The 55,897-nt window shown below is 71.9% G+C and carries 51 protein-coding genes and 4 pseudogenes (2 of these 55 only partly in view); 25 read left to right on the forward strand and 30 right to left on the reverse strand.

The features are described from left to right. The 5 genes in view from M8J73_RS02605 to M8J73_RS02625 are tightly spaced (at most 27 nt apart) and all read left to right on the forward strand, a layout consistent with a single transcriptional unit that may run on beyond the window. On the forward strand, positions 1-4,180 hold the 3' portion of the coding sequence (locus tag M8J73_RS02605; RefSeq protein ID WP_055537120.1) for a type I polyketide synthase. It extends 2,159 nt beyond the left edge of the window; the window shows 4,180 of its 6,339 coding nt (coding positions 2,160-6,339); the start codon falls outside the window, past its left edge; it ends in the stop codon at positions 4,178-4,180. Positions 4,181-4,207: 27 nt separating this feature from the next. Next, positions 4,208-5,080, forward strand: a complete 873-nt coding sequence (locus M8J73_RS02610) for a 3-hydroxyacyl-CoA dehydrogenase family protein (protein ID WP_055537121.1) — start codon at positions 4,208-4,210, stop codon at positions 5,078-5,080. Further along, positions 5,077-5,355, forward strand: a complete 279-nt coding sequence (locus M8J73_RS02615; protein ID WP_206187759.1) for an acyl carrier protein — start codon at positions 5,077-5,079, stop codon at positions 5,353-5,355. The genes M8J73_RS02610 and M8J73_RS02615 overlap by 4 nt, the downstream gene beginning before the upstream one ends. Then, positions 5,348-6,463, forward strand: coding sequence for an acyl-CoA dehydrogenase family protein (locus M8J73_RS02620; protein WP_055537122.1), 1,116 nt, complete (start codon positions 5,348-5,350; stop codon positions 6,461-6,463). Before M8J73_RS02615 ends, M8J73_RS02620 begins: the two co-directional genes overlap by 8 nt. Beyond that, on the forward strand, positions 6,460-7,602 hold the full coding sequence (locus M8J73_RS02625) for an HAD-IIIC family phosphatase (protein ID WP_055537123.1): 1,143 nt from the start codon (positions 6,460-6,462) through the stop codon (positions 7,600-7,602). The genes M8J73_RS02620 and M8J73_RS02625 overlap by 4 nt, the downstream gene beginning before the upstream one ends. Positions 7,603-7,792: 190 nt before the next feature. Here M8J73_RS02625 and M8J73_RS02630 read toward each other — a convergent pair whose 3' ends face one another. The 12 genes from M8J73_RS02630 to M8J73_RS02685 form a co-directional block, all read right to left on the reverse strand. Beyond that, positions 7,793-8,137: an AMP-binding enzyme gene (locus M8J73_RS02630; RefSeq protein WP_055537124.1), complete on the reverse strand. Its 345-nt coding sequence runs from the start codon at positions 8,135-8,137 to the stop codon at positions 7,793-7,795. A gap of 6 nt (positions 8,138-8,143) precedes the next feature. Then, entirely contained in the window at positions 8,144-9,124 is a 981-nt protein-coding gene (rfbB, locus tag M8J73_RS02635) for a dTDP-glucose 4,6-dehydratase (protein ID WP_055537125.1), read from the reverse strand. Beyond that, positions 9,121-10,029 carry a glucose-1-phosphate thymidylyltransferase RfbA gene (gene rfbA, locus M8J73_RS02640; RefSeq protein WP_055537126.1) on the reverse strand — a complete coding sequence of 303 codons (909 nt, stop codon included), beginning with the start codon at positions 10,027-10,029 and terminating at the stop codon, positions 9,121-9,123. The genes rfbB and rfbA overlap by 4 nt, the downstream gene beginning before the upstream one ends. A gap of 353 nt (positions 10,030-10,382) precedes the next feature. Continuing rightward, positions 10,383-10,676: a glycosyltransferase gene (locus M8J73_RS02645; RefSeq protein WP_107423902.1), complete on the reverse strand. Its 294-nt coding sequence runs from the start codon at positions 10,674-10,676 to the stop codon at positions 10,383-10,385. A 36-nt stretch (positions 10,677-10,712) separates the two neighbouring features. Beyond that, complete coding sequence (locus M8J73_RS02650; protein WP_055537134.1) at positions 10,713-12,725, reverse strand: carbamoyltransferase family protein; 2,013 nt, start codon at positions 12,723-12,725, stop codon at positions 10,713-10,715. A gap of 483 nt (positions 12,726-13,208) precedes the next feature. Continuing rightward, positions 13,209-13,952: an NAD-dependent epimerase/dehydratase family protein gene (locus M8J73_RS02655; RefSeq protein ID WP_055537127.1), complete on the reverse strand. Its 744-nt coding sequence runs from the start codon at positions 13,950-13,952 to the stop codon at positions 13,209-13,211. After that, positions 13,952-15,001, reverse strand: coding sequence for a Gfo/Idh/MocA family protein (locus M8J73_RS02660; protein ID WP_055537128.1), 1,050 nt, complete (start codon positions 14,999-15,001; stop codon positions 13,952-13,954). Before M8J73_RS02660 ends, M8J73_RS02655 begins: the two co-directional genes overlap by 1 nt. Continuing rightward, positions 15,001-16,503, reverse strand: coding sequence for an NDP-hexose 2,3-dehydratase family protein (locus tag M8J73_RS02665; protein WP_055537129.1), 1,503 nt, complete (start codon positions 16,501-16,503; stop codon positions 15,001-15,003). The genes M8J73_RS02660 and M8J73_RS02665 overlap by 1 nt, the downstream gene beginning before the upstream one ends. 248 nt (positions 16,504-16,751) lie before the next feature. Then, positions 16,752-18,005: a glycosyltransferase gene (locus M8J73_RS02670; protein ID WP_055537130.1), complete on the reverse strand. Its 1,254-nt coding sequence runs from the start codon at positions 18,003-18,005 to the stop codon at positions 16,752-16,754. A gap of 191 nt (positions 18,006-18,196) precedes the next feature. Then, a complete protein-coding gene (locus M8J73_RS02675; RefSeq protein ID WP_055537131.1) occupies positions 18,197-18,865 on the reverse strand; it encodes an O-methyltransferase in 669 nt (222 codons plus the stop codon). Positions 18,866-18,981: 116 nt separating this feature from the next. Then, positions 18,982-19,305: an Rv0250c family protein gene (locus M8J73_RS02680; RefSeq protein WP_055537132.1), complete on the reverse strand. Its 324-nt coding sequence runs from the start codon at positions 19,303-19,305 to the stop codon at positions 18,982-18,984. A 20-nt stretch (positions 19,306-19,325) separates the two neighbouring features. Next, a complete protein-coding gene (locus M8J73_RS02685) occupies positions 19,326-20,111 on the reverse strand; it encodes a thioesterase II family protein (RefSeq protein ID WP_249828179.1) in 786 nt (261 codons plus the stop codon). Between the two features lie 203 nt (positions 20,112-20,314). Between M8J73_RS02685 and M8J73_RS02690 the strand changes: the two genes are divergently transcribed. From M8J73_RS02690 to M8J73_RS02710, 5 genes are all read left to right on the forward strand, one after another. Next, positions 20,315-21,139, forward strand: coding sequence for a metallophosphoesterase family protein (locus M8J73_RS02690; protein ID WP_372503889.1), 825 nt, complete (start codon positions 20,315-20,317; stop codon positions 21,137-21,139). Continuing rightward, positions 21,136-21,816, forward strand: coding sequence for a 4'-phosphopantetheinyl transferase family protein (locus M8J73_RS02695; RefSeq protein WP_055540944.1), 681 nt, complete (start codon positions 21,136-21,138; stop codon positions 21,814-21,816). The genes M8J73_RS02690 and M8J73_RS02695 overlap by 4 nt, the downstream gene beginning before the upstream one ends. 173 nt (positions 21,817-21,989) lie before the next feature. After that, positions 21,990-24,038: an AfsR/SARP family transcriptional regulator gene (locus M8J73_RS02700; RefSeq protein WP_308408331.1), complete on the forward strand. Its 2,049-nt coding sequence runs from the start codon at positions 21,990-21,992 to the stop codon at positions 24,036-24,038. Positions 24,039-24,249: 211 nt separating this feature from the next. Beyond that, positions 24,250-25,638, forward strand: coding sequence for a crotonyl-CoA carboxylase/reductase (ccrA, locus tag M8J73_RS02705; RefSeq protein WP_055542591.1), 1,389 nt, complete (start codon positions 24,250-24,252; stop codon positions 25,636-25,638). Continuing rightward, complete coding sequence (locus M8J73_RS02710) at positions 25,635-26,498, forward strand: 3-hydroxybutyryl-CoA dehydrogenase (RefSeq protein WP_055542590.1); 864 nt, start codon at positions 25,635-25,637, stop codon at positions 26,496-26,498. Before ccrA ends, M8J73_RS02710 begins: the two co-directional genes overlap by 4 nt. Before the next feature lie 47 nt (positions 26,499-26,545). Here M8J73_RS02710 and M8J73_RS02715 read toward each other — a convergent pair whose 3' ends face one another. Next, on the reverse strand, positions 26,546-28,000 hold the full coding sequence (locus tag M8J73_RS02715; protein ID WP_055542589.1) for an RNB domain-containing ribonuclease: 1,455 nt from the start codon (positions 27,998-28,000) through the stop codon (positions 26,546-26,548). Between the two features lie 197 nt (positions 28,001-28,197). Between M8J73_RS02715 and M8J73_RS02720 the strand changes: the two genes are divergently transcribed. Next, positions 28,198-28,974, forward strand: a complete 777-nt coding sequence (locus M8J73_RS02720) for a LamG domain-containing protein (protein WP_055542588.1) — start codon at positions 28,198-28,200, stop codon at positions 28,972-28,974. A gap of 71 nt (positions 28,975-29,045) precedes the next feature. Here M8J73_RS02720 and M8J73_RS02725 read toward each other — a convergent pair whose 3' ends face one another. After that, the gene (locus tag M8J73_RS02725) at positions 29,046-29,411 is read right to left on the reverse strand and encodes a VOC family protein (protein WP_055542587.1); all 366 of its coding nucleotides are present in this window, start codon (positions 29,409-29,411) and stop codon (positions 29,046-29,048) included. A gap of 93 nt (positions 29,412-29,504) precedes the next feature. Between M8J73_RS02725 and M8J73_RS02730 the strand changes: the two genes are divergently transcribed. After that, on the forward strand, positions 29,505-30,467 hold the full coding sequence (locus M8J73_RS02730; RefSeq protein WP_055542586.1) for a helix-turn-helix transcriptional regulator: 963 nt from the start codon (positions 29,505-29,507) through the stop codon (positions 30,465-30,467). Between the two features lie 34 nt (positions 30,468-30,501). Here M8J73_RS02730 and M8J73_RS02735 read toward each other — a convergent pair whose 3' ends face one another. The 3 genes from M8J73_RS02735 to M8J73_RS02745 form a co-directional block, all read right to left on the reverse strand. After that, positions 30,502-31,098 (reverse strand): DUF1360 domain-containing protein, encoded by a 597-nt coding sequence (locus M8J73_RS02735; RefSeq protein ID WP_055542585.1) that lies wholly within the window; start codon positions 31,096-31,098, stop codon positions 30,502-30,504. Next, positions 31,073-31,393, reverse strand: coding sequence for a hypothetical protein (locus tag M8J73_RS02740; protein WP_157873361.1), 321 nt, complete (start codon positions 31,391-31,393; stop codon positions 31,073-31,075). Before M8J73_RS02740 ends, M8J73_RS02735 begins: the two co-directional genes overlap by 26 nt. 330 nt (positions 31,394-31,723) lie before the next feature. Next, positions 31,724-33,046, reverse strand: a complete 1,323-nt coding sequence (locus tag M8J73_RS02745; protein ID WP_055542583.1) for a hypothetical protein — start codon at positions 33,044-33,046, stop codon at positions 31,724-31,726. Positions 33,047-33,161: 115 nt separating this feature from the next. On the opposite strand from M8J73_RS02745, the gene M8J73_RS02750 reads away from it, so the two are divergent. Then, complete coding sequence (locus tag M8J73_RS02750) at positions 33,162-34,463, forward strand: molybdopterin-dependent oxidoreductase (protein WP_055542582.1); 1,302 nt, start codon at positions 33,162-33,164, stop codon at positions 34,461-34,463. Continuing rightward, positions 34,463-35,005, forward strand: coding sequence for a hypothetical protein (locus tag M8J73_RS45445; protein WP_372503881.1), 543 nt, complete (start codon positions 34,463-34,465; stop codon positions 35,003-35,005). The genes M8J73_RS02750 and M8J73_RS45445 overlap by 1 nt, the downstream gene beginning before the upstream one ends. 134 nt (positions 35,006-35,139) lie before the next feature. Here M8J73_RS45445 and M8J73_RS02755 read toward each other — a convergent pair. From M8J73_RS02755 to M8J73_RS02765, 3 genes and pseudogenes are all read right to left on the reverse strand, one after another. Continuing rightward, positions 35,140-35,703 (reverse strand): annotated as a pseudogene (locus M8J73_RS02755) (class I SAM-dependent methyltransferase); the annotation flags it as partial. Further along, positions 35,700-36,317 (reverse strand): TIGR04282 family arsenosugar biosynthesis glycosyltransferase, encoded by a 618-nt coding sequence (locus M8J73_RS02760; protein ID WP_249828183.1) that lies wholly within the window; start codon positions 36,315-36,317, stop codon positions 35,700-35,702. The pseudogene M8J73_RS02755 and the gene M8J73_RS02760, both read right to left, overlap by 4 nt. Further along, positions 36,314-37,030 carry a glycosyltransferase family 2 protein gene (locus M8J73_RS02765; protein ID WP_055541074.1) on the reverse strand — a complete coding sequence of 239 codons (717 nt, stop codon included), beginning with the start codon at positions 37,028-37,030 and terminating at the stop codon, positions 36,314-36,316. The genes M8J73_RS02760 and M8J73_RS02765 overlap by 4 nt, the downstream gene beginning before the upstream one ends. Positions 37,031-37,144: 114 nt before the next feature. On the opposite strand from M8J73_RS02765, the gene M8J73_RS02770 reads away from it, so the two are divergent. Together M8J73_RS02770 and M8J73_RS02775 are read left to right on the forward strand one after the other, a co-directional pair. After that, positions 37,145-37,900, forward strand: coding sequence for a response regulator transcription factor (locus M8J73_RS02770; RefSeq protein ID WP_055541073.1), 756 nt, complete (start codon positions 37,145-37,147; stop codon positions 37,898-37,900). 2 nt (positions 37,901-37,902) lie between these two features. Continuing rightward, positions 37,903-39,015 (forward strand): sensor histidine kinase, encoded by a 1,113-nt coding sequence (locus tag M8J73_RS02775; protein ID WP_055541072.1) that lies wholly within the window; start codon positions 37,903-37,905, stop codon positions 39,013-39,015. 30 nt (positions 39,016-39,045) lie between these two features. Here the strand turns inward: M8J73_RS02775 and M8J73_RS02780 are convergent, their stop codons facing one another. Beyond that, positions 39,046-40,047 carry an NAD-dependent epimerase/dehydratase family protein gene (locus M8J73_RS02780; protein WP_055541071.1) on the reverse strand — a complete coding sequence of 334 codons (1,002 nt, stop codon included), beginning with the start codon at positions 40,045-40,047 and terminating at the stop codon, positions 39,046-39,048. A gap of 246 nt (positions 40,048-40,293) precedes the next feature. Between M8J73_RS02780 and M8J73_RS02785 the strand changes: the two genes are divergently transcribed. Further along, positions 40,294-40,857 carry a DM13 domain-containing protein gene (locus M8J73_RS02785; RefSeq protein WP_055541070.1) on the forward strand — a complete coding sequence of 188 codons (564 nt, stop codon included), beginning with the start codon at positions 40,294-40,296 and terminating at the stop codon, positions 40,855-40,857. Positions 40,858-40,897: 40 nt separating this feature from the next. Further along, positions 40,898-42,022, forward strand: coding sequence for a sulfite oxidase (locus M8J73_RS02790; RefSeq protein ID WP_249828184.1), 1,125 nt, complete (start codon positions 40,898-40,900; stop codon positions 42,020-42,022). A 24-nt stretch (positions 42,023-42,046) separates the two neighbouring features. Here M8J73_RS02790 and M8J73_RS02795 read toward each other — a convergent pair whose 3' ends face one another. From M8J73_RS02795 to M8J73_RS02805, 3 genes are all read right to left on the reverse strand, one after another. Beyond that, positions 42,047-42,259 carry a DUF4287 domain-containing protein gene (locus M8J73_RS02795; protein ID WP_055540786.1) on the reverse strand — a complete coding sequence of 71 codons (213 nt, stop codon included), beginning with the start codon at positions 42,257-42,259 and terminating at the stop codon, positions 42,047-42,049. Positions 42,260-42,431: 172 nt separating this feature from the next. Then, a complete protein-coding gene (locus tag M8J73_RS02800) occupies positions 42,432-43,049 on the reverse strand; it encodes a DUF1707 SHOCT-like domain-containing protein (RefSeq protein WP_055540785.1) in 618 nt (205 codons plus the stop codon). Between the two features lie 240 nt (positions 43,050-43,289). Then, the gene (locus M8J73_RS02805) at positions 43,290-43,553 is read right to left on the reverse strand and encodes a hypothetical protein (protein WP_157873235.1); all 264 of its coding nucleotides are present in this window, start codon (positions 43,551-43,553) and stop codon (positions 43,290-43,292) included. Here M8J73_RS02805 and M8J73_RS02810 point away from each other — a divergent pair. The 5 genes and pseudogenes from M8J73_RS02810 (at position 43,540) to M8J73_RS02830 (ending at position 48,401) form a co-directional block, all read left to right on the forward strand. Next, positions 43,540-43,940 (forward strand): annotated as a pseudogene (locus tag M8J73_RS02810) (potassium-transporting ATPase subunit C). The gene M8J73_RS02805 and the pseudogene M8J73_RS02810 overlap by 14 nt on opposite strands. A gap of 33 nt (positions 43,941-43,973) precedes the next feature. Then, entirely contained in the window at positions 43,974-44,672 is a 699-nt protein-coding gene (locus M8J73_RS02815) for a response regulator (protein WP_055540784.1), read from the forward strand. 70 nt (positions 44,673-44,742) lie between these two features. Further along, the gene (locus tag M8J73_RS02820; RefSeq protein ID WP_055540783.1) at positions 44,743-47,322 is read left to right on the forward strand and encodes a sensor histidine kinase; all 2,580 of its coding nucleotides are present in this window, start codon (positions 44,743-44,745) and stop codon (positions 47,320-47,322) included. Next, positions 47,322-47,999 (forward strand): response regulator, encoded by a 678-nt coding sequence (locus tag M8J73_RS02825; protein WP_055540782.1) that lies wholly within the window; start codon positions 47,322-47,324, stop codon positions 47,997-47,999. Before M8J73_RS02820 ends, M8J73_RS02825 begins: the two co-directional genes overlap by 1 nt. A gap of 66 nt (positions 48,000-48,065) precedes the next feature. Continuing rightward, complete coding sequence (locus tag M8J73_RS02830) at positions 48,066-48,401, forward strand: YnfA family protein (RefSeq protein WP_055540781.1); 336 nt, start codon at positions 48,066-48,068, stop codon at positions 48,399-48,401. A gap of 16 nt (positions 48,402-48,417) precedes the next feature. On the opposite strand, the gene M8J73_RS02835 is transcribed toward M8J73_RS02830, so the two are convergent. Together M8J73_RS02835 and M8J73_RS02840 are read right to left on the reverse strand one after the other, a co-directional pair. Next, positions 48,418-49,587 (reverse strand): magnesium and cobalt transport protein CorA, encoded by a 1,170-nt coding sequence (locus tag M8J73_RS02835; RefSeq protein WP_055540780.1) that lies wholly within the window; start codon positions 49,585-49,587, stop codon positions 48,418-48,420. A 222-nt stretch (positions 49,588-49,809) separates the two neighbouring features. After that, positions 49,810-51,705, reverse strand: coding sequence for an SMI1/KNR4 family protein (locus tag M8J73_RS02840; RefSeq protein WP_055540779.1), 1,896 nt, complete (start codon positions 51,703-51,705; stop codon positions 49,810-49,812). A gap of 223 nt (positions 51,706-51,928) precedes the next feature. Between M8J73_RS02840 and M8J73_RS02845 the strand changes: the two are divergent. Further along, positions 51,929-52,595, forward strand: a pseudogene (locus M8J73_RS02845) (GAF and ANTAR domain-containing protein). Positions 52,596-52,737: 142 nt separating this feature from the next. Here M8J73_RS02845 and M8J73_RS02850 read toward each other — a convergent pair. After that, complete coding sequence (locus M8J73_RS02850; RefSeq protein ID WP_055540778.1) at positions 52,738-53,253, reverse strand: YceI family protein; 516 nt, start codon at positions 53,251-53,253, stop codon at positions 52,738-52,740. 137 nt (positions 53,254-53,390) lie between these two features. On the opposite strand from M8J73_RS02850, the gene M8J73_RS02855 reads away from it, so the two are divergent. Further along, positions 53,391-53,894: a MarR family winged helix-turn-helix transcriptional regulator gene (locus M8J73_RS02855; RefSeq protein ID WP_055540777.1), complete on the forward strand. Its 504-nt coding sequence runs from the start codon at positions 53,391-53,393 to the stop codon at positions 53,892-53,894. Between the two features lie 153 nt (positions 53,895-54,047). Here M8J73_RS02855 and M8J73_RS02860 read toward each other — a convergent pair whose 3' ends face one another. The 3 genes and pseudogenes from M8J73_RS02860 to M8J73_RS02870 all read right to left on the reverse strand — a co-directional run. Beyond that, entirely contained in the window at positions 54,048-54,956 is a 909-nt protein-coding gene (locus M8J73_RS02860; protein ID WP_249828185.1) for a GlxA family transcriptional regulator, read from the reverse strand. A 10-nt stretch (positions 54,957-54,966) separates the two neighbouring features. Further along, positions 54,967-55,569: a cysteine hydrolase family protein gene (locus M8J73_RS02865; RefSeq protein WP_055538331.1), complete on the reverse strand. Its 603-nt coding sequence runs from the start codon at positions 55,567-55,569 to the stop codon at positions 54,967-54,969. Between the two features lie 148 nt (positions 55,570-55,717). Further along, positions 55,718-55,897, reverse strand: a pseudogene (locus tag M8J73_RS02870) (globin domain-containing protein) (it continues 1,129 nt past the right edge of the window).

The following is a 55,897-nucleotide window of genomic DNA, read 5'->3' on the forward strand; positions in this document are numbered from 1 at the left end:
CGGCCCCCGCGTGCTCGTCGTCGCCGGACCCGGCGACGAGGTCGGCGCCCTCGTCGATGAACTCTCCGCCGAGGGCGTCATGGCCTGGCGCATCCCGGTGGACTACGCCTCCCACTCGGACGACGTGAGCACCGTACGGGACCGGCTGGGCGAGGACCTGTCCTCGCTCGTTCCCAAGGCCCCGGCCGTGCCCCTGGTGTCCACGGTGGACGCCGACTGGATCGGTCCCGGCGACCTCACCCACGAGTACTGGTACCGCAACCTCCGCCAGACCGTCCGCTTCCACGACGCGATACGCCTGCTCCTCGACGCCGGGCACCGCACCTTCGTCGAGGTGAGCCCCCACCCGCTGCTCACCTACGGCATCGGCGACACCGCGGCCGACGCCGACGCGGACGACGCCGTGGTGCTGGGCACCCTGCGGCGCGACGAGGGCGGGCTGAACCGGATGCTGCTGGCGCTCGGCGAGGCGCACGCGAACGGCGTGGCCGTCGACTGGCGGCGCGCGTTCGACGGCACCGGGGCCCGTCTGACCGACCTGCCGACGTACGCCTTCCAGCGCACCCACTACTGGCTCGACGTGCCCGCGCACGCCGGGGACCCCGAGTCGGCGGGCCAGACGGAGACGGGGCACCCGCTGCTGACCGCCGCCGTGGATCTGCCGGACGGCGACGGAGTGCTCTTCACGGGGCGCCTGTCGTCGCGCACCCATCCGTGGCTGGCGGACCACGCGGTCTCCGGCACGGTGCTGCTGCCCGGCGTCGCCTTCGTGGAGATGGCCGCCCACGCAGCCGCCCACGTCGGCTGCACCACGGTCGAGGAACTCACCCTGGCCGCACCCCTCGTGCTGGGGCCTGTGTCGGAAGTGGCGCCTGCCGGGCGACGCCCGGCACATACTCTCGACGCACCGGGCGAAAGCCCAAGTACGCCCAGTACGAGGCCTTCCGCCCGGCACGCCGAGAGCACGCACCAGACGCCGCCCGGCCCGCCCTCCGGGCGGACGACGCCACTTCCGACACAGGCCCCAGCCGCCGACGAGGCCCGACGGCTCCGCCTGACCGTGGACGCGCCCGACCCCGAGGGCCGCCGGGCCGTGGCGCTGTACTCCCGCCCCGACGACCCCGAGTCCACCGAACCGTGGGTACGCCACGCGGGGGGCACCCTGGCCGGGACGCCCGCCTCCGCGCCGGGTGACCCCGGCCGGTGGCCGCCCGCCGACGGCGCCGAGCGGCTCGAACTCGACAGCCTGTACGCCGACTTCGAGGCGGCCGGCGTCCACTACGGCCCGCTCTTCCAGGGCCTGCGCGCCGCCTGGCGGGTCGGCGACGAGATCCACGCCGAGGTGGCTCTGCCCGAGTCGGTGCCGGGGACCCGCGAGAGCGGCTTCGCCGTCCACCCGGCCCTGCTCGACGCCGCGCTCCAGACAGTCGCCCTGCGCCCCGACTCCACCGACCCCGGCCGCACGGGAGGCGTGCCGCTGCCCTTCTCGTGGCACGACGTCACCCTCGCCCCGGCGGCCGACCCGGTCCTGCGGGTCGTGCTGGCCCCGGCCGAGCAGGGTGGCGACGCCGTGTCGGTACGGATCACCGACCGCACCGGGCGCCCGGTCGTCACCGTCGGCGCGCTGACCCTGCGGGCGGCGGCGGGTGCTCCTGCCGCCGCCGAGCGGTCGCTGTTCCGCCTCGACTGGACGCCGCTGCCCGCCACCGATCCGTCCCCCGGCACCTGGGCCACGCTCGGCGCCTGCGACGGCGACCTGCTGCCGGCCGGCTTCCGGGCCGACCGGTGCCCCGACCTCACCGATGTGCCCGCCACGTCCGACGCGGTGCTGGTGTTGTGCCCGCCGGCCGGGACCCCGGGCCCCGAGGGCGCCCGGACCTCCGTCGAAGCGGTCCTCGCCCTGCTCCAACGCTGGCTGGCAGAGCCGAAGTTCACCGAAACCCCCCTGGTGCTGCTCACCCGTGGCGCGGTCGACCTCGACGGCGCCCCCGCGGACCTCGGGGGCGCCGCCGCCTGGGGGCTCCTGCGCACCGCCCAGCTGGAGCACCCCGGCCGCTTCGTCCTGCTGGACACCGATGGCGGCGACGGCCTCGAAGCCGCCCTCGCCACCGCCCTGGCCGAGGGCGAACCCCAACTCGCCCTGCGTGACGGCACCTTGTACGCACCCCGCCTGGTCCGCCCGCCCGTCGCCGACCGTCCCGCCGGGTTCGACCCGGAGGGCACCGTCCTCGTCACCGGAGGCGGAGGCACCCTGGGCGGACTGGTGGCCCGTCACCTGGTCACCACCCATGGCGTACGGCATCTGCTGCTGCTCGGCCGCCGGGGCGCCGCCGCCGAAGGCACGGCCTCTCTCACCGAGGAGCTGACCGCGGCGGGAGCCGAGGTCACCGTCGCGGCGTGCGACGTGGCCGACCGGGAGGCGCTGGCCGACTGCCTCGCGGCGATTCCCTCGGAGCACCCGCTGCGCGCCGTCGTGCACACGGCCGGCGTCCTGGACGACGGGCTGCTGGAGGCCCTCACCCCCGAGCGGCTGTCGGCCGTTCTGCGCCCCAAGGCCGACGGCGCCTGGAACCTGCACGAGCTGACCCGGGAGCAGGATCTGACGGCGTTCGTCCTGTTCTCCTCCTCCGCCGGTGTCTTCGGCAGCCCCGGCCAGGCCGCCTACGCCGCCGCCAACGCCTTCACCGACGCCCTGGCCGCCGCCCGCCACCGGGCGGGGCTGCCCGGCACCTCCCTGGCCTGGGGCCTGTGGGAGCAGCGCACCGGTCTCACCGACGGCCTCGGCGACACGGACCTGCGGCGGATGGCGCGGAGCGGGGTGCGCGCCCTGCCCACCGAGGAGGGCCTGGCACTGTTCGACGCGGCACTGGCGGGCGACGACCCGGTCCTCGTCCCGGTGGGCCTCGATCTGCGGGCCCGGCCCGGTGGCCCGGTGCCCCACCTGCTGCGGTCGCTGATCCGGACCCCGGCCGTACGCCGGCGTGGCCCGCAGGCCGACGCGTCGCTGCGGCCCCGGCTGGCCGCCGTGCCGGAGGCCGAACAGGGCGAGATCCTGCTGCGGCTGGTGCGGACCCAGGCGGCGGAGGTGCTCGGCCACGCCGACCCGGACGCGCTGTCCGAGGGTGACGCCTTCCTGGAGAGCGGGTTCGACTCGCTGACCGCCGTCGAGTTGCGCAACCGCCTCGCCGCCGCGCTCGACCTGCGGCTGCGCCCCACCGCCGTACTCGACTCGGGAACCCCCGCGCGGCTGGCCGAGCACCTGCGGGAGGAACTGACCCGGAACACCGCTCCCGGAGCCGGGCGGGGGGTCGGTGAAGCACCGTACGACCCGGTCAGCGCCCTGTTCCGGCAGGCGTGCGAGGTGGGCCGGATCCACGAGGGCATCCAGATCCTCCAGCAGGCCGCGAAGCTCCGCCCCGACTTCGGGTCCGGCCCCGAGCTGCTGAGCTCGTCCGGACGGCGTCCGGAGCTGCTGCGGCTGCACATCCGCGACGACGCGCCCGAACTGGTCTGCTTCGCCTCGGTGGTGGCGCTCGGCGGAGCCCATCAGTACAGCCGTTTGGCGTCCGCCTTCGAGGGCCGCTACGGGGTCAGCGCGCTGGACGCGCCCGGCTTCGCCCCCGACGAGCCACTGCCCGCCGACATGTCCTCCCTGCTGGACTTCCAGACCGAGGTCCTCCTGCGGCGCCTCGGTGACCGGCCGAAGGTGCTGCTCGGCTCCTCGTCGGGCGGCACCCTCGCCCACGCCGCCGCCGCTCGCCTGGAGGCGCTCGGGGCAGGCCCGGCCGCCGTGGTGCTGCTGGACACGTATCTGTCCGGGGACGAGGCGATGACCCAGTTCGACGACGTACTGGTCAGCGGCATGTTCGAGCGCGAGGACCGGGCCGCCCCGATGGACGGCACCCGGCTGACGGCCATGGGCCGCTACTTCCAGCTCCTGGACGACTGGGTGCCGCCCCCCGTCGAGGCGCCCGTGCTGCTGGTCCGCGCATCGAGCCCCCTGGCGGAACCGGCACCGGACAGCGACATCGACTGGCGGGCGTCATGGCCGTCCGCGCATTCCGTCCTGGATGTACCAGGAAATCACTGGTCAATGATGGAACAGCATCTGAAAACCACCGTGGACGCCGTTTCCGGATGGCTCGGAACGAACCTTCCGGAATTCTCCCGGGGTATCTGACAAATGCATCGAAAGACTTGGAGTGAAATGTCGGAAAACAACGCGGGTGACGCTCCGAACGCACATCGCCTCACCATCCTGGGCGCCGGCGTCATGGGCGTGGGCATCGCCACCCTGGCGGTCGGCCACGGCGTACCGGTGGCCCTCATCGACGTCGACCAGGCGAAACGCGCGGAGGCGGAGGCCAGGATCGCCCACGAACTGCGGCTCGCGGGGCTGATGGGCGCGCTGCCGGACGACGTCCCCACCGGGGAACTCGTCATCAGTGATTCCTTGTCCGACGCGGCCGGTTCCACCGCGGTCATCGAGGCCGTGACAGAAATATCGGAGCTCAAGGAGAAAGTGATCGCGGAGGTTTCCGTCATCGTTTCACCTGGTACTCTCCTGGTGTCGAACACGTCGTCCATTCCCATTGACGAATTGGCCTCGGCGGCCGCGCGTCCGGCGGAACTCGTCGGCACGCATTTCATGAACCCGTCCTATCTGATCCGCACGGTCGAGGTCATCCGCGGCGCCCGCACCGGCGAGGCCGCCATGGACTCCGTACGGGCCCTGCTCACCACCCTGCGCCGTCGGCCCGTCGTGGTCCGGGACGCCCCCGGCTTCGTGACCAGCCGGGTCCTGCACCCGATGATCAACGACGCGGCCCGGGTGGTACAGGAGGGAACCGCGACCGCCGAGGACGTCGACGCCCTCATGCAGGGCTGCCTGGGGCACGCCACAGGTCCGTTGCGCACCGCGGACCTCATCGGCATCGACAACCTCGTCGACTCGCTGAACGTGCTGTACGAGCGCACCGGTGACAGTGGCTGTCGTCCGTGCGACCTGCTGCTGGAGAAGGTGCGGGCAGGCGACATCGGCCGGAAGTCCGGCCGTGGTTTCTACGAATACGAGGGATGAACGTCATGACCATGCCATCCGAAGGGACCGTGGAGAAGGAACTCCTCGACTTCCTGCACGTACGCACCAAGACCGTCTGGGAAGAGGACACCGACCTCTTCGCGGCCGGCGGACTCTCGTCCCTGTTCGCCATGGAACTCGTCGTCCACCTGGAGAAGTCCTACGGCATCGCGATCCGGGGCGCCGATCTGCGGCTGGACAACTTCCGTACCGTCACGGGAATGGCGGCACTGGTCCGCCGTCTGCGCGCGGCAGCCGGGGACGGCGGTGAGTGAGCCCCTCGCCGAGGCGACGGCATCGGTCACCGGCCTGGTCGGTGACCGGGCCGGTGACTGGGACCGCTCGGGCCTGCTCCCCGTCGAACTGCTGAGAAAGCTCGGTGCCGCCGGGCAGTTGTGCACCGGCGTGCCCACCGAGTACGGCGGCCTCGGCTGGGACAGCCGCACCAGCGGAGAGTTCACCGCCCACGTCGGCAGCCTGTGCAGCTCCCTGCGCAGCGTCATGACCTCCCAGGGCATGGCCGCCTGGACCGTCGAACGGCTCGGCGACGAGGCGCAGCGCCGCGCGCTGCTGCCCCGCCTCACCTCGGGCGAACTGGCCGCTGTCGGCTTCAGCGAGAGCCAGGCCGGCAGCGATCTGTCGGGCATCGACACCCGGATCACCGTCGACGGCGACACCGTCGTGGTCGACGGCCACAAGGTGTGGATGACCGCTGCCCACTACGCCGACCTGCTCATCGTCTTCGGACGGATGGGCGACGGCGCCGCCGCCGTGGTCGTGCCCGCCCGGGCGCCGGGCGTCCACGTACAGCGGGTGGCCGACCCCCTGGGCTGCCGCGCCGCCGGACACGCCGAGGTCCGCCTCGACTCCGTACGCCTCCCCGCCGACAGCGTGCTGGGCGGCGAGGGCCTGTCCCTGCCGCTGCTCGTCACCACCGCCCTGGCCTACGGGCGGATGTCGGTCGCCTGGGGATGCGTCGGAATCCTGCGCGCCTGCCTGGCCGCGACGACCCGGCACGCCGCGTCCCGCGAGCAGTTCGGGCAGCCGCTGGCCCGCCACCAGCTCGTCGCCAAGCACCTGGCCGACCTCTTCGTCGCGGAGCAGGTCGCCTCCCGCGCCTGCGAACACGCCAGCCACCGCTGGGACAACGGGTCCCCCGACATGGTGGTCGCCACCATCCTCGCCAAGCACGTCAGCGCCGGCCACGCGGCCCGCGGGGCCGCGTCCGCCGTACAGGTCATGGCGTCGGCGGGAGCCCAGGACGGCCATCCGGTGGCCCGCGCCTACCGGGACGCCAAGCTGATGGAGATCATCGAGGGCAGCAACGAGATGTGCGAACTCCTGCTCGCCCAACACGCGTTGACAAGTGTGGAGCCGACATGAGCGACAAGACCGGCGCCGACGCGCCGGCCCTCGTGAAGTGCCTGGTCTGGGACCTGGACAACACCCTCTGGCAGGGCACGCTGCTGGAGGACGCGGAGGTACGGCTGCCCGACGCGATACGGGCGGCGATCGTCGAACTCGACGCGCGCGGCATCCTGCAGTCCGTCTGCAGCCGCAACGACCACGACCTGGCCTGGGCCCGTCTCGAAGAGCTGGGCGTCGCCGAGTACTTCGTCCTGCCCGAGATCGGCTGGGGACCCAAGTCCGACGCGGTCCGGCGCATCGCCGAAGGACTGAACTTCGCCCACCGGACCATCGCCTTCATCGACGACCAGCCCGCCGAACGGGCCGAGGTCGCCTACCATCTCCCGGACGTCCGCTGCTACCCGGCCGAGGAGGCGTCCACCCTCACCGGCCTGCCCGAGTTCAGCCCCGCCGTGAGCACGGTGGACTCCCGGCGCCGACGCGAGATGTACCAGGCCGGCTTCCGCAGGGAGACCGAACGGTCCGCCTACGAGGGCCCCGACGAGGAGTTCCTCCGCTCCCTCGACCTGGTCATGCGCATCGGGCGGGCCACCGAGGAGGAGATCACCAGGGTCGAGGAACTCACCCTGCGCACCAGCCAGATGAACGCCACCGGAGTGCACTACTCCGACCGGACGCTGCGCGAGCTGTCGGCGGACCCCGGCCACGAGGTCCTGGTCACCACCCTCGCCGACCGGTTCGGACCGCACGGGGCCGTCGGCGTCACGCTGGTCGAGAAGCACCCCGCCGTATGGCATCTGAAGCTGCTCGCCACCTCCTGCCGCGTGGTGTCCTTCGGCGCCGGATCGGTCATCCTGAACTGGCTCGTGGACCAGGCCGCCGCGGCCGGGGTCCATCTCGTGGCCGACTTCCGGCGGACGGACCGCAACCGCATGATGGAGGTCGCCTACCGGTTCGCGGGCTTCGACGAGGAGCCCTGCCCCTGCCGCGACGCCGTGCGGACCGCGCAGGGAGCGGAAGAGCAGGAGACAGCGGAGGTCGAGCGGCTGCATCTCGTCGCCGCACCCCGGTCCGCCTCCACGACCGTCCAGTTGATCGCCCCCGACCTGACGGAGCGACCCGCCGCCGACCCCTCGGTCGTGGCCCCGGCGTGAGGGGCGGGTCCCCCTGCCGAAGACAGCTCACGGCGGGCTCCCGGACCACCTTGTCCGGGAGCCCGCCGAGAACTCGTACGACATGGCAGCGGCCGGCCCGCCGAGAGCGCACCGGCCACGACCTACCGGCCCCGACGCCCCCCACGAGGGCCTCGGTCGCCCGCCCGGACGCGGGCGATCAACTCCCTCTTCAGGACCACCCGCTGGGGCCGAGCGCGAAGGCGTCGACGGACAGCACCTCGCGCGGGTACTTGTAGGCGGCCATCCGCTCCTTCGCCCAGGCCACGATCCCGGCGGCGAGCGCCGTGTCCGGCCGCACACCGGCCCGCGCCGCGACGACCGCGTACACCTCCTCGCCACGGACCTCGTGCGGAATGCCGACGACCGCGACCTGTTCGATCGCCGGTGACGGGTCAGCCTCCTGACGGGGTAGCCGCCGCACCGGCGTCGGCACGGGGACCGCGGGCAGCGAGTCGCGCTCACGCGGGCAGAGCGCCCAGCGGCCCTGTGGCCGGCGCCGGTGCGCGCCGGCCACGCGCTCTCAGGCGGGCTGCCGACGCTTGAGGGGCTCCCACCAGTCCCGGTTGTCGCGATACCAGGCGAAGGTCTCGGCCAGCCCGGACTCGAAGTCGTGCCGCGGACGGTAGCCCAACTCGGTCCGCAACCTGGTGCAGTCGATCGCATAGCGCCTGTCGTGGCCCTTGCGGTCCGGTACCTGCCGTACGCGCGCCCAGGTCGCGCCGACTGCCGCGAGCAGCCGCGCGGTCAGTTCCCGGTTGCTCAGCTCGATACCGCCGCTGATGTTGTAGACACGGCCCGCGACACCGCCGGCGCGGACCAGCTCGATGGCCGCGCAGTGGTCCTCGACGTGCAGCCAGTCGCGCCGGTTGAGCCCGTCGCCGTACAGCGGGACGTCACCACCGTCGAGCAGCGTCGTGAGGAACAGCGGGATGATCTTCTCGGGGAACTGCCGCGGCCCGTAGTTGTTGCTGCACCGGGTGACCCGCACGTCGAGGCCGTGGGTGCGGTGGTACGACAGGGCCAGAAGGTCCGAGGCCGCCTTGGAGGCGGCGTAGGGGGAGTTGGGGTCGAGGGGGTCCCGCTCGGTGCGGGAGCCGCTCTCCACCGAGCCGTAGACCTCGTCCGTGGACACGTGCACGAAGCGGTCGACGCCGTGTCGCAGCGCGGCGTCCAGCAGGGTCTGGGTGCCCGTGACGTTGGTGCGCACGAAAGCGTCGGCGGAGGCGATCGAGCGGTCCACATGGGACTCGGCGGCGAAGTGCACCACCTGGTCGGCCTGTTGCATCAGCTTGTCGACGAGGGGGGCGTCGCAGATGTCGCCCCGGACGAACGTCAGCCGGGGATCGCCGAGATCGAGATTGTCCAGGCTCCCGGCGTAGGTCAGGCTGTCCAGCACCGTGACCTCGGACACGCCGCTGCGCTGTGCGGTGCCGCCCGCGAGCAGCATCCGTACATAAGCGGAGCCGATGAAGCCGGCGGCGCCGGTGACCAGCAGATTCACAGCTCCTCCGAAGGAAGCGGAAGCAGCACGCCCGCCTTGCACAGGCGCGCCCGCTCCATGACGTACTCGCCGTAGGGCGAATTGCCCATGCTCGCACCCAGCGCTTGGCAGTCGTCCGGGTCGATGTATCCCATGTGCATGGCGATCTCCTCGATGCAGCCGAGGCGGGTGCCCTGCCTGCGCTGCGTGTCCCTCACGAAAGTGCCCGCTTCGAGCAGGGATTCATGAGTGCCGGTGTCCAGCCACGTGACGCCCCTGCCGAGCCACACCAGTTCGGCGGTGCCCATCTTCAGGTAGACACGCAGCAGGTCGGTGATCTCCAGCTCGCCCCGGGGGGACGGCTCCAGGTCTCTGGCGATGTCCGTGACCTGGGCGTCGAAGAAGTACATCCCCGGGATGGCGAGCTTCGAGCGCGGATTGAGGGGCTTCTCCTCGATGGAGACGAGTTCGCCCTGCGCGTTGATCTCGGCGACTCCGAACCGCTCCGGGTCGGCCACCTCGTGGCCGAACAGCACACAGCCACCCATCTTGAGCGCGGTACGCCGCAGCATGGCGGGCAGGTTGGCGCCGTGGAAGAGATTGTCGCCGAGGACCAGCGCGCACTGCTCGCCCCGGATGTGGTTCTCCCCCACGAGGAAGGCGTCGGCGATGCCGCGCGGCTTGTCCTGCGTGGCGTAGACGAGGGACAGCCCCAACTGCCGGCCGTCGCCCAGAACCGCCTGGAAGGCGGGGAGGTCGGCAGGACGCGTGATGATGAGGATGTCCCGGATGCCCGTCAGCATGAGCATGGAGAGCGGGTAGTAGATCATCGGCTTGTCGTAGACCGGCGCGAGTTGTTTGGAACCCGCGAACGTGAGGGGCTGGAGGCGGGTGCCGTTGCCGCCCGCCAGAATGATCCCCTTCATGCGCTCCACGCTCCCTCGTGATCGGTGTTTGGGCATCGTCCGGGGGCCCGTCCTGAGCCGTTCTCCTGCGCGGCTTGGGGGAGCGGGGCCGAATACCGGCGCGGGGGACTTCGAGCAGGGTCATTGCATGTTCGGGATCGGGACGGTTCGCCGGTCCCGTACATGACGTGACGTCATGTCTCGGCCTGGGCACAGGGGTTCCCCGGGAAGCTGACCCTTTTCCGGCATCGAGGCGATCAGCACGGCCGTCCGTTGCGGGCTGTCCGAGGGACGCGTCGGTGGTCCCGCACCATGCCCTGCTGACCGAGGGCGTCCACGACGGTACGGGAGCCGCGCCTACCTGCCTCCGCAGCTCACCCTGCGAGTGGGACAGCTGTGCCGCGGCGGCCCGTATCCCGGTGCGCGCGTCTGCTCAGATCCACGGCCCACGCCGCAGGGCGGCCCGCATCGTCGGATCGCGCAGCACCGACTCGGCGAAGCCGGCGGGCAGCGCTTGGAGAGCCGGAACCGGCCCGGTCGGCCGAGCCCCTGCACTCCGCCCCGGCTGCCGGCACCACCTCGTGCCCGCGAGCGTTCAGCTCAACGCCGAGCACCACGAACGGCTGTACGTCACCGCGCGAACCCATGGTCAGCAGGACGATCCGCATCGTTCTCCTCGAGTCCGTCACTCCGCCGGACGGGCGTCAGGCCGGGGTAATCGTCAGGTACCGCTGCTGCCAGATTTCGTACAGCTCGGCACGCACCTCGTCGGGGACGACGCCGGCCTCCTTCGCCAGCTCGCCGACGGTGCGCACGCCGTCCACGACGCTGAGCAGCGTGAACAGCTCCTCCGACACCTTGGTCACCGGAGCTCCGGCGTAGTCCAGGGAGATCTCGTGCCAGGCGGGACCGGCTGCGGCGGCCCCGGTGCCGAGTCGGCGCGCCAGCCTGGTCACCGGCCGCAACCGGGGAACGAGTGCGTCCAGGTCGGCCGATGGGTCCGCCGAACGCCGGCGCACCAGGAAGTCCTCGACCACCAGGTAGTCCAGATCGGTGGTCAGGAAGCACGTCACCACGTCGTCGATGGTCTGCACGATCGGCTCCGCGTTGTTGTTGAAGGACGTGTTGAGCAGCACCGGTGTCCCGGTGCGCTCGCCGAAGGCCGCGACGAGCCGGTGGAACCGTTCGTTCGCGACCGGGTCGACGACCTGCACTCGCGCGGTGCCGTCGATGTGGGTGACCGCGCCCAGTTGCGGCCGGCGCTCCTCGCGGACGGGAACCACGTAGGACATGAAGTCGTAGTTCGCCTCGGTGGCGGGCAGGTCGAAGTAGTCGGAGGCGGCCTCGGCGGTGACCACGGGCGCGAACGGCCGGTAGCTCTCCCGCTGCTTCACCATCGCGTTGATCCTGGTCTGGTTCTCCGCCGGCCGGGCGTCCGCGATGATGCTCCGGTTGCCCAGCGCCCGCGGGCCGAACTCCGAACGTCCTTGCGCCCAGCCCAAGACCGCACCGTCGGCCAGCAGTCCGGCCGCGACCGGCACGATGTCCTCGTGCCGCTCGAAGTCGAGCGCCGCACCCCACGCGCCCAGGCGGTCGCGGACCTCCGCCTCGGTACCCAGCGCGGGGCCCGAGCTCGCGGTGCGGGACCGGCGGACCGGCCGGGCCGCACCGCCCAGCTGGTCGGCCGCGAGGAAAGCGGCACCCTCGCTCGCGCCGGCGTCGTGCGACGCCGGGTGCACGAACACCTCGCGGAACAGCCCGGAGCGCAGGATGTTGCCGTTCAGGGTGGAATTGTGGGCCACGCCGCCGCCGAAACACAGCCGGGACAGGCCGGTCGACTCGGCCCAGTGCGTCAGCACATGCAGCACGATCTTCTCCAGCGCCTCCTGGGTGGCGGCGGCGAAGTCCTTGTGCTGCTGGGTGAACGGCTCGCCCTTGCGGCGCGGCGTGATGCCCCTCGCGAGCATCGACGGGCCGACCAGGTCGGGCACCGACATGTTCGGCAGCAGGTTGTAGTCGCCCTTGTCGCCCAACAGGTACAGCGAGCTGACGGCGTCGCGGAAGGTCGCCGGGTCGCCGTAGGGTGCCAGGCCCATCACCTTGTACTCGTCGCCGAAGCCGTAGCCGAGCAGCTGGGTGGCGTTGAGGTAGAGCATGCCCAGTGATTTGAAGACCGGGTAGTCGGCCAGCTTCTCCAGCCGTCCCTCGCCCGCCCGGTAGACGGTGCCGGAGTTCTCCTCGCCGCGGCCGTCCAGGACCAGCACCAGCGACTCCGGTATCCCGGACCGGGCCACCGCCGCTATCGCGTGCGCGTCGTGGTGCGGGGTGAAGACGAGCTTGTCGTCGCCGAGATCCCAGTTGAACTCCTCGGCGAACCACTGCTTGATCAGCTGGCGGCAGTACACCGTGGGCACCTTCGGGTGGACGGTGTAGAAGAAGTTGAGCGTGGTGTCGACGAAGTCCTCAGGGAAGTAGTACGCCACGCCGTCGAGCTGGTCGACCGTCACCCCCGCCACATCCAGGCAGGCGCGGATCGCGTTGACCGGGAACTTGGTGGTCTTCTTGATCCGGTTGAACCGTTCCTCCTCGACGGCGGCGATCACCTCGCCGTCCCGCACCAGACACGCGGCCGAGTCATGGAACAACTGGTCCGGCATGAGGGGGACGAGATCCGAGTCCCGCGCGGAGAAGTTTCCGCTCAACCCGAGCACCAACATCGTGACCACCCCAATGAGTCGTTGACTTGACAACCCGCCTGCCGTCAGGCGGCGGCCCCTGCCGGACCACGACACTGAGTGGATGCGGGCCCTGAGAGTTCGTCAGCAGCCTAGGCGGGACGGATAGCGGATGAATATCGCCGACGGCTGGACCGGACGCGCCTGGTCAGGACGGCAATCCGTTGCGCGGCAGCGGAAGCCGATACCGCAGGCTCAGGGCTCCCGGTGGCGTCCGTGGCCCGCACAGTGGCCATGAAGGCGATCCGCATAGCCCCTGCTCTCGAGGCTGCGGAGTTCGGCCTCACCGAGTGCGACAAGCAGTTCGGCGCGCAGTACCCCGGCGCGGTCGATGTATGGCCAAACGCCTGGGACGAGTTCGCCCCGTTCCTCGACTCCCGCCCGAGCTTCGCAAGTTCGGGTACACCACCGATGCGATCGAATCCATCAACTTCCGGCCGGCGGGAAACGCCGGCTGAGGCGAGCTCAGCCGGCGTAGTCGGCCACGTACCGGTCGAGTAGCCGATCGAGGTAGCCGGCGCCGCCCGGCAGGACGGCGGTCGGCAGCAGGGCCCGCAACCGGGCGGTGGAGACCGTCGTGCGTACCGGCGGGGCGTCGACGACCTCGAGCCGGGCCGGCAGGCCCATCCGAGCCCGCACCCCGGCGGCGATCGCGGTCACCGGAACCGGGGTGCCGGAGGCGACGTGCACCACCTCGCCGTGCACACCGGCCGCCAGCAGACCGTCCACAGCGGACACGACATCGCGCACGTCGACCAGATCTCGGTAGGTGTCCCGGTACAGTCGGACGGTTCCCGAACGCACCTGCTCGACGAACGCGGGCAGCAGTTGGTGCGGCCGCTGTCGTGCGCCGACGACGTGCGCCAGCCGCAGCACGAGCCAGTTCGCGCCCGACTCCGCCACCTGCCGCTCCAGCCCGAGTTTGTGCCAGCCGTAGGGCGAAGTCGGCGAGACGGGTTCCCGTTCCTCCACGATGCGGTCGGTCGAGCCGTACATCGCGTGCGACGCGGTCGACAGCACCACCGCGGTCAGGTTCTCTCGCAGGCAGCGCTGCGTCACATCGACCATGAGCGCCCGCTCCCTGGCGAACTCCGCCGGATCGGTCACCCGTACGCTGGACACACCGGCAGCCACCACCACGGCGTGCGGGTGCCGGTCGGCGATCGTGCTGAGGTGGCTTGCGATGAAGCCCCGGCCGATGACGAGCATCAGTGTCCTCCGGACACGGTGACGACGCGAGCGGATGCCCTGACGGCGTCGAGAAGTTCGGCGGTGCACAGGGTGTCGGCGTTGGACGCCGCTGCCGAGTTCGGCACGCCGGCTCGGCGGGCCCGGACCTCGGCGGCGAAAGCAGCGGCCGATCGGGCGAACTGATCGGCGGCCGGCGTCACGATCTCCTCGGCATGGTCCTGTTCATCGATGCGCAGCACCGGCTGGTGGGTCGGGGGTGGGGTGAACGCGCGCTCCAGCAGCAGCTGGGCGGACGAGCCCCACAGCCGGTAGCGGGAACCGTAGCTGTGCCGGAAGCCGAACTCGGCCGTCACGACCACGTCGCCGGTCGCGAGCAGCGCGCTGCCGGACACGTCGACTCCGGTGACCGGATCCACGTGCAGCACCGCGCCGGCGACCTCGATCTCGTTGCCGAAGAACAGTTGTGCCGCCCGGATCGGGTACACACCGACGTCCAGCAACGCCCCGCCGCCCAGTTCGGGCCGGTAACGCACGTCGGCGGCGGGAAGCGGCGGGAAACAGAACGAGCTGGTGAAGTGCCGAGGCTCGCCGATTCGACCGGCGGTCACCAGGTTCCGCACGACGGCGTGCACCGGGTGGTGCAGGAACGTGAAGTTCTCCCGCAGCACGAGGTTGTTGACTTCGGCCAGGCGTACCAGATCAGCGGTGTCGGCGGCGCACGTCGTCAGCGGTTTCTCCGCCAGGACGTGCTTTCCGGCCGCGAGCGCGGCCGCAGCCCACTCGTGATGGAGGGAGTTCGGCAGCGGGACGTAGACGGCGTCGATGTCGGCGCGCTCCAACAGCGCCGCGTACCCTTCGATCGGCTCGCCACCGAACCGCTCGGTGAACGCCGCGGCCCTGGACCGATCCCGGCTCGCGATGGCCGCGACCGACACCCCGGCCGTAGCGGTCAGAGCAGGGAGCATTCGCCGCCACGCGATGGATGCCGCCCCCAGCACACCGATCCGCACCGTCGCCGCCGGGTCGAAGTCCGCTCCGGGGGCGGGTTCCGCGAGAGGCTGGACCATCAGGCTCCCCCACCCGGCGCGACCGGACTGTCGTCATCGAGGCGAGCCACGAGGCTGTGCAGGCACGCCACCAGACTGCGGGCCTGCACGTTCACGTAGTGGCTGTGCCGTAGCAACCCGACGATCTGGGCCATGGTCATCCACCGGTGCCGGGCCGGTCCGGCGCCGTGCGCCACCACCGGGTCGACCTCGACGATCATGTGCCGGGTACGGGCGTGGAAGAACCGGCCGCCCTCCTCGGAGAGTTCGGTGTCGAACCGGATCCGGTCGGCCGGCGCGGCCAGCACGTCGTCCAGGAAGGGCGGCCTGGCCTCGGCCGGCAGGTGCTCGTAGCTGTCCGGCGTGCACTGCACCGTCGGCCCCAGCTCGACGAAGTCCAGGAGCCCCGGCTCCACCTGGACGCCGACCAGTACGTGCAACACCCCGGAGAACCGGGCGACGAGGAACGCCACGACACCGAGCCCGTGCGGGGCGATGACCGGCTGCGTCCAGCTGTCGATCTCGCGGCCCCCGCCGTCCACCGCGACCGCGCGGACGTCGAAGAAGACGCCCGTGTCGTGAGTGATCCGGTCGGGCAGCCGGCGCCAGCCGCGCACCTCGCACAGCGGGATCGGGGTGGCCTCGACCTCGCGGCGGGACCGCAGGTCGGTGATCCAGCTGAGGATCTCGCCGTCGGTGTGCAGTGCGCCCCACGCCGTTTCGATCGACCGCACCAGGGCCGCCCGGAACCCGGACGCGCCACAGCCCAGCTCGCCCACGAGGTTCGGTCCGGAGAAGGACAGGCAGGACAGCACAGTGCGCGTGTTCATGTTGACCAGGTGGTCCTCGGTGAGCAGCGCGTGCACCTGGCCCAGTGACAGCCAGCAGAAGCCGGGCAGCACCTCGACGTCCGCGGTGGTCTCCACGACGATGTTGCGGTTGCGTTTGCGGTAGAACCACGAGCCTTGCTCGGACTGCAGCACGTCGGCGAGCACCGACTGCGGTGGCGCGGACAGGAACATGTCCACATAGGGCACCGGGCGGCCGCGGTGTACCGCGGTGTAGTTGCTCTGCGTGGCCTGCACGGTCGGGGACAGTTGCAATACGTTGCAGTTGCCCGGCTCCATCTTGGCCTGCATCAGGCAGTGCAGCACCCCGTCGAACTCCTTGACCAGGATGCCCAGCACGCCGGTCTCCGGCTGATTGATGATCGGCTGCGACCAGCTCGCCACCGGGCCGTGAGCGGCGGCCACCGACAGGCCCTCGATGGTGAAGAACTTTCCGCTGTCGTGCACCAGGTTGCCGGTGTCGTCAGCGAAACGCCAGCCGACCAGGTCGGCGAAGTCGATACCGGCGACCGTGGTGGTCCTGGCCACGGCCAGCCGTTCGGCGAACCAGGACCGGAAGTCCGGTGTGGCCGTCACGGTGCCCTGGGTGGACAGTGCCGACCGGACGACACGCGGCGCCGCCGACGGGTCGCGGGTCCGAAGTAGACCACCGGGGGTGACCGGGGATGCGGTCATTCGGACTCCTTCGTGGATACCCCGACCTTCAGGCCCGGGAAGAGAACGAACTTCTGCGGAGCACGTGAAGACTGGGGAACTCGTGCAAGACCGATGGCCGGCACTCCCGCCATCGCAGTGAAAGCGGATCGACAGCGGGCCGTGAAGCGGAACGTGCGACTCGCGAGGGTCGGATCTCCCTGCCGAAGCCAGGAGAGCGGTCAAGCTTCCTCCAGTTACGGCTGGGGAAGGACTGCCACCGGAAGCCGTCAGCGCCATGTGACGGCGTGCTTCTCGATGACGTCCGCGGCGGCGGCCACGCCTCGATCCGCGCGCACCGCCGCCGCCAGCTCCGCCACCCGAGTGGCGATCGCCGGATCGTCGACGGCGGTGCGCACGGCGGCGGCCAGCCGGTCGCCGGTCAACCGGGAGAACGGCACCGGCGGCGGTGCGACGCCCAGCGTGGCCATCCGGCTCGCCCACACCGGCTGGTCCGCATAGCAAGGTACGACGACCTGTGGCACGCCGGCGGACACCACGGCCGCGGTGGTGCCCTGGCCGCCGTGGTGCAGTACGGCAGCGGCGCGGGGCAGCAGCCAGACGAAGTCGGCGCTTTCGGTCCGGATCGCCTCGACGCCGGCGGGCAGCGGGCTGTCCGGGCCGCCGACGACCACCAGCCGGTGTCCGGTTGCCGCCGCTGCCGCCACGCTCGCCGCGAGCAGGCCGGGACCGTCCACCGCCCAGGCGCTGCCGAAGGTGGCCACCAGCGGCGGATCGCCGCGTTCGACGAACTCGGTCACCTCCGCCGGATTGTCCCAACGCACGTCGTCCGACCAGTACCCGGTGATGTGACAGTGCTCCGGCCAGTCTGCGGGCGGCGCGAACACGTGCGGGCTGAACTGGTACAGCAGCGGCCGGGTGACCCCGTCGTCACGGAAGGGCGAGCGGAGCCCGAGTCGCGGCAGCCCGGCGGCGGTCCGGCCGCGGTTCACGCTGGGCCGGTACACCAGCCACTCCAGCGCGCCCATGGCCCGGTGGGTGAACCGGTTGTAACCGCCGCCCAGCGGCAGCTCCGGCGCGCCCAGCGCGGGCCACGCAGCGGTCTCGGTCACCGGCCAGGACGCGACCGAACACCACGGCACGTCCGGCCGGCCCAGCGCGCCGATCCGGGTCAGCGTGGTGTTGACGACCATGTCCGCGCCCTCGCCGGCGGCCACCATCTCGTCGATCAGGGCCTGCTGCTGGGCACCGGTCAGCCGTGGCGCCGCCATGGCCATCCGGTACATCGACGGCCCACGCCGCAAGGCGGCCTGCACCTTCGGATCGCGCAGCACCGAGTCGGCGTAGCCGGCGGGCAGCGCTTCGAGAGCCCGGAAGCCGAGACCGGCCCGGTCGGCCATGCTCCTGAACTCCGCCCCGGCTGCCAGCACCACCTCGTGCCCGCGAGCCTTCAGCTCAACGCCGAGCACCACGAACGGCTGCACGTCACCGCGCGAACCAATGGTCAGCAGGACGATCCGCATCGTTCTCCTCGAGTCCGTCACTCCGGCGGACGGGCGTCAGGCCGGGGTCAGCGTCAGGTACCGCTGCTGCCAGTGGCCCTCGCCCGTCGATGAGCTGACAGCCCGCCCGCCATCGAGCAGTCCCGGGCCAGGCCGAGCCTAGGCGGGACGGATAGCGTCCGAATATCGCCGGACAGCGGAACCCGGCGCCGTCAGGCGTCCTTGCGCCGGGCGAGCGTGATGCCGTCGGCCATGGTGAGCATGCTCAGATCCACCCGCTCGTCCGCGCGCAGGCGGGCGTTGAGTTCACGGATGCCCGCGGTGTCGGCGTCCGTGAACTGCGGATCGGTGACCCGGCCGAAGAAAAGCGTGTTGTCCACGACGACGAGGCCGCCGGGTGCGAGCAGTTCCAGGGACAGCTCGTAGTACCGCGGGTAGTTCGCCTTGTCCGCGTCGATGAACACCAGGTCGAAGACGCCCGGGCCCTCGTCGGCGAGCAGCTTCTCCAGGGTCTCCGCCGCGTCGCCCACCCGGAGGTCGATCAGGCCGTCCACCCCGGCCCGCTTCCAGAACTCCGCGCCGATCGACGGCCAGCGATCGGTGATGTCGCACGTCACCAGTCGTCCGTGGGTCGGTAGGGCGCGGGCCATGCACAGGGTGCTGTAGCCGGTGAAGGTGCCGATCTCCAGGACCGCGGCCGCCCGGGTGAGCCGGACCAGCAGCGCGAGGAACTGGCCCTCCTCCGCGGGTACTTGAAGGGCGACGCCGCCGGGCAGCCCGGCGGTCGCTTCGCGCAGTTCCAGCAGGATGTCGTCCTCGCGCAGCGAGGTCTGCCTGACGTACTCGAGAAGCCGTGGCGTCATGCCGATCTGCTCAGCCATGGGGGTCTCCGTCTAGGTGGGAGTCGGTGTGAGCGGCATGGCGGGCGGTGGGGGAGCGCCGGACGACGAGCCGTGCGTGTTCGGGTACGGACCCGCCTCGGCGTCGTTCCGCTCGGTCAGCGCCCGGCGTGCCCGGGGGTGGGGGAAACCTGGGGGCCGTGGCCGCCCACGCCCTCGTCGTCCGCGCCGTGCCACAGCCTGGCGTCGTAGGGCATGTCGGACACCGGAATGGTGGCTCGTTCTCCGGCCGGCGGGCGGGCCGACACAGCGTCGGCCGGTTCACCGACGAGTGCGCGGGCATGGAGGCGCAGCCGTTCCACGTCGTCGGCCAGTCTGGTGAGCGCGGGAGGCTCGCCGAATCCGGAGGACCGCAGTGAGCCGACGCAGTGCGCCAGCCGGTCGAGGGCGCGGAGAAGTTCTCTGATGGCGGCTGGGGGCATCGAGCTTCCTCCGAGTCTGCCTAATGCGTGCCCGCGCCGAAGACCGGGAGCGAGCTCAGATGATCGCGGACCGTGCTGTGCACCGCGTCCGGATGATCATTGAGAAAGAAGTGGCCGCCCTTGAACACCTGCGTGGTGAACGGCCCTTCCGTGTACTCGCGCCACGCCTCGACCTCCGCCACGGCCGCCCGCGGGTCGGCGTCCCCCGTCAGCGCCACCACCGGGCAGCGCAGTGGCGGTCCCGGCACATGCACATAGGTCTCCGCCGCGCGATAGTCGCCGCGGATGGCCGGCATGACCATCTGGAGGATCTCCGGGTCGGCCAGCGCCACGGCGCCGGATCCGCCCAGCAGCTCCAACTCCCGCAGAATTCCCTGGTCGTCGCGCTGGTGGATGTACTCACTGCGTTCGAAACGTGGCGCCCGGCGCCCGGAGAGAAACACGGTGACCGGGCTGTTCGCCCCGCCCTCCCGCTCCAGTCGGCGCGCCACCTCGTAGGCGAGGGTGGCCCCCATGCTGTGCCCGAACAGCGCCAGCGGCCGGTCGTCGGCCGATGCGGTCAGGACCGGCACCAGCCGGTCGACCAGCTCCGGAACGTTGTCGACGCACTTCTCGGCCCGCCGGTCCTGACGGCCCGGGTACTGCACCGCCAGCACCTCCGCCGTGGGCGGCAGCGCGTTCGCCATGGCGTGGTAGGCACTCGCCGATCCGCCGGCGTGCGGGAAACAGACGAGTCGTGTCCGGGCCCGGGGGGCGGCCACGAAGCACCGGAGCCACAGGTCCGGTTCCTCGGCGCTTCGATCCATCGTCCGTCCTTCGTCCTGGTAGGTCATGTGCCTGCCGGCAACGTAACGGAGGTTAGGCAGCCCGAATCGGTGGCGGCCACCCCTAGCCACCCCCTACAACCCCCAGAGATCCTCCCAGCCACCCCAGATCCGCTGCCTCGGGGTGGGCAGCAGCCGGTAGAAAGTGCTGCATGAGATCTTCCGGACAGGCACCAGGCAGGCTCATGGCGACAAGTGATCTTCACGTGGCCTATCCGGAGAACCGGCGCATCGTGGCCGACATGCGTCCCCAATCCGACGACGACTGGCTCATCGTCGCCGGAGATGTCGGCGAGATTACCGAGGACTTCACGTGGGCGCTGACCCTGCTGCGAGAACGATTCGACACTGTTATCTGGGCACCGGGGAATCACGAACTCTGGACCCCTCCCAGCGACCCCGTCCAGTTGCGCGGGGAGGAACGCTACCGCCACCTCGTGGACATCTGCCGCGGGCTCGGCGTCCTCACCCCGCAGGACCCCTATCCCGTGTGGGACGGACCCGGCGGCCCTGTCACCGTCGCCCCCCTCTTCGTCCTGTACGACTACAGTTTCCGGACCCCCACCGCCATGACCAAGGAGCAAGCGCTCACCCAGGCCTACGAGGCCGGTGTGGTGTGCACCGACGAGATGCTCCTGCACCCCGACCCCTACCCGAGCCGCGAGGCGTGGTGCCACGCCCGGCTGGTGGAGACCGAGCGCCGGCTCGCCGAGCGCGATCCCGAGCTGCCGACCGTACTGGTCAACCACTTTCCCCTGGTACGGGATCCGACAAGGGTCCTGTACCACCCGGAGTTCGCCCAGTGGTGCGGAACCGAACAGACCGCCAAGTGGCATGTGCGGTTCGACGCCAAGGTCGTGGTCTACGGCCATCTGCACATCCCCCGCACCACCTGGCACGACGGAGTCCGCTTCGAGGAGGTCTCGGTCGGCTACCCCCGCGAGCACCGGCAGCGCGGCATGCCCCGAGGCGTCCTGCGCCAGATCCTTCCGGCGGTGACCGCCTCGTGATCGACCAGCTGCTGCCCGCCGCGGTCGCCTCCGCCTGGGCCCGGGAGGACCTCCCCGGCACCCGCCTCTTCCCCGAGGAGGAAGCGGCACTCGGCGACGCCGTCGACAAACGCCGCCGCGAGTACACCACCGTACGGGCCTGCGCCCGCAGAGCCTTCACCCAACTCGGCATGGCGCCGGTCCCGGTCGTCCCCGGCCACCGCGGGGCACCGCAGTGGCCGGACGGTCTGGTCGGAAGCATGACGCACTGCGTCGGCTACCGTGCCGCCGCCCTCGCCCGGGCCTCCGACGCCCTCGCCCTGGGGATCGACGCCGAGCCCCACCAGCCCCTGCCGGAGGGGGTCCTCGACGTCGTCGCCCGGCCCGAGGAACGCTCCTGGATCGCAGGGCAGGGCAACGGTCCCGGAGTGTGGTGGGACCGGCTGCTGTTCGGCGCCAAGGAAGCCGTCTTCAAGGTCTGGTACCCACTCACGGGCCGCGAACTGGACTTCGACGAGGCCGTCGTCGATTTCCGTCCCCGGGAAGTCACCCCGGGACACGCGTCGGGTGTCTTCGACGCCCGGCTGCTGGTGCCCGGTCCACGCATGCTCACGGAACTCTCCGGCCGCTGGCTGGTACGGGACGGCCTGTCCGTCACCGCGATCTTCCTGCCCGCTCGGCCACCCGTACACGGGTGACGGCTGCGGAAAAGGGTTCCACTCACTGTTGCGGTCGTGTGGTGCGCGCCGAGCGTGCCACGGGGGACCTCGCGATCGACGGAATCGCATCATGTTTTCGTAGGGGTGAGGCAGTTATGGAGTTCTTGTTGTTAGGTCCCCTGGTCATCCGGTCGGGCGGGAACGAGTTGAGAGTGCCCGCCGCGAGACAGCGGGTGATCCTCGCCGCCCTCGTGCTCAACGCGAACCGAGTGGTCCCGGTGGACAACATCGCGAGCTTTGTCTGGGACGGCACCCCGCCGCCCAGCGCCGTCGCCACGATCCGCACCTATGTCATGAGGTTGCGTCAGGTCCTGGGCAGGGCAGGGAGGGCGAGGATCACCACCCGAGCGCCCGGCTATCTGATCGAACTGGAGGAGGACGAGACCGACCTCGGACGGTTCACCGCCCACCGGAAGACCGCCGACACCCTCGTCCAGGCGGGCCGCACCGCGGAAGCCGCCGAGGAACTTCGCAGGGCGCTCGCCCTGTGGCGGCACGACCCGCTGATGGACATACCCTCGCGCACTCTTCAGGACATGGAGGTCTCTCATCTGCAGCGGCTCCATCTGCAGACCCGCATCTGGTGCGTGGACCTCGACCTCGAACTGCAGCGCCATGCCGAGATCCTGCCCGAGCTGTGGCAGATGGTGCGGGAACACCCGCTCCACGAGGGGCTCATCGGCCGTCTCATGCTGGCGCTGTTCCGCTCGGGCCAGCAGCCGGAGGCCCTCGACCTGTTCCAGCGGACCCGCGCCGCGCTCATCGATCAGCTCGGCACCGAGCCCGGCTCCGAACTACGGGCCGTCCAGCGGCGCATCCTGTGCGCCGAGGACGAGCCGCCGCGGCACCGGGCCGCCATCGAGGAGCGCCCCGAGGTACACGGCGGCCCCGGCCGGCCCTGGCCCGGCTGGCCGACCCCCGCCCAACTGCCGCAGGGTGTAGCGGACTTCACCGCCCGCGGCCGGGAGACCGCCGTGCTGGGACGGCTGCTGCGCGGCACGCCGCCCGCCGCGGACCCGGGCACCACGGTCGTGATCAACGGTGCCGCCGGCATCGGCAAGACCGCGCTGGCACTGCACGCGGCCCACTCCGTCCGCGGTGACTTCGCCGACGGACAGGTCTACGCGGACCTGGAGGGCAGCACGGGGAACCCCGCGCAACCCGCCGAGGTCCTCACCCGGTTGCTCGTCGGCCTCGGGGTACCCGATGTGGCGGTGCCGAGAACGATGGTCAACCGCACCTCCCTCTTCCGGTCCCTGGTCGCCGACCGCCGCATGCTCATCGTGCTCGACGACGCCGCGAGCACCGCCCAGGTCCGCCCCCTCATCCCCGGCAGCGGCGGAAGCCGGGTGATCGTCACCAGCCGCTACCGGCTCGCCGACCTCGAAGGGGTCCACGACGTCACCCTGGACGCGCTCGACGAGGAAGCCTCGCTGCAACTGCTGGAACGATTCGCCGGCCGTTCCCGCATGGACGCCGAACGCCCCGCCGCACACCGGCTCGTCGAAGCGTGCGCCGGTGTGCCGCTGGCCCTGCGCATCGTCGGCACCCGGCTGCGCTCACGACCCCGCCGCAGCCTCGGAGCCCTGGCCCACCGCCTGCTCGAACAGCGGCGCCTGCTCGACGAACTGCACATCGGCGACCTGTCGGTCCGCGCCGGACTCGACGCGGGATACGCCGCCCTGCGCGGCCGGTCCGTGCACGGCATCGATCTCGCGGCGGCGTTCCGCAGACTCGGCGCGGGCAACATGCCGTACGTCCGCGGCGAAACCGCGGCGGTGCTGCTGGGTTGTTCCCAGGAGAACGCCGAGGACGTGCTCGACGTGCTGGTCGACGCACACCTGCTGCGCGAGCACGACCACTCCCGCTACCACCTCGACGCCCTGGTGCGCGCGTACGCCCGTGAACGCGCCGACGCCGAGGAGCGTCCGGAGCACCAGGTGGAGACACTGCGCTGCCTGCTCCGGTGGTATCTGCACACCCTCGTCCGGAGCGTTCGCCCGGGCCGGGCGGGGGAGCCGGAAGGCACGTACCTACTGCGCCCGCCGACCGTGAACTGGACGGACGACGACCGCGCCGGACTCGTCGAGGCCCTCGCCGAGGCGGAGCGGACCGGCGTCGACCTGGTCGGCCGCCGGCTGGTCGGTGAACTACGGGCACGGCTGCCACAACTCGTGGCGCCCCGGGCCGCGTCCGGGTGAACCCCGGGCGGCCGTGGACCGCCGCCCGGCCCGTCCTCCCGGACGTCGCCGCCCTCCCCGCTCGCCAGCCCTTCGCCTTCCCCTCTTCCCCGCCTCTCGCCGTCCCCCCTCCCCCCCCACCTCCCGCAGCCGTCCTTTTCGTGCTGCCGCCCCCTCGGCCGGTCCGCGCCCGCCCGCGGACCGCCCAGTGACGACAATTGAGGAGCCCCCCATGGACCCCTTGGCCGAAGCCGTGCTTGCCGGCGCGCCCCCCGACCGGCTGGCGAAGGAACCCCTGCCCACCGAGTACACCGCCGCGCATCTGCGCGCCGAGGACGTGGACGTGTTCGGCGACGCCGCCGACCGGGACGTACGCCGCACCCTCCGGGTCGGTCCCGTACCCATGCCCGAACTGGCCGTGGACGAAGTACTGATCGCCGTGATGGCCAGCTCCATCAACTACAACACCGTCTGGTCGGCGACCTTCGAACCCGTACCGACCTTCACCTTCCTGCGCAGACTGGGCCGCCAGGGCGGATCCGCCGCCCGGCACGACCGGCCCCAGCACGTCGTCGGATCGGACGCCGCCGGGGTCATCGTCCGGACGGGTGCCGGGGTACGGCGCTGGCAGGTGGGCGAGCACGTCGTCGTCAGCTGCGTCCAGGTGGACGACCAGGAACCCGCCACCCACGCCGACGGCATGCTCGGTGCCGAGCAGCGCATCTGGGGTTTCGAGACGAACTTCGGCGGACTGGCCCACTACGCGGTGGTGCGGGCCAGCCAACTGCTCCCCAAGCCGGGCCACCTCACCTGGGAGGAAGCCGCCTCGACGATGCTGTGCGCGGCCACCTCCTACCGGATGCTCGTCAGCGACCGGGGCGCCCGGATCAAACAGGGCGACATCGTGCTGATCTGGGGCGCCACCGGCGGACTCGGCGCCTACGCCGTCCAGCTGGTGAAGAACGCCGGCGGCATCGCCGTGGGTGTCGTCAGCACGGAGGAGAAGAGCCGACGGGCGCGGGCGCTCGGCTGCGACGTCGTCATCAACCGCGCCGACATCGGCCTGGACGGCGATCTCGCCGACGACCCGGACGCGACCATAGAGGCCGGCAAACGCCTCGGCAGGATCATCCGCGCCGAGACCGGCGAGGACCCGCACGTCGTGTTCGACTACATAGGCAGGGCCACGTTCGGTATCTCGGTCTTCGTCGTCCGCCGCGGCGGCACCGTGGTCACCTGCGGATCCAGCACCGGCTATCAACACCGCTTCGACAACCGGTACTTGTGGATGCACCTCAAACGGATCGTGGGCAGCCACGCCGCGAACCTCCAGGAACAGGCCGAGTGCAACCGTCTGTTCCGCCTCGGCCACCTCGTTCCGGTGCTCTCCGCCGTCCACCCGCTCGCCGAGGTGGCGGAGGCCGCCCGGCTCGTACAGACCAACCGGCACACCGGCAAGGTCGGCGTCCTGTGTCTTGCGCCCCGGCCCGGGCTCGGGGTGACCGATCAGGCCCTGCGGGACCGTGTGGGCGAGGACCGGCTGAACCTGCTGCGCGACGCCGCTCCGGCGACCCCCGGGCCCGAGCCGGTCGTCACCGGACGAGAAGGGACCGGTCGATGAACGCCATCCAGAAGGTCGCAGTCGTGGGCTGCGGCGTCATGGGCTCGGGCATCGCCCACGTCTGCGCCCTCGCCGGAGTCGACGTCGTGGTCGCGGGGTCCTCGCCCGCATCGCTCGCCAGGGGCAGGGCACGGCTCACCGGCTCGCTCGACCGGGCGCTGGGCAAGGGCCGGATCACCGACCGGGACCACGAGAACGCCCTGGCCCGGGTGTCGTACACCAGTGACCTGGCGGAACTGGCCGACCGGCAGCTGGTCATCGAGTCGATCAGCGAGGACGAGCAGGCCAAGCGCGACCTGTTCGCCAGGCTGGACCAGGTGCTCCAGGACCCCGAGACCATCCTCGCCTCCAACACCTCCTCCCTCTCGGTCCTCAGACTCGCCCGGGCCACCGCCGACGGCGGCCGGGTGTTCGGCGTCCACTTCTTCAACCCGGTGCCCGCACTTCCGCTGGTCGAGCTGGTCCCCACGCTCCTCACCCGGGAGAAGACAGCGGTACGGGCCGAGGAATTCGTGACGGACATCCTCGGCAAGCGCGTCATCCGGTCCCCGGACCGCGCCGGCTTCACGGTCAACGCCCTGCTCATTCCGTACCTCCTGGCCGCGGTACGCATGGTGGAGGCGGGCCACGCGTCGGCGGAGACGGTGGACGACGCCATGACGCTGGGCTGCTCCCACCCGATGGGTCCGCTGCGGCTCGCCGACCTGATCGGGCTCGACGTGGTCACCTCCATCGCGGAGGCCCTCCACGAGGAGTTCCGCGAGCCCCAGTACGCCCCGCCACCGCTCCTACGGCGCCTGGTCGAGGCCGGCATGCTGGGCCGCAAGACGGGCAGGGGCCTCTACGACTACGCCCCTTGACCGACAGCGCGGACGAGGTGGGCGCCGTCCGCCACGCGGGACACCCCTTACGGCACGGTGAAGAGGACCTTGTTCTCGTCCGCGGCGGGGGCCGCCTGCTTGAGCGTGGCCCTGACGCTCGATCCGAGCTGGAGCTCCAGGCCGTTGGTCGACTCGACCTTGGCCAGCACGGCGGGGTCGGCCAGGAACACCTTGCCCTCGCGCGGCCTGCCCCGCTCCGCGTCGGTGTCGATGACCGTGGCGTCGAACACCTCGCCCACGCGGTCCTTGAGCACCGCGGCCTCGGCCAGGTCCACGGTCTGCCGGTCCGCCGGGACGCCCTTCCCCCGGGCCATGTCGCACGGGAGGCAGGACAGGGCGTCGAGCACCCAGGTCGGCGGGGCCTTGTCCGCGCACGCCGCCACGCACAGCTCACCGGTGTAGCGGTCGACCAGGCGCCGCAGCGGAGCCGTGCAGTGGGTGTACGGGGCCGCGATCGCCGCGTGCGTCGTGTACTCCGGCAGTCGGCCGTCGCGGAAGACGGTGTACTCCGACCTCGGCATCGTGCCGGTGGCCTCGCTGAGGAAGGCCATGTGCTGCTGGTTCCGGGGATCCAGCTTGCGGACCAGCGTGGCGTACGAGATGCCGGGCCGCCAGACGATGCCCAGGGCCTTCGCGATGTCGTGCAGGCGCTTGACCACGTTCTGATCGGCCTGCTCCTTCTGGGTCCGCAGGATGCCGGTACCCGTGTCGAGCATGATCCGGGCCGCGGACATCCCGGTCATGAGGGAGATCTGCTCGTTCCAGCCCTCGACCGGCAGCGTCGCCACGTAGCGCAGCTGGAACGATCTGTCCTTGAGGGTGACCTCCTGGTCCGGCAGATTCACCGAGATGCCGCCGCGCGCGACCTCGACCGCCTCGCGCAGTTCGCCGATCTCCCGCAGCAGCTTGAGGGAATCCCCGGCCGTGCCGTTGTCGAGGGCCTGCTGGGCGCCCGCGTAGTCGAGCTGCCTCTGGCTGCGGATCATGGCCCGGCTCACGGACGAGTCGGTCAGGTTGCCGTGCGCGTCGAGGTCGTGCTGCCACAGCAGGGCGGGACGCTTCTCGTTCGGCAGCAGGCTGGCCTTGCTCTCGGACAGGACGGGCGGGTGCAGCGGCACCTTGAGGTCGGGGAAGTACAGCGTCTCGACCCGGTCGTGCGCCTCGGCGTCCACCGGGCCGCCGGGCTTGACGAAGGCCGCCACGTCCGCGATGGCGTAGTACACGCGGTAGCCGCCGCCGGGCCGCCGCTCCAGGTGCATGGCCTGATCGAGGTCCTTCGAGGTCGGCGGGTCGATCGTGAAGAACGGCAGGTCCGTCCTGTCGTTCTCGGGCAGGCGCGGGTGCTTCGCGGCGTCCTCGGCTGCCTTGAGCACGCGCTTGGGGAAGGCCAGGGGGACCTTCAGCTCCGCGCGGAGTTCCTCCAGAGCGGTGCGCAGAGCGTCCTGGGCCTCGGCAGACATGTGCATCAGGCGGCGTTGCATGCCCCGAGCGTAGGGCGGCGGTCCTGAACCGGCGCGGCGAGCGGGGCCGGGCGGCGGAGGGGACCGGGGCGACGGCGGCCGTTGCTGCCGAATCATTCGCGCAAGGGGTGACAGATGAATTCACCCGTCAGAGTTACCTTTTCTCGGGATTCATCGGTCTTTGCATGCCGAAGTCATGTAAGGAGCAGCATCCGCACATGGAGAATCCTGCATGCGACGGAACATCGTCGGCTGAGGAGATTTCGTCCCGAATCGGGGTGGTCTTCACGGCGGACTTCGCGTCCACCCGTCAATGGGTGGCAGGGCGTTCGTGGGCATATCCGAACGGCGGACCGATCAACCCGGGCGACAACAAACTGGATTACCTGACGGCGGACCCCGCATACAGCCGCTCGGGCACCTTCCGCGCCACGCTCCGCAAGGACGGTCGGTGGAAGACGGGCCTGCTCACCACAGAGGGGAGTGAGGAGGGTTTCACCGTCCGCGCGGGCGACGTTCTCGAGGCGCGGGTCAGACTGCCGCGCGAAATCGGGGCCTGGCCCGCCATCTGGACCTGGCGTGACGGCGATCAGGAGATCGATGTCTTTGAGTACCACCCCGACAACCCCGACCTCCTGGAGCTGACCAACCACGTCCGCGGCGCCAACCTCTACTACCGCGACTCCGCCATCCGCCCGGGCGCGTGGGTCGACCTTCGCGTCGAGTTCGGCGTGGGGTCCGTGATCTGGTGGGTGAACGGCAGCCAGGTGTTCGCCGACCGCCGAGGCGTGGGACGTGCCTGGTACGCCTACCTCATCGTCAACCTGTCTGTGTGCGCGGGCCGCTACCACCCCCGACCGGCTCCCCACGTCAAGGAGATGTCGTACGAGGTCCAGAGCCTGGTGGTGAGGCGGCCGGCGGCAGCGTTGTTGGAGGAGCTGTCCGACGAGACCGAGATCGAGGCTGAGGCGGTGGCCGACAGCGGCGGACCGTGAGTCGGGGGTGGCGAACAGCCGTTGGCGGCAGGCGCGACACCTGACGTGCGTGCCTGCCGCGTCGCGGCCTTTCAGTCCCGCGGTGCGACGCGGATACGGTTCCCGTCGGGATCGGCTGCGAGGAAGGTCAGCCCGAACCCCGCATCATGCGGCTCGCCCAGGATGGTGACCCCCTTGGAACTCCACTGCTTGAAGATCGCGTTGATCTCGTCGGGTCCACCGTCGAGGGCCAGACACACTTCACTGGTGCGCGGGACGTCCGGTGACAGATCCTCGAACTGGCCTGACCACAGGGCGAGGTCAGCGCCTGGCCCGAGGGCGAAGGTGATGTATCCCGGAGTCTCGAACGAGGGGCTCATGCCGAGGAGGTCGCCGTAGAAGCGCGCTGCGGCGGGGGCGTCGTTCACGTAGACGATGGACACCACGGATGTGGTCATGGCTGTTCCTTCTCGCAGGTCGGAGGTGCGGATCCACCAGCCTGACCGGGATATGCGCCGCATCGTGTCGCAATTCCTTGAAAAAATCGGTGGGTGACCCCAGATCGCTTCTTCACCCTGATGCTGCTCCTCACATCGAGGGATGCCGTGACCACACAGGAGCTCGCGTCAGCGCTCGGGGTGTCCCTTCGCACCGTCACCCGGGACCTGAACTGGCTCCGCGAGGCTGGTCTGCCGGTGTCCGCCCAACGGGGCCGTCTCGGGGGCGTGACCATGCTGCCCGGGTCCGGGCTCGACCTCACGCGACTCACGCCGGGCGAGCGTGATCATCTGTCGCTCACCGGGCTGGATGAGAGGCAGCGTGCGGAGCTCGACGCATCGGCCGAAAGCCGGCGCGCGCTCTCCAAGATCGCCGCTACGCAGTCATCACGTCGAGTTCATGAGCTCCTGCCGCTCACCGACGTAGTGCACGTGGACAGCCGTCCCTGGCGTCAGGCACAAGTTTCCGGCACGACTCCGGCTTCGCTGATCGGTGCGGTACGGCGAGGCCGCCGACTGCGGATCGAGTACGACAGCCCCCGCGAATCATGCGCACGCGACGTGGTCGTGGATCCCTACGGACTGTTCGCCAAGGCCGGCATCTGGTACCTCGTCGCCGACTGTGACCGAGTGCCATGGATGTACCGACTCGAACGGATCACGGCGTGGAAAGAGGTCGACCAGCCACGACGGATCCGCGAGAGGCAGACCCTGGCCACCGTCGCCGCGGCGCTCGTTGATCAGTGGGAACACGACCACGCGATAGAGGTCAGCGCCACCATCGACCGGACCCAGATCGAACGAGCGCGACGGATCTTCGGCCGACGACTCGTCCGGGACGACCATGAGGAATCCGCCATCGGCCACAAGGTGACGATCCGCTTCCTGCGTCTGGAGGATGTGCGAGCGCTACTGCCGTTCGGGAGCGCCATCACTGTGCACGGCCCCACCGAAGCCAGGGCTCACCTCCACGACCTCGCCGCCGCCCTTGCCCACCACTACGCGCCGTCACCCTGAACTGCCGACGGTGCCGTTGTAGCCGCGCGGAAGGTCAGTCGTCCCCGGTGGTCCGGCTCACCAGTGCGCCGTACGCCAAGTGCAGCGCGTCCGCGCCGGCCAGTGCAGCGAGGGCGCCCATGGCGGTCCGGGTTGCCCGCGGCCACAGCAACTGGCCGGCGGTCAGGGTGGACACCACCCAGACGCCCGTGCAGAACGGGCAGGTCACCAGCTCGCCGACGGTGCCCCTGCCGCCCTCCGCCTCCTCGTGCAGCTCGGCGGGGCCCTGCGGGCCGACGTACCGCGTGAAGGGCGCGCGCAGCGGACTGGTGACGGACGCCTTGCTCAGGAGCCTGCTGAGCCGGAAGGTGGCGACCGAGGTCAGGGCCACGTCCCAGGGCTGGGGCCGGTCGGGCAGGGGACGCCCGCGCAGCCGTACCGCCGTGGCCCAGGCCGCCGCGTACGCCCCGAATCCCGTCATGGACGCGAGATAGCCGCCCAGCGGCCGGTCGTGCCCTGCGGAGTACCGTCGACCGGTGCGCCGGACGAGCTCGCGCAGGCGAGGTGCGAGGCGGTCGTCAGCCGCCTTGTCGGCTACGGCGCCAACTGCGGTGTCATTCCCGTTGTCAAACGTGGGGGCCAGGGGATCCATGGGGCACACCCTCCTTCGCGGCGCCCGGTTCCCGCTCTGTCTCCCGGTCGGTGCGCGCGTGCTCGGCTCGGTCGTCCCGGCGCGGGCGTATCTCGACGCGGCCGTCGATGATCCGGGGGTCGGAGCGGCCGGGCCGTGGATCGAGCGGGACCACGGACAGCCAGCTGCCGACCGGCACCCGCATCGCCGGCGGATACACGGGGTGGCCAAGCCACGTTCCGTGCGGCGCGTCCCGGCCGCGACCGAGCGCCAGGACCCGGTTCTGCCGCAGCCGACGGCGTCGCGTCGTGGTCATGAGCAGCCGGGTCCCCATCTGCGCATACCGCAAACGGCCGGCAAGGCCGGATGGACCCCGGAAAACGGCAGGTCGTGGGGGCGCGCCAGGCGCACACCCGCCGGGTGTGCGCCGTAGGAGGGGACCGCCGCCCCTCCTCACCCTTGCGGGAGCCGGAGCCCGGGTCGCGCGCCGACCGGCGTCGCGGCGGTCGCTCGGTCGGCGGCTCAGCGAGGACGGGGCGGGCATCAGGATCCCGGCGCCGCTCCCGGACCGGCCGCGGCTCGCGGAGGCCGCGGACCCGGGCCACCCACCGCCCTGCGCGTCACCGTCCGCCGCTCAGGCCCCCTTTCACCAGCCCGTCAGCAGCAGATGGTTGAGGAGCAGGGCCAGGGTCGCCTGGGCGGTCAGCCAGGCGCGGGGGCGGTCGAGGAAGGCGCCCGCCGCGAGCAGCCACATCGCGAACGGCAGCCAGATCCGTTCCGTCTCCGCCTTGCTCATCCCGGACAGGTCGGCGACGAGCAGCATGCACAGGGCCGCGCCCAGCAGCAGCCCCAGACGGCGCTCGACGGCGGGCGAGGCGCCCCACCGGGCGAGGGCGACGCCCGCGCGGCGCAGGCCGGCCACCGTCGCCGGGCCCACGACCAGGACCGTGCACGCGAGATTGGCCCACACCCAGTAGCCGTACGGGCGGAAGCCGCCCGCTCCCTGGTGGTAGCGCTCCACCAGCAGGCGGTACGCCTCCCACCAGTCGAAGCCCACCACGGTGAACGCCACCGGGACGACGCAGAGCCCCCCGATCACGTACGGGACGACCGCCCGGCGTCGAGTGCCGAGGAACAGGACGGCCGTGACCAGCACGGCGAAGAGCGTGAGGCCGTACGACAGGTACACCGTGAGGCCGAGGAGGAGGCCCGCGGCGAAGGCGGTCGTCCGCGGCCGGTGCCCGGTCACCGCGAGGGCCAGGAACGCCACGGCCCAGGCGGCGACCGCAGCGAAGTACCCGTCCGCCGACGTCCCCGCCCACACCGCCGCCGGGGACAGCACGAGGAACGGGGCGGCACGGCGCGCCAGGGCCTCGCCCGTGAGCGTCCGTACGGTGACCAGGACCGCGGCCGTGGTGGCCGCCCCCACCGTGATGACGAAGACACCCGCCCAGGCACCGCCGCCCAAGCCGATCCGGTCGAGGAGGACGAAGGTGAGCGTGGCCCCCGGTGGGTGGCCCGCCACGTGCGGGGGCCAGTGGTCGGGGGAGCCGAGCAGGATGTGCCGGGTGAAGTCCCGCAGGGTGCGGGGGATGTCGTCGAAGCGGTCGATGACCCGGAGGTACTCGTACCGGGTCGTCAGTCGGCGGGCGATCCCGCGGTGCCAGCCGTCGACCAGGGCGAGGGAGAACGTCCACGCCGTGGCGGTGGCCCACGCGGTCCACAGCAGGGGCCGCCAGGGCAGCCGGGCGGCCAGGGCCGGGCCGTACGCCACGACGGCGACGGCCACGGTGAGCGCGGCGGGCGTGCCCGGGCCGGCGTGGGGCAGCCAGTTGGCGTACAGGGGCGGCCACCCCACGTGCAGGACGTCCTTGGCGCGCTTGACGGCGACGCCGACCAGCGCGGCCGTCACGACGAGCAGCGCGGCGGCGGCGACGGTGTACAGGTCGCGGCGGAGATCGCGGTTCACGCTCCGAGACGTTAGGCCGGACAGCGGCCGGTGCCCGCCCGACGGGCGCGGACGTCAGCGTTTCGTCATGAGTCGCGCGCCCCCGCACGGGGTGCCCCGGGCCTAGCGTCGTGGCATGGAACGGTCTCCTACCTCGCCCGCCTTCTGGCGCAGCCCCCTGCGCGGCCCCTGGTTCACGTCCCTCCTCGGCGTGGTCCTCCTCGCCGGGATCACCGTGCTGTTCGTGACGGGACTGCTGTCGTACGCCGCGTACAACCCGGATCTGTCGCCGGTCAACGACAAGACCCCGGACAAGGGCCTCCTCGGCTTCTACCTGTTCCCCTGGCCGACGGACCCGCCCTGGCTGTACCGGCTCACCCAGGGCGTCCATGTCACGCTCGGGATCGCGCTCGTCCCGGTGCTGCTGGCCAAGCTGTGGTCGGTGGTGCCGAGGCTGTTCCAACTGCCCCCGGTGCGGTCCGTGGCCCACGCCCTGGAGCGGCTCTCGCTGCTCCTGCTCGTCGGCGGTGTGCTGTTCGAGTTCGTGACCGGTGTGCTCAACATCCAGCTCGACTACGTCTTTCCCGGCTCCTTCTACCCCCTGCACTTCTACGGGGCGTGGGTGTTCTTCGCGGCGTTCGCCGTCCATGTGGCGCTGAGGGCGCCGACAGCCGTACGCAACCTGCGCCGGATGCGGGCGGGCGAGGAGGACGGGGCTCCGCCACCGGGGCCACGGGCGGGCGGAAGGGAAGGGGTCGCGCCCCCGGTGTCGGCGGAGGAACCCTCGCTGGTGTCCCCGGACCCGGCCGAGCCCACCGTGTCGCGGCGCGGTGCCGTGTGGCTGGTCGGGGGCGGATCACTGCTGCTGCTCGGGACGACCGTCGGGCAGAACTTCGACGGACCGCTGCGGCGCACGGCCCTCCTCGCCCCGCACGGCGGTGCCGAGCCGGGCAGCGGACCGAACGGCTTCCAGATCAACAAGACGGCCGCGGCGAGAGGGATCAGCGCGGCGGAGACGAGCGAGGAGGCATGGCGCCTGGTCGTCACCGGGCCGTCCGGCACCGTCCGGCTGAGCCGCGCCGAACTGGCCGAACTGCCCCTGCACAGCGCGGCACTGCCCATCGCCTGCGTCGAGGGCTGGTCCACCTCCGACCAGTGGTGGCGGGGCGTACGGCTGCGGGACCTCGCCGCACTCGTCGGACACGAACCCGGGACCGCCCCCGACGTCCTGGTGGAGTCCCTCCAGCGGCACGGCGCCTTCCGCCGCGCCGCCCTGCGCGCCAACCAGGTCCGCGACCCCCGCTCCCTGCTCGCCCTGGACGTGAACGGCGAGCGGCTGTCCCCGGACCACGGCTACCCCGCGCGGATCATCGTGCCCGCCGCGCCCGGAGTCCTCAACACCAAGTGGGTGGCACGGATGACGTTCGGAGACCTGTGATGGCCACGCACCGGCTGCCGCTCGGCAGCCCCCTCCAACTGCTGCTCCTGGCAGGCTCGTTCGCGCTCGCCGGGTACGCCGGGGTGCGGCTGCTCGCGGACGACTGGTTCGGTGTCGCGCTGTGGTTCGTGGGAGCCGCGGTGGTGCACGACCTCGTCCTGCTGCCGCTGTACGCGGCGGCGGACCGCGCGCTCGTCCGGGCGGCGGACACGGCGGGGCCCCGCGCGGCGGACACGGCCGGGCCCCGCGAGGAGGCGGCCGGGCCCCGCGCGGGGGCGGCGGCCACGCCGCCCCCGGTACGGCGGGCGCGAGTCATGTACGTGCGGGTGCCCGCCGCCCTGTCCGGGCTGCTCCTGCTGGTGTGGTTCCCGCTGATCAGCGGGCGGGTCGCGGACCGCTACGCGTCCGCCACCGGGATGTCGGCCAGTGGCTTCCTCGGCCGCTGGCTGCTGATCACGGCCCTGCTGTTCGGGGGTTCGGCGCTGCTGCTGGTGCTGCGGGCCCGCAGGGCGACGAAGGACCGCCCGCCCGCCGTCCACTGATCGGCGGCACGCCAGCCGAGGCGGCGGGCGTGCCGCAGCAGCGCCGGTGTGCCGAGCCGCGCCCACGGGAACGCGGCCTCGGCACCGACGTCGGGCCCGGCGCTGCTCACGAGGCGGACCTCGGCCCGCTCGTCCACATCCATCGGCACCGTCTCCGCGATCAACAGACCGCCGGAGCACAGCAGTTGGGCCAGACGGCGCAGCAGGGCGGCAGGGTCGCCGCCGATGCCGAGGTTGCCGTCGAGGAGCAGCGCGGTGTCCCAGCGGCCCTCGCCGGGCAGCGGCTCGAACACCGAGCGGGTGAGGGCCTGGCCGCCGAGTCGCCGGGTACGGGCGACGGCGGCCCGGCTGACGTCGACGCCGAGCACGGGCCGCCCGCGGGCGGCGAGTTCGGCGACCAGCCGCCCCGGCCCGCACCCCACGTCGAGGACGGCGCCCTCGCACCGCTCCAGGACCTGGAGGTCCACCTCGTCGGCGCGGGCGCACCACCGTTCCACCTCCAGGGGCAGCATCCAGCCGTCGCCCCGGCGCAGGAACAGCGGGCCCCGGCCGGCGCGCAGGGCGTCGGAGTAGGGATCGCAGGCCCAGGCCGGGTCCGAGTGCCGGGCCGGATCCGTGGGCCGGGTCGGGTCTGAGGGCCGAGCCGGATCCGAGGGCCGGATCGGTCGCCGCATGGTGTCCTGCCCGTGCCCGCTCATCGGCCGCTGACCGCTCGCAGCCGGGTCAGTTCCGCCGCGAACCGGCCGTGCGGCGCGACCGCGGCGACGGCCTCGGCGTCGTCGGCCGTGTCGACGTCCCGGAGGGCCGGCAGGTCGCGGACCCGCAGACCGGCGGCGGTCAGCCGGGCCCGCTGGACGGCACCGGTGACGGACGTCGACATGGGAACCCCCCTCAGCAGCTCCGGGTCCGGTGCGGCGAGCCCGAGGGCCCAGAAACCGCCGTCCTCCGCCGGACCGAAGTACGCGTCGCAGCCCGCCAGGTCCACGGTCATCAACTCCGGGGTGAGCTGCGGGGTGTCCATGCCGACGAGCAGGGCGGGGCCGTCGCAGCCGGCGAAGGCGGCGGCGAGCCGTTCGTCCAGCCCGCCGCCCCGCTGCGGTACGACGTCGAAGCCGGGCGGCAGCCAGGGGCCCGGCTCCCCGTCCAGGACCAGGACACGACGGTCCGCGGGCGTCGCGGCCACCGCGTCCAGGGTGTCCGCGAGGGCGGCCTCGGCGAGCGCCGCCGCCTCGGCCGGGGTGAAGGGCGGGCACAGCCGGGTCTTCACCCGGCCCGGCCTCGGCTCCTTGGCGATCACGAGGAGCGTGGTCATCGGCCGGCCCCCTCCGCCTCGACGGGCGCCGGCGTCTCGTTGAGGACGCGACTCATGTCCCGTACCGCCTGCCAGGTGCCCCGCCAGGTCCCCGTCACCTTCGAGGCCCCGGTGCGCGGCCGGTACGGCACGTCGTGCTCGGTGACGCGCCAGCCCGCGTCGGCGGCACGCACCACCATCTGCAACGGATAGCCGCTGCGCCGGTCGGTCAGGCCGAGGGCGAGGAGCGGTTCGCGGCGGGCGGCGCGCAGCGGGCCCAGGTCGTGCAGGCGCAGCCCCGTGCGGCGGCGCACCATCCGGGCCAGCGCCAGATTTCCGGCCCGGGCGTGCGCGGGCCACGCGCCCCGGCCCTGCGGACGTCGCCTGCCGAGCACCAGGTCGGACCGCCCGTCCGCGACCTCGGTGACGAAGGGGACGAGGAGGGACGGGTCGAGGGAGGCGTCGCAGTCGCAGAAGCACACGATGTCGGCCGTCGCGGCGGTCAGCCCGGCATGGCAGGCCGCACCGAAGCCACGGCGCGGTTCATGGATCACATGCGCGCCCAACGAGCGGGCGACGTCCGCCGAACCGTCGGTCGAGCCGTTGTCCACGACCAGGGCGCGCCAGCCGGCCGGGATCCTGGCCAGCACCCAGGGCAGGGCCTCCGCCTCGTTCAGACAGGGCAGCACGACGTCGACGCCCGAAGGCGGGGGAGAGGTAGTCACGGCTTTCACCCTACGAGGACGAACTTCGCATAACGGGCGCCGTCTCCTTACGAAACACGGACGTCGACGGCCTCCTCCCGGTCCGCGCCGCCCGAACGCCCGGCGAGGTGCGAGGCTGACCGCATGGAACAGCAACCGAGCCCCCCGGCGGCCGCGCGCGTCCTGGTGGTGGACGACGACCCCACGGTCGCCGAGGTCGTCACCGGATACCTCGACCGCGCCGGATACGCGGTGGACCGCGCCGACGACGGCCCGGCCGCGCTGGCCCGCGCCGCCGCGCACTGGCCCGACCTGGTCGTGCTGGACCTGATGCTGCCCGGCATGGACGGCCTGGAAGTGTGCCGCAGGTTGAGGGCGCGCGGTCCGGTCCCCGTCATCATGCTCACCGCGCGCGGCGACGAGGACGACCGCATCCTGGGGCTGGAGGTCGGCGCCGACGACTACGTCACCAAGCCGTTCAGCCCGCGCGAACTGGTCCTGCGCGTCGAGTCCGTGCTGCGCCGCGCCCGGCCCGCACCCGACGTCCGGGTCCTCAGCTCGGCCGGTCTCCGCCTTGACCCGGCCGCCCGCCGCGCCACCCGCGACGACATCGAACTCGCCCTGACCCTCCGTGAGTTCGACCTCCTCGCCTTCTTCCTCCGCAATCCGGGCCGCGCGCACAGCCGTGAGGACCTGATGCGCGAGGTGTGGGGCTGGGACTTCGGCGACCTCTCCACGGTCACCGTCCACGTCCGCCGACTGCGCGGCAAGATCGAGGACGACCCGGCGCGACCGCGGCTGATCCAGACGGTGTGGGGCGTCGGCTACCGCTTCGACCCCACGCGCACACCCGCCGACGGCGACGCGCAGCACGCCCCCTCCGAGGGCGGGAAGGACTGACGATGCGCGACACCCTGCTCATCGCCCTGTACGCGTTCCTCGGCGCCGTCGCCGCCGGAGGGCTGGGCGCGCTGGCGCTGTGGCCGCTGCGCCGCCGTTCGCTCACCGCGTCGCTCACCGTCGTGGCCGCCGTCGCCGTGACTGCCATGCTCGCCGGCACCCTCGCCGTCGCCTGGGCGATGTTCCTCTCCCCGCACGACCTGACCGTCGTCACCACGGTCGTCGCCATGGCCGCCGTCGTCTCCCTGGCCACCGCGCTGCTCCTCGGCCGCTGGGTCGTCGCCCGCAGCCGCGCCCTCCAGATCGCCGCGCGGTCCTTCGGTGACGGCGGCGACTTCACCGCCCCCGACGGCCCGGCCACGGCCGAACTCGCCGCGCTCAGCGCCGAGTTGGCCGCCACGAGTGCCAAGCTCGCCGCGTCCAGGGAACGCGAGCGCGCCCTGGAGTCCTCCCGGCGTGAACTCGTCGCCTGGATCTCCCACGACCTGCGCACGCCCCTCGCGGGTCTGCGCGCCATGGCCGAGGCACTGGAGGACGGGGTCGCCGCCGACCCCCACCGCTATCTCCGGCAGATCCGTACCGAGGTCGAGAGCCTCGACGGCATGGTCGGCGACCTCTTCGAGCTCTCCCGCATCCACGCGGGCAGCCTGACTCTGTCCTTCTCCCGGATGTCCCTGTACGACCTCGTCGGGGACGCCCTGGCGGGCGCCGACCCGCTCGCCCGGGAGCACGGTGTGCGGCTCGCCGCCGCGCGCGTCGAACCCGTACCGGTCGAGGTCGACGGCAAGGAGATGAGCCGGGTCCTCGCCAACCTGCTGGTCAACGCGATCCGCCGGACCCCCGCCGACGGCACGGTCGCGGTGGCGGCCGAGCGGTCCCCGGACGGCGTGGTGCTCTCCGTGACCGACGGCTGCGGCGGCATCGCCGAGGAGGACCTGCCGCGTGTCTTCGACACCGGCTGGCGCGGCACCCACGCCCGCACACCCCCGGCCGGCGCGGGCCTCGGCCTCGCCATCGTCCGCGGAATCGTGGAGGCCCACCGGGGGCACGCCTCCGTACGCAACATCCCCGGCGGCTGCCGCTTCGAGGTGGTGCTGCCCGCGGCCGCTTCCTGAAAGCGGGCAGCACCACCGGTCCAGGGGGCCCTACGCCCCGCGCATCCCGGCCCGAGCGAACTCCCGCATCCCCTCGGCGAACCCGACCTCCGGCTTCCAGCCCAGTTCGGCCCGCAGTCGTCGCGAGTCGGCGGTGATGTGCCGGACGTCGCCCAGCCGGTACTCCCCGGTGACGACCGGGTCGGGTCCGCCGTGCGCGGCGGCCAGCGCCCGCGCCATCTCCCCGACGGTGTGCGGCTCGCCGCTCCCGGTGTTGTACACCGTGAGGACGCCGGCGGGCGTGTCCGCCTCCAGCGCCGCCACGTTGGCCGCCGCCACATCCCGGACGTGGACGAAGTCCCGCCGCTGACGGCCGTCCTCGAACACCTGGGGCGCCTCACCGCGTGCGAGCGCGGAACGGAAGAACGACGCCACCCCCGCGTACGGGGTGTCCCGCGGCATCCGGGGCCCGTACACGTTGTGGTAGCGCAGCGAGACGGCGGTTCCGCCCGTGGCCCGGGCCCAGGCCGCCGCCAGATGCTCCTGGGCGAGTTTCGTCGTCGCGTACACATTGCGCGGGTCGACCGGCGCGTCCTCCTCCACCAGCCCCGGCGACAGTTCGGCCCCGCACGCCGGGCACAGCGGCTCGAAGCGCCCGGCGTCGAGATCCGCGGTGTCCCGTGGCCCCGGCCGCACCACGCCGTGCCGCGCGCACACGTACCGTCCCTCCCCGTACACCACCATCGACCCCGCCAGCACGAGCCGCCGCACCCCCGCGTCCGCCATGGCGGTGAGCAGCACGGCGGTCCCCAGGTCGTTGCGCGAGACGTACTCCGGCGCGTCGGCGAACCCCGTGCCCAGGCCGACCATCGCCGCCTGATGGCACACGGCGTCCACACCGTCCAGCGCGCGGGCGACGGCGTCGCGGTCCCGTACGTCCGCGCCCGCGTCCACCGCCACGTCGAACACGACGGGCTCGTGGCCGTGTTCCGCCAACGCGTCGACGACATGGGACCCGATGAATCCGGCACCGCCGGTGACCAGTACTCGCATGCGGCCCACGCTAGAACCGGCCACCGACCGCACCCCAGGGCCACGCCCGGCACGTCACGCTTCCGTAAGACAGTGACGGTGGGACGGCGACGGTGGGACGGCGACGGCCGGGTCCGCGACGTAAGGGTTTCGTCATCGTCCTGGCCGGGTCGTGGGCACTGCGGACCGCCTTGAATGGAGGAGACGACACGGATGCTCGGTTGCACGGGCGCACGCACGGATCACGGAACAGGAAGAAGGAACGGCATGGCGCGCAAGCGGAGGACACCGCTGATCATCGGGCTGACGGCGATGGTGGTCGTGGCCCTGGCCGCCGGGCTGTACTGGTTCCAGCCGTGGAAGCTGTGGCAGGACGAGACGGTGACGGAAGCCCTGCCCGGTACGGTCGTGGACGTCTCCCGGGGCCCCGCGGCGGAGCCGGAGGAGTCGCACTCCCGCTCGGCGCCGACCGGACCCGTGACCGTGTCGAGCGGCGATCTGATCAGCCACGAGCACACGACGACGGGCACGGTGAGGCTGGTACGGCTCGCCGACGGCTCGCACGTGGTCCGGCTGGAGGGGCTCGACACCAGTAACGGCCCCGATCTGCGCGTGTGGCTGACCGACGCGCCGGTGAAGGAAGGGCGGGCCGGCTGGCACGTCTTCGACGACGGCGCCCACGTCAGCCTCGGAAAGCTCAAGGGCAACAAGGGAAGCCAGAACTACCCGCTGCCCGACGGCGTCGACCCCTCCCGGTACACCAGCGTCACCATCTGGTGCGACCGCTTCGACGTCTCCTTCGGCGCCGCCGCTCTCACCGACGAGGGGTGACCGCCGTGCAGGCACCGTCTGAGAAGCGGACAATACGAGCATGGGGCGTCGGCTCTCCGATGTGAGCGCACCAGCGCGGCTGGCCGGGCCGGACGAAGGCATCGGCCGGGACGAACTGGCGCTGGCCGCGCGCAATCACGGCCTGCCGCTGGAAGCCCTGCGGTACGACCTCACTCCGCCCGGACTGCACTACGTCCTCACCCACTACGACATCCCGTACGTCGCCGACGAGGCGTCCTGGGAACTGACCATCGGCGGCGGCGTCCGCCGTCCCCTGCGCCTCACCCCGGCGGATCTGCGCGCATACCCCGCCGTCACCCTGCGCGTCACCCTGGAATGCGCCGGCAACGGGCGGGCCCTGCTGACGCCCCGGCCGGTCAGCCAGCCCTGGCTGGTCGAGGCCGTCGGCACCGCGGAGTGGACGGGCGTCCCGCTGCGGCTGCTGCTCGCCGACGCCGGGGTCGAGGACGGTGCCGTCGACGTCGTCTTCACCGGCGCCGACCACGGGGTGGAGCGCGGTGTCGAACAGGACTACCGGCGCGCCCTCCCCGTGGACGTGGCTGTCGGCGACCGGGCCGACGTGCTGGTCGCCCACACGATGAACGGTGCCCCGCTGCCTCCCCAGCACGGCCGCCCGCTGCGCCTCGTGGTCCCCGGCTGGTACGGCATGGCGCACGTGAAGTGGCTGCGCGACATCACCGTGACCGACCGAACGTTCACCGGATTCCAGCAGACCGTGGCCTACCGGCTCCGGCAGCACCCCGAGGACGAGGGCGAGCCGGTCACCCGCATGGCACCGCGCGCCCTGCTGATCCCGCCCGGCTTCCCCGACTTCATGTCGCGGGCGCGGGTCGTCCGGCCCGGCGCTGTGGAGTTGGAGGGGCGTGCCTGGTCGGGGTGGGCGCCGGTGTCGCGGGTGGAGCTCAGCACGGACGGGGGACGCGGGTGGGGCGAGGCCGAGGTCGAGCCGACGGGCGCACACCGCTGGGCCTGGCGCCGGTGGCGCTTCGCGTGGACCGCCGTGCCCGGCGACCATCTCCTGATGGCACGGGCCACCGACGCCGAGGGCCGCACCCAACCCCTGGACCAGCCCTGGAACCGGGGCGGTTTCACCAACAACCTCGTCCAACGCGTACCCGTCGTGTGCCTGGAGCCCGGGAGCTGAACGCGGGAGAGCGGGCGGAGCGACTCAGTCGCCGGTCCCCTCCGCGAGGGTGTGGGCGACGAGGGCGTTGGCATGACCGTGACCCAGGTTGTGCTCGGTCTTCAGCCAGTTCACGAGTTCCATGTGCTTGGTCAGCGGCGAGGAGCGGATGAGGTCCTTCCACTCGGCGATCGGTCGGCCGTACTTCTTCTCGATGGAGGGGAAGTAGCTGGCAGGGCCCTTCACGGTGGCGGTCATGTCGATGATCCTGTCTGTCCGTTGCCTCGGGTCGGTGTCGTCGCTGATATGACCGAGCGGCCCTGCTCGAATCATCGGCCGACGCGTGTGCTCTGTGTCACATCGCGCGCTCGGTGCGGGGAGACGGCCGAACGGCCGCGTCAGCGCCGGGAGTTCGTGAGCGACGGCGGTCTCATCGCCAACGGCGGTGGTGCGGTGCCCGGACCACCACCCGGCCGTGGGCCTTCTGGCCGACCACTTCCACGCGCAGGATCACCGGCGTGTCGGAACTCGTCGGAGCAGGCCGGTACTTGACCTTGCTGTGCACCAGGTGCAGTCCGTCGGTGTCGACCACGACACCCGGCCTCGTGATCAGCTTCAGGGTCTTTCCCGTCATGTTCAGGTCGATGCGCAGGGTGTCGTGTGTGATCACCGCGTCGGTGAAGTCGAGCGTCACCGCGCAGAACGTCACCGCGAGTTGCAGTCTCCGCGGCACCACCCAGCGGCCCAGGCGCTCGACCGGGCCGCTGTGGACCTGCTCGATCCGCACCAGGTCCTTGGCCTCCGCTCCGGCCGCGCCGGCCACGGCCGACGCCGGCAGGTCGGCCGTGAGCGGGACCAGATCGCCCAGGGTCCGTGCCGACAGGGCCGCTTCCAGGCGCTCGTCCAGCTCCTCGGCGGTCAGCAGGCCGTCGCCCGCGGCGATGCGCAGCACGTCCACCACCCGGTCGCGGTCCGCGTGGGAGGCCCGCACCTCGGGCGACGACACGGCGCCGAGGCGCTTCCCGGTGGGTGAGATCTCTCCCGGCATGCTTCCGTCCTGCTCCTGTCGAATGCCTCGGCGCGACGCGGGCCGCGACGCGGGACCAGGCTAGCGCTATATCGCGATATGGATCCAGGGGTTGTCGCGTGTTCCGGCGGGTCGCGGGGCCGCGGAGTCGGAGGCGCGTCGAGGAAGCCCGCGCCGCCGTCAGGGGTCCGTCAAGGACGCCCGTGCGGCCGTTAGGGACTCGTCAAGAGCGGCCGCTTTCCGCCCGGACGGCGTTCTCCTCTAGGAGTCCGACGTACTTCCGCACCTCATCCAGGAGTTCGCGATGGTCGATGTGGCCTTCGTCGTCACCACGATCGCGGTGTTCGCGCCGGCGGCTCTCGTCGCCAAGGGGGTGACGAAGCTGTGACCGCCGAGAACGTCGTCGGCCTGGTCGTGGCCGTCGCCCTGCTCCGCCGCAACCTCACCATCTACGGCATCGTCGGACCGATCGCCCCCTTCGTCGGCATCAAGCTCATCGACCTGCTCATCTCTGACCCTGGTCACGGGCGTCCTCTACCCGCTGGCCGTCACCGGCGTCGCCCAGGCGCTGTTCCACAACAAGGCGAACGGCTCGGAGATCTCGTACGACGGGAAGGTCGTCGGTTCCTCGCTGATCGGCCAACAGGGCTACAGCCTCGACTCCTTCCAGCCCCGGCCGACGGGCGGTCTCGGCGAGAACCCGGTCGACACCCGTTACCAGCTGATCCTCTCGGGCGCGACCAATCTCTCCAGGTCCACCGGGTCGCCGAGCGGAACGGCCTGCCCGTGGCCCGGGTCCGGCACCTGGTCGACGAGCACACCGAGGACCGCACCCTCGGCTTCATCGGCGAGCCCCGGGTGAACGTCCTCGCACTCAACATCGCGCTCAAGGAACTCCTGGCCAAGAGCTGACCACCAGAGCCGACAACAGGAAGGCGCTCCCCGATGACCCGAGTGCTGGTCGTGGAGGACGACCCCCAGCTCGTACGCGCGCTCGTCATCAACCTGCGGGCCCGCCACTACGGGGTCGACGCGGCCCCCGACGGGACCACGGCCCTCCGGCTGGCGGCCGCGCACCGGCCCGACGTGGTCATGCTCGACCTCGGTCTGCCCGACATGGACGGCGTCGACGTCATCAAGGCCCTGCGCGACAAGGCCCTGCGCGGCAGAACCCCCGTCCCCATCCTCGTGCTGTCCGCGCGGACAGCCTCCGAGGACAAGGCCGCGGCCCTCGACGCGGGCGCCGACGACTACATCACCAAACCGTTCGCCATGGACGCGCTGATGGTCCGGCTGCGCGCCGCCGCCCGCCGTACGGAGGCCACCCCCGTCCCGTCCGGCGTGACGCGGGTCGAGACGGACGGCCTCACCGTCGACCTGGTCGCCAGGAAGGCCACCAGGGACGGGCACGACGTCCTCCTCACCGCGACCGAATGGCATCTGCTGGAGATCCTGATCACCAGCCCCGGCCGCCTCGTCCCGCAGAAGGACCTGCTGCGGCAGGTGTGGGGGCCGCCCCATGGCGACCCGGCCCCCTACCTGCGGGTGTACATGGCCCAGCTGCGCCGCAAACTGGAGGCGGACCCCTCCCGACCCCGTCACCTCATCACCGAGCCGGGGACGGGCTACCGCTTCGAGACGTGAGCCCTGCCCACCCCACGGCCGGAACCGCGCACGAGAGCAGCCCAGACCAGACGACAGCAGAGACGAGACCATGGCACGCGGGAAGCTCAGGATCTACCTCGGCGCGGCACCGGGCGTCGGCAAGACATACGCGATGCTGTCCGAGGCGCACCGCCGGACCGAACGCGGCACCGACTGCGTGGTGGCCTTCGTGGAGCACCACGGGCGGCCGCGCACCGAGGTGATGCTGCACGGTCTGGAGGAGGTCCCGCGCCGCGAGCTGGAGTACCGCGGCACGGTCTTCACCGAGATGGACGTCGACGCGGTCCTCGCTCGGCGCCCGCGGGTGGCGCTGGTCGACGAACTCGCGCACACCAATGTGCCCGGCTCCCGCAACACCAAGCGCTGGCAGGACGTGGAGGAACTGCTGGCGGCCGGGATCGACGTCATCTCCACGGTGAACATCCAGCACCTGGAGTCACTGGGCGACGTGGTGGAGTCGATCACGGGAGTGCGGCAGCGGGAGACCGTACCGGACGAGACGGTGCGCCGCGCCCACGAGATCGAGCTGGTCGACATGGACCCGCAGGCGCTGCGGCGGCGCATGGCGCACGGCAACGTCTACAAGCCGGACAAGGTCGACGCGGCGCTGTCCAACTACTTCCGCCCCGGCAACCTCACCGCCCTGCGCGAGCTGGCCCTGCTCTGGGTGGCCGACCGGGTCGACGAGTACCTGACGGAGTACCGCAGCGAGCACCGGGTGTCGACGATATGGGGCTCGCGGGAGCGCATCGTCGTCGGCCTGACCGGCGGTCCCGAGGGACGCACCCTCCTGCGGCGGGCGGCGCGGCTGGCGGAGAAGGGCGCGGGCGGCGAGGTCCTGGCCGTCTACATCGCCCGCAGCGACGGGCTGACCTCCGCCTCGCCCAAGGAACTGGCCGTCCAGCGCACCCTGGTCGAGGACCTGGGCGGCACCTTCCACCACGTCGTGGGCGAGGACATCCCGGCGGCGCTGCTGGACTTCGCGCGCGGCGTGAACGCCACCCAGATCGTGCTGGGTGTCTCGCGTCGCAAGAGCTGGCAGTACGTGTTCGGGCCGGGCGTGGGCGCGACGGTGGCCCGCGACTCGGGCCCCGACCTGGACGTCCATCTGATCACGCACGACGAGGCGGGCAAGGGGCGCGGACTGCCGGTGGCGCGCGGCGCCCGGCTCGGCCGGGCACGGATCGTCGCGGGCTGGCTCGTCGGCGTCCTGGGGCCCGTCCTGCTCACCCTGCTGCTCCGGCTCGGGCCCGACGCCGGTCTCGCCAACGACATGCTGCTGTTCCTCGCGCTGACGGTGGCGGCGGCCCTGCTCGGCGGTCTCCACCCGGCGCTCGCCTCGGCCGTGGTGGGCTGTCTGCTGCTGAACTGGTTCTTCACCCCACCCTTCCACACGCTCACGATCGCCGACCCCGAGAACATCCTCGCCATCGTGATCTTCGTCGGGGTGGCGGTGGCGGTGGCGTCCGTCGTGGACCTGGCGGCCCGGCGCACCCACCAGGCGGCCCGGCTGCGCGCGGAGTCGGAGATCCTCTCCTTCCTGGCCGGCAGCGTGCTGCGTGGCGAGACCAGTCTGGAGGCGCTGCTGGAACGCGTCCGGGAGACCTTCGCCATGGAGTCGGCGGCGCTGCTGGAACGGACGAGCGACGTCGACCCCTGGATACGCGCCGGCAGTGTGGGCCCGCGTCCCGCGGAGAGCCCCGAGGACGCGGACGTCGACATGCCCGTCGGCGACCACATGGCGCTCGCGCTGTCCGGGCGGGTGCTGCCCGCCTCCGACCGCCGGGTGCTGGCCGCCTTCGCCGCCCAGGCAGCCGTGGTCCTGGACCGTCAACGGCTGCGGCAGGAGGCCGACCGTGCCAAGGAACTCGCCGAGGGCAACCGCATCCGCACCGCCCTGCTGGCCGCCGTCAGCCATGACCTGCGCACCCCGCTCGCCGGGATCAAGGTGTCCGTGTCGTCGCTGCGCTCGGACGACGTGGAGTGGTCCAAGGAGGACCGGGCCGAGCTGCTGGCGGCGATCGAGGACGGCGCCGACCGCCTCGACCACCTCGTGGGCAATCTGCTGGACATGTCGCGTCTGCAGACCGGCACCGTCACCCCGCTCATGACGGAGACCGACCTGGACGAGGTCGTCCCCATGGCGATGGGCGGCATACCGGACCCCGGGGAGACGGTCGTCCTGGACGTGCCGGAGACCCTGCCCATGGTCGTCACGGACAAGGGGCTCCTGGAACGGGTCGTCGCCAACGTCGTCGAGAACGCCGTCAAGTACAGCCCCCGCGGCGAGCCGGTCGTGGTCGCTGCCAGCGCCCTGGCCGACCGGGTGGAGGTCCGGGTCGTGGACCGCGGTCCCGGCGTCCCCGACGAGGCGAAGGACCGTATCTTCGAGCCCTTCCAGCGCCACGGCGACGCCCCGCGTGGTGCGGGGGTCGGACTGGGCCTCGCGGTCGCCCGCGGCTTCGCCGAGGCCATGGGCGGCACCCTCACCGCGGAGGACACCCCCGGCGGCGGCCTCACAATGGTCCTGACCCTCCGCGCCGCGGGAACGGGCACCGGACCCCGGCAGCCCGTACCGGCGGCGACCGCGGGGCCGCACCACCTGGTACCCACCGAGAGGCAGACCTGATGACCCGGGTGCTCGTGATCGACGACGAGCCACAGATCGTGCGCGCGCTCGTGATCAACCTCAAGGCGCGCAAGTACGACGTCGACGCGGCGTCCGACGGAGCCACCGCCCTTCAGCTCGTCGCCTCCCGCCACCCCGACGTGGTCGTCCTCGACCTGGGGCTGCCCGACATGGACGGCGTCGACGTCATCAAGGGCCTGCGCGGCTGGACCCGGGTGCCGATCATCGTGCTGTCCGCCCGGCACACCTCGGACGAGAAGGTCGAGGCGCTCGACGCGGGCGCCGACGACTACGTCACCAAGCCCTTCGGCATGGACGAACTCCTGGCCCGGCTGCGGGTGGCCGTCCGCCGCGCCGAACCCACCGCCGGCGAGGACGTCCTGGTGGAGACCGCCGGGTTCACCGTGGACCTGGCCGCGAAGAAGGTCAACCGGGGCGGCGAGGACGTACGCCTCACTCCGACCGAGTGGCAGCTGCTGGAGGTGCTGGTGCGCAACACCGGCCGTCTGGTCAGCCAGAAGCAGCTGCTTCAGGAGGTCTGGGGCCCGTCGTACGGCAAGGAGACGAACTACCTCCGGGTCTACATGGCACAACTGCGCCGGAAACTGGAGGCGGACCCGTCGCACCCGAAGCACTTCATCACGGAGCCGGGGATGGGATACCGCTTCGAGCGATGACGGCGCCGAGGCGGGAGCGCGCCCTGGGAGGACAGCCGGTACGGCCCCGTGGGTAGGGTCGCGCCCATGACCGTCGCTCGCTCCGCCGCCCTCTTCCTCGTCGCCGCACTCCTCGAGATAGGCGGGGCCTGGCTGGTCTGGCAGGGCGTCCGCGAGCACAAGGGGTGGGCCTGGGTCGGCGCGGGCGTCATCGCCCTCGGTCTGTACGGCGTCGTCGCGACCTTCCAGAGCGACGAGAACTTCGGCCGGATCCTCGCCGCCTACGGCGGCGTGTTCGTGGCCGGTTCCCTCGCCTGGGGCATGGTCGCCGACGGCTACCGCCCCGACCGGTGGGACGTCGTGGGCGCGCTGATCTGCCTGGCCGGCATGGCCGTCATCATGTACGCCCCACGCGGCCACTGACCCTCCCCGGCGTGGCTCACAACCAGTCCCGGTGCTTGAACACGACATACAGGCTGACGCAGACCAGGGCCATCAGCACGATCGCGAAGGGGTAGCCGAGGACCCAGTGCAGCTCCGGCATGTGGTCGAAGTTCATGCCGTAGACGGTGCCGATGAGGGTGGGCGCGAACAGGATGGCCGCCCAGCTGGAGATCTTCTTGATCTCGTTGTTCTGCGCGTGGCCCGCCTCGGCCAGAGCCTTCATCTCCTCGTTCTGCGCCTGGGTGACGAGGGTGGCGTTGACGGTGAGGATGTCGCCGAGCGCCTGCCGGAAGCCGTCGACGCGTTCGGCGACGGTGGTGGCGTGGTCGGCGACGTCCCGCAGATACCGCTGCAGCTCCTCGTTCGTGCCGTACTTCGCGAAGCCGGCCTCCAGGCTGCGCATGATGGTCAGCAGGGGGCGGGTGGCCCGCTGGAAGTCGACGACCTCACGGGACAGCTCGTAGATACGGCGGGACACCTTCGGGTCGCCGCCGAACACCTCGGTCTCGATCTCGTCGATGTCGTTCTGCAGACCCGCCACCACCGGCGCGTATCCGTCGACGACGGCGTCCAGGATCGCGTACAGCACCGCCTCCGGGCCCATCGCCAGCAGGTCCTGGTCGGTCTCCAGCCGTTTGCGGACGGCACCCAGGTCCGGGGCCTGGCTGTGGCGGACGGTGAGGACGAACTCCGGGCCGACGAAGATATGGATCTCACCGAAGTCGACCTCCTCCGTCTCGTCCAGATAGCGGGCCGAGCGCAGGACGACGAACAGCGTGGCCCCGTAGCGCTCCAGCTTGGGCCGCTGGTGGGCGACGATCGCGTCCTCCACGGCCAGCTCGTGCAGCCCGAACTGATCGGCGGCCTGCCACAGCTGCTCCGGGGTCGGCCGGTACAGCCCTATCCAGGCCATCGTCCCGGGCGCGCCGGGCAGCTGCTCGTAGATCTCCGCCAGGGACGATGGGGCGTCGACGCGTCGTCCCTCGCGGTAGACCGCCGCGTCCACCAGACTGCGCTCCAGCGGCACCCGGGGCACGTCGTCCGGCTCCGTCCACGCGTCCAGCGCGTGCTCGGGGACCGGCTCCGGACCGCCGCGCCCGGCGTGGCCCGAGGAACGCAGGGGCCACTTCCCGGCGCGGGCCGCGCGTACGCGCCATTCGGACATGACGCCACCTCCGGAAGGAGTACCCGAATCTGCTGCGCGGGAGGTGCCGAGCGGGTGCACCTCGCCCGCCGGGGCCGGTGAGGGCCAAGGGACGGCGACAACGAGACTAGGTGCTGTGGTGCCGCCGCGCGACGCGGCGGTCTGCCTTCACCGTGCCCCACGCCGTCCAGGCACCCACCGCCGCCGACCGGGCGGCCGAGGCGGAACTCGGCGCTGTCCCCTTCACCCCACGTGGATGACCGTGTAGACCTCTCCGTCCCGGGGCGGACGCCTCCAGGAGCGGGTGGTGAAGGTGTGCAGTCGCCCCCTGACGAGGGCGTGCCGGGGCAGGGCCACCCCGAACTCCTCCGCCACCGCCTCCAGCACGGCCCGTTCCGCCTCCGCGTCGTCCGCCCGGTCGCCGAAGAACCTGCTCGGGTCCAGCGCCCGCGGTATCTCACCGCTCCGCCGTATCTCTCCCTCGGCGTACGTGAACGCGTACTGCTCGGTGCCGTCCCGCGCCACCGAGAGATGGAAGGACGGCTGGTGATGTGTCCGCAGAGCGCTCCACACCACCACCGCGCGGGTGCCGGCGACGGAGACGGGCTCGGCCGGGGAGATGAACCGCTCTGGGTCGAACGGGGCGGGCTCGCTGTCGAAGGCGAAACTCCAACCGGTGCCGGCCCGGCCCACCGACATGAGCGCCCTGTCCTCGAAGGGCGGGAACTCCCCGCGGTCGACCAGCGCTCGGCGGCGCGCCTCCCAGCGGGTCTGCGGAGAACCCAGCGTGGCACCGTCACCGTCCGCGAGACGTGCGGGCAGCTCCTGTGGCTCGACCCCCTCCGCCAGCACGAACCGGTACGACATGCGATTGTTGCCCGGGTCGGGCTCCGCGAGCCACGCCAGACCGCCCGGGTCGAGCGCCCCCGCCGGTCCCGGCACCGCGCCGGACTGTCCGCCCCGTGGAGTGGACAGCAGTTCCCGGCCCCGCTCCTGGGTCAGCAGCGGCCCGAGCACCGGGTCGCCCAGCCAGCCCAGCGGGGCCAGGTGGTCCGGTCCCAGCGGCTCCCACAGCGGGAGCGCGTCGATCAGCGTCCGCCACGCCCCGTCGGTGTCGCCCCACCGCGCCAGCTCCCGCGCCCGCTCGACCGCCTCCCCGAACGGTCCGCCCGCCGTGTACCGGTACGCGCCGCTCCTGACCTCGTCCAGCGTCGCGAACGCGAGGGACATCAGGTCCTGGTCGGCGCCCCGCAGGGAGAACCTCAGCGTGGAGTCGCCCCGGTAGGAGTGCGCCGCCTGCTCGGCGACCAGTGGCGGCAGCAGGTCGGGCGCGTACCTCGGGTCCGTCACCACGTCCTCGAAGTGGACCATGTAGGTCTCCCCGAGCAGCCGCCGTATCTGGTCGCCCAGGCCGCCGGCGCGCGGTCTGCCGTACGCCTTGGCCTCGTCCAGTACCGTCAGGGCCCGTTCCCAGTCGCCGTGCAGCGCCGTCGACCGGGCCTCGTCCATCCGGGCGTCCAGCCCGCGCGTCGTGTCGTTGACGAACTCCGGGGCGCCGTCGCCGCCGCGCGCCCGCAACTGGTGGAACTCGCGGTGCATCTCCCGCATGAACGCGCCGAAGTCCGCGAACCGCTCGGGCGGCGCGGCGCGCCAGCTCGCCCACGTGTACACCGCCCATTCCCCCCTCTCGTCGACGTCGCCGGGGTCGAGGAGGACGCGGGTGGCATCGGACTCGACATCGAGCTGGAGTCCGCGCCGCCACAGGTCCGCCTCGCGCCGCTCCTCGGGCCCCGCATCCTCGTCCAGGTGTTCCTCGAAGAACTCCGCGAGCCCCGACTCGTTGGCGTGCCAGCGGGCGTGCTCGGTGCCCGCCAGCCGAGACACGAACCCTCCCGCGTGCCGCCAGCCGTCGCTGATCCGCAGGAACGCGCGGTACGACGGGGGCATCCGTCGCCCGAGGCGCTCCTCCATGGCCGTGATCCGCTCCTCGGACGCCGGCGGGAATCCCAGCCAACGGGTTTCCCGGGCGGCCTCTTCCTCATCCCGTAACTCGTCGTCCGGCACGGAGTCCGCCCACTCCCCGCTCCACACCCGCAGAAAGGACTGCCAGTCGAATGCCGTGCTGCCCATGTCGGTCATGCGTCCGATGCTGCCACCGCCCACTGACAGCGCCCCGAACGGCCGAGTACGGCGTCGGGCAGGCATGGCCCGCGCCCCGGCGGAGGCGCAGCATGGTGGTGTGAGGCGGTGCGTCTCGTGATCCTCGACGGCACCTCGACGCACGGGCAGAAGTCGGGGTAGGCGTCCACCCGTGCGACGAGGAGCGGAGGACGACGTGGACTGGGGACGGTTCGCCCAGCAGATGGCGACGATGGCGAGGGATCTCCTCGCGCAGGAATCGGTGAAGGGGACGCTGGAGCGGATCACGGCGTCGGCCACCGAACTGGTCGACGGATGCGACGCGGCCGGCATCCTCGTCCTGCACGACACGAAAGTGGAGAGCCTCGCGCCGACCCACGATCTGGTCACCGAGAGCGATGAGCTGCAACAGCAACTGGGGGAGGGGCCCTGCTTCTACGCCGCCCGCAGCTCGGAGGGCGAGCGGGTCTTCCGCATCGCCGACCTCACCACCGAGCAGCGCTGGCCCGCCTTCGCGCCCCAGGCGCGCGCCCTCGGCGTGGGCAGCATGATGGGCTTCCTGCTGTTCACCGACGACCGACGACGAGGACTTCGGCGCGTTGAACCTCTACTCCCGTCGGCCGGGCGCCTTCACCGAGGCGAGCGAACTGGCCGGCTGGCTGCTGGCGTCCCACGCCGCGATCGCCTTCTCCAGCGCACGCACCCACGCCCAGATGGAGCAGGCGGTCGCCACCCGCCATGTCATCGGGGAGGCCATGGGCATCCTGATGGGCAGTCGGCATCTCACCGAGGAGGAGGCGTTCGACGTACTGCGCCGCTACTCACAGGAGAGCAACATCAAACTCCGCGAGATCGCCCGCCGCGTCTGCGAACAGGGCAGCCTCGGCTGATGTCGGGGCGTCGGCTCCCCCGGCTCACTGCTGAACAGGAGGAGCCTGAACCGGGTCAGCCCCCACGGGGAAGGCCGCTGAACCCGGTCTGCCCACCAAGTCCCCCCTCTGGGCGCCCCGACACCTGGCGGAGCCGGTGTGGTCAGCCGGTGTTCCGGACGAAGCGCAGCGTCGCCGTGATCGTGGCCAGGCCGCGCATCATGCCGAGCTGGTTCCAGCCCATGCCGAACTGCTCCCGGTCGACGGTGAATTCGGTGCCCAGGGTGACCCCTTCCGCGTTCGCCTCCGTCAGACGCGCCGTGAGGGACAGCGGCCTGCTGATGCCGCGCACGGTCAGTTGGCCGACGACGCCGACCGTGTCGCCGTCGCGGAGTTCGGCGCTGCGGACGGCGAAGGTGATCTCCGGGTGGTGGTCCACGTCGAAGAAGTCGGCGGACCTCAGGTGCTCGTCGCGCTTGGCGCTCCTGGTGTCCAGGGAGGCGGCGTCGACGGTCACCACGCCCACGGCGGACCCGTCGGGCCGCACCTCGCCCTGGCCGCCGACGGTGCCGAAGGCTCCCTTCACGGTGACCAGGCCCCACATCGTCCTGTGCTGGAGGGCGACGGTGGAGGCGGTGGTGTCGAGCTGCCACAGTCCGGTTTCCACGGCGACGGTCATGGGGGTTCTCCTGTCGAGCGGTCATGAGGGGGAGTCATGATCAGAGGGTCGTTCAAATTTGCATGACTGAAGCTAGCCCGTCATTCGAATTTGGACAACCCGGTCTTCCAAAAATGGACAACAGGTACACTGGGTCCATGGCCGACCACGACAACCACCCCGCCCACCTGCCCGAATGCCCGTCCGCGCGGGGGAGCGGCGGCCTACTGCCGGCCGAGCTGCACGCCTGGATGCTGCTGCTGGGCGCGACGGGCGCGGTGGAGCAGCGGCTGCGCGCCGTCGTGAAGGAGCGGCTCGGTGTCTCCCACGACGAGTTCCTGATCCTGTGTCTGCTGGCCACCCAGCCGGACGACGGTCTGCGCATGACCCGGATCGCGGAGCTCCTCGGCCGCCCCAAGACCCGGCTCACCTACCAGATCGCCTGCCTCCAGCACTCCGACCTCGTCACCCGTGCCTCGGTGTGCGGCGACAAGCGCGGGATCCAGGTCGCGCTCACCGAGAAGGCGCGTCGCCTGCTGAAGGAGGCCTCCGACGCGCTCGCCGGGACGGTCACCGACGCGCTCGGTGAGTTCATGGGGCCCGCGCAGCGCGAGGCGCTGCGCGGACTGCTGCCGGACCTGGTCGCCGAGCGGCGCGTCTAGGCACCGGACCCGGCCTTGACGGCACCGGACCCGGCCTTGACGGCACCGGACCCGGCCTCGACGTGACCCGCGCCAGGGCCTGCGGCCGGGTGCTCGGCGTGCCTCCCGGGGGCGGCGGACTCTGCCCCTGAAAGGCTCCAGGCAGGGGCCGGGTCAGTTCGCGCGGGCGCGCAGGCGGCGGAGCATCCGGGCGTCCTCGAAGCCGACCGAGTGCGCCGCGGCGTCGACCGTGGCGCCGTGGCTGATGAGATGCTCGGCGCGCTCCAGGCGCAGGGTCTGCTGATAGCGCAGCGGGGTGAGGCCGGTGGCGCGGGTGAACATCCGGGTGAGGGTGCGCTCGCTGACGCCGACGGCCGAGGCCAGACCGGGCAGCGGGAGCGGCCGGTCGAAACGGGTGTCGATGAGGTCCTGGACGCGGTGCACGGTGTCGTCGAGGTGGGAACGGTGCCGGAACATCGCGCTCGTCTGCGGCTCATGGCCGTTGCGTCGGGCGTAGACGACCATGTCGCGGGCGACCCGGGCGGCGACGGCCGGGCCGTGCCGGCCCGCGACGAGATGCAGGGCCAGATCGATGCCGCTGGCGATTCCGGCCGAGGTGATCACCCGGTCGTCGGCGGTGAACAGCACGTCGCGCACCACGACCGCGCCGGGATGGCGCAGTGCCAGCTCGTCCTGCACATCGTGGTGGGTGGTGCAGCGGCGGCCCTTGAGGAGACCGGCCCGCCCGAGTGCCTCCGCGCCGGCGCAGACGCTGGCCACCGTGCCGCCCCGGGCATGGTGGTCCCGCAGGACCTTCAGGGAGGCGTCGCCGATGGCCGGGGAGTCGGCGAGGGTGACGGTCCGCCAGCCCGGCACCACGATCAGGTCCTCGGGCCCGAGGTCCGGCCAGTCGGGCCCGGCCACCAGGGGCAGACCCTGAGCGGTGGGGACCTGGGGCCGCTCGGCGACGTAGCGGAGGGTGTAGGGGTGCCCGAAGTCCGCCGCGGTGGAGAAGACCTGCGCGGGGCCGGCCAGGTCCAGCAGATGGACCCCGGGCACCAGGAAGAACACGACGTGGCTCACGATCCGGTCATCATGCCGGATCGTCCGCCGCGGCCTCCAGCCCGTCCACCGTCGCGATCGTGGCGAACCGTCCCGCGAGGGCGTACTCGGTGCGACGGATCACCTCGTCGGCGAGCAGGGTGCGCGGGTCGGCGAGCAGCTCGGCGACGCTCCGGTCGGCGGGTGCGTCGCGGTGCGGGATCGGATCGGTGGCGGTGGCGTCGACGACGAAGGTGACCGCATAGCCGAGGTCGCTGCCGACGCGGGCGGTGGTCTCGACGCACTGCTCGGTGCGGATGCCGCAGACGGTGAGTGCGCGGACTCCGCGCTCCGTGAGGAGTTGCTGCAGGTTGGTGGTGGTGAAGGCGTTGTGCGAGGTCTTGTGGAGGAGCGGCTCGCCGGCCTCGGGCCGCTCCAGCTCCTCCAGCAGCCGGACGTGGCCGAGGGCCGGGTCGAACACGCCGCCGGTGCCGGGCTCGGAGTGCAGTACCCACACCACGAGGTCACCGGCCCGGCGGGCCAGCCGGACCAGCCGGTTGACCTTGTCGGCGATCTTCGGGTCGGAGATCGCCTCCCACAGCGGGCGGGCGCGGAAGGACTCCTGGACATCGATGACGATCAGTGCTCGGGTCATGCCCCAAGCCTCCGTCGCACGGAGGGGACGGCGACAGGCCGCATCGGGTCCGGAAGCGGACCGATCCGGTCAGCCGCTCCGAGCGCGGGTCGACCGACCGTCTCCTCGGGTCACCGCCCCCCGGCCGCTCCCTCGGCCGGCCGCTCCGTCAGGAGCCGGGCAGCCACAGGTCGGGGCCGAACACCTCGTAGCGGACGGCGCGGGCGGGGACTCCCGCGGCCAGCAGTTGACCGCGCACCGCCCGCATGAAGGGCAGCGGGCCGCACAGGAACACCGTGGCGTCCCGGGCCAGTTCGATGCCGTCGAGGTCCATCAGACCGCTCCGGAA

This window comes from Streptomyces neyagawaensis (assembly GCF_023516595.1).
Lineage (GTDB): Bacteria > Actinomycetota > Actinomycetes > Streptomycetales > Streptomycetaceae > Streptomyces > Streptomyces neyagawaensis.

Bases quoted from the DNA above. Each gene is read 5' to 3' on its own strand.
- M8J73_RS02800 (WP_055540785.1), bottom strand. From the start codon at position 43,049: ATGCCGGGAGAGATCTCACCCACCGGGAAGCGCCTCGGCGCCGTGTCG.
- M8J73_RS02735 (WP_055542585.1), bottom strand. From the start codon at position 31,098: ATGGATCCCCTGGCCCCCACGTTTGACAACGGGAATGACACCGCAGTT.
- M8J73_RS45445 (WP_372503881.1), top strand. From the start codon at position 34,463: ATGGCCACGCACCGGCTGCCGCTCGGCAGCCCCCTCCAACTGCTGCTC.
- M8J73_RS02760 (WP_249828183.1), bottom strand. From the start codon at position 36,317: ATGACCACGCTCCTCGTGATCGCCAAGGAGCCGAGGCCGGGCCGGGTG.
- M8J73_RS02750 (WP_055542582.1), top strand. From the start codon at position 33,162: ATGGAACGGTCTCCTACCTCGCCCGCCTTCTGGCGCAGCCCCCTGCGC.
- M8J73_RS02610 (WP_055537121.1), top strand. From the start codon at position 4,208: ATGTCGGAAAACAACGCGGGTGACGCTCCGAACGCACATCGCCTCACC.
- M8J73_RS02825 (WP_055540782.1), top strand. From the start codon at position 47,322: ATGACCCGGGTGCTCGTGATCGACGACGAGCCACAGATCGTGCGCGCG.
- M8J73_RS02785 (WP_055541070.1), top strand. From the start codon at position 40,294: ATGGCGCGCAAGCGGAGGACACCGCTGATCATCGGGCTGACGGCGATG.
- M8J73_RS02820 (WP_055540783.1), top strand. From the start codon at position 44,743: ATGGCACGCGGGAAGCTCAGGATCTACCTCGGCGCGGCACCGGGCGTC.
- M8J73_RS02625 (WP_055537123.1), top strand. From the start codon at position 6,460: ATGAGCGACAAGACCGGCGCCGACGCGCCGGCCCTCGTGAAGTGCCTG.
- M8J73_RS02680 (WP_055537132.1), bottom strand. From the start codon at position 19,305: ATGCCCCCAGCCGCCATCAGAGAACTTCTCCGCGCCCTCGACCGGCTG.
- M8J73_RS02850 (WP_055540778.1), bottom strand. From the start codon at position 53,253: ATGACCGTCGCCGTGGAAACCGGACTGTGGCAGCTCGACACCACCGCC.
- ccrA (WP_055542591.1), top strand. From the start codon at position 24,250: ATGGACCCCTTGGCCGAAGCCGTGCTTGCCGGCGCGCCCCCCGACCGG.
- M8J73_RS02815 (WP_055540784.1), top strand. From the start codon at position 43,974: ATGACCCGAGTGCTGGTCGTGGAGGACGACCCCCAGCTCGTACGCGCG.
- M8J73_RS02660 (WP_055537128.1), bottom strand. From the start codon at position 15,001: ATGGTCCAGCCTCTCGCGGAACCCGCCCCCGGAGCGGACTTCGACCCG.
- M8J73_RS02740 (WP_157873361.1), bottom strand. From the start codon at position 31,393: ATGACCACGACGCGACGCCGTCGGCTGCGGCAGAACCGGGTCCTGGCG.
- M8J73_RS02645 (WP_107423902.1), bottom strand. From the start codon at position 10,676: ATGCGGATCGTCCTGCTGACCATGGGTTCGCGCGGTGACGTACAGCCG.
- M8J73_RS02725 (WP_055542587.1), bottom strand. From the start codon at position 29,411: ATGACCACATCCGTGGTGTCCATCGTCTACGTGAACGACGCCCCCGCC.
- M8J73_RS02665 (WP_055537129.1), bottom strand. From the start codon at position 16,503: ATGACCGCATCCCCGGTCACCCCCGGTGGTCTACTTCGGACCCGCGAC.
- M8J73_RS02770 (WP_055541073.1), top strand. From the start codon at position 37,145: ATGGAACAGCAACCGAGCCCCCCGGCGGCCGCGCGCGTCCTGGTGGTG.
- M8J73_RS02685 (WP_249828179.1), bottom strand. From the start codon at position 20,111: ATGGATCGAAGCGCCGAGGAACCGGACCTGTGGCTCCGGTGCTTCGTG.
- M8J73_RS02840 (WP_055540779.1), bottom strand. From the start codon at position 51,705: ATGACCGACATGGGCAGCACGGCATTCGACTGGCAGTCCTTTCTGCGG.
- M8J73_RS02715 (WP_055542589.1), bottom strand. From the start codon at position 28,000: ATGCAACGCCGCCTGATGCACATGTCTGCCGAGGCCCAGGACGCTCTG.
- M8J73_RS02690 (WP_372503889.1), top strand. From the start codon at position 20,315: ATGGCGACAAGTGATCTTCACGTGGCCTATCCGGAGAACCGGCGCATC.
- M8J73_RS02865 (WP_055538331.1), bottom strand. From the start codon at position 55,569: ATGACCCGAGCACTGATCGTCATCGATGTCCAGGAGTCCTTCCGCGCC.
- M8J73_RS02780 (WP_055541071.1), bottom strand. From the start codon at position 40,047: ATGCGAGTACTGGTCACCGGCGGTGCCGGATTCATCGGGTCCCATGTC.
- M8J73_RS02650 (WP_055537134.1), bottom strand. From the start codon at position 12,725: ATGTTGGTGCTCGGGTTGAGCGGAAACTTCTCCGCGCGGGACTCGGAT.
- M8J73_RS02790 (WP_249828184.1), top strand. From the start codon at position 40,898: ATGGGGCGTCGGCTCTCCGATGTGAGCGCACCAGCGCGGCTGGCCGGG.
- M8J73_RS02670 (WP_055537130.1), bottom strand. From the start codon at position 18,005: ATGCGGATCGTCCTGCTGACCATTGGTTCGCGCGGTGACGTGCAGCCG.
- M8J73_RS02855 (WP_055540777.1), top strand. From the start codon at position 53,391: ATGGCCGACCACGACAACCACCCCGCCCACCTGCCCGAATGCCCGTCC.
- M8J73_RS02710 (WP_055542590.1), top strand. From the start codon at position 25,635: ATGAACGCCATCCAGAAGGTCGCAGTCGTGGGCTGCGGCGTCATGGGC.
- M8J73_RS02720 (WP_055542588.1), top strand. From the start codon at position 28,198: ATGGAGAATCCTGCATGCGACGGAACATCGTCGGCTGAGGAGATTTCG.
- M8J73_RS02795 (WP_055540786.1), bottom strand. From the start codon at position 42,259: ATGACCGCCACCGTGAAGGGCCCTGCCAGCTACTTCCCCTCCATCGAG.
- rfbA (WP_055537126.1), bottom strand. From the start codon at position 10,029: ATGAAGGGGATCATTCTGGCGGGCGGCAACGGCACCCGCCTCCAGCCC.
- M8J73_RS02615 (WP_206187759.1), top strand. From the start codon at position 5,077: ATGAACGTCATGACCATGCCATCCGAAGGGACCGTGGAGAAGGAACTC.
- M8J73_RS02675 (WP_055537131.1), bottom strand. From the start codon at position 18,865: ATGGCTGAGCAGATCGGCATGACGCCACGGCTTCTCGAGTACGTCAGG.
- M8J73_RS02835 (WP_055540780.1), bottom strand. From the start codon at position 49,587: ATGTCCGAATGGCGCGTACGCGCGGCCCGCGCCGGGAAGTGGCCCCTG.
- M8J73_RS02775 (WP_055541072.1), top strand. From the start codon at position 37,903: ATGCGCGACACCCTGCTCATCGCCCTGTACGCGTTCCTCGGCGCCGTC.
- M8J73_RS02830 (WP_055540781.1), top strand. From the start codon at position 48,066: ATGACCGTCGCTCGCTCCGCCGCCCTCTTCCTCGTCGCCGCACTCCTC.
- M8J73_RS02655 (WP_055537127.1), bottom strand. From the start codon at position 13,952: ATGCTCGTCATCGGCCGGGGCTTCATCGCAAGCCACCTCAGCACGATC.